General features: G+C 61.4%; 40 protein-coding genes and 2 pseudogenes. 30 read left to right on the top strand and 12 right to left on the bottom strand.

Annotation, left to right across the window (positions count from 1 at the left end; all coding sequences use genetic code 11):
• Window positions 1-293 precede the first annotated feature (293 nt).
• Window positions 294-1,619 (bottom strand): PLP-dependent aminotransferase family protein, encoded by a 1,326-nt coding sequence (locus DK871_RS21950; protein WP_161906609.1) that lies wholly within the window; start codon window positions 1,617-1,619, stop codon window positions 294-296.
• Between the two features lie 86 nt (window positions 1,620-1,705).
• Between DK871_RS21950 and DK871_RS21945 the strand changes: the two genes are divergently transcribed.
• From DK871_RS21945 to yghX, 3 genes are read left to right on the top strand one after another with little or no spacing between them, the layout of a single operon-like run.
• Window positions 1,706-2,596 (top strand): DMT family transporter, encoded by an 891-nt coding sequence (locus tag DK871_RS21945; protein WP_161906608.1) that lies wholly within the window; start codon window positions 1,706-1,708, stop codon window positions 2,594-2,596.
• A gap of 53 nt (window positions 2,597-2,649) precedes the next feature.
• The gene (locus DK871_RS21940; RefSeq protein WP_161906607.1) at window positions 2,650-3,144 is read left to right on the top strand and encodes a PaaI family thioesterase; all 495 of its coding nucleotides are present in this window, start codon (window positions 2,650-2,652) and stop codon (window positions 3,142-3,144) included.
• Between the two features lie 44 nt (window positions 3,145-3,188).
• A complete protein-coding gene (gene yghX, locus DK871_RS21935; protein WP_161906606.1) occupies window positions 3,189-4,076 on the top strand; it encodes a YghX family hydrolase in 888 nt (295 codons plus the stop codon).
• A gap of 95 nt (window positions 4,077-4,171) precedes the next feature.
• Here the strand turns inward: yghX and DK871_RS21930 are convergent, their stop codons facing one another.
• Window positions 4,172-5,044: a LysR family transcriptional regulator gene (locus tag DK871_RS21930; protein ID WP_161906605.1), complete on the bottom strand. Its 873-nt coding sequence runs from the start codon at window positions 5,042-5,044 to the stop codon at window positions 4,172-4,174.
• 129 nt (window positions 5,045-5,173) lie between these two features.
• On the opposite strand from DK871_RS21930, the gene ampC reads away from it, so the two are divergent.
• From ampC to DK871_RS21915, 3 genes are all read left to right on the top strand, one after another.
• Window positions 5,174-6,316 carry a class C beta-lactamase gene (ampC, locus tag DK871_RS21925; protein WP_161906604.1) on the top strand — a complete coding sequence of 381 codons (1,143 nt, stop codon included), beginning with the start codon at window positions 5,174-5,176 and terminating at the stop codon, window positions 6,314-6,316.
• A 114-nt stretch (window positions 6,317-6,430) separates the two neighbouring features.
• Window positions 6,431-6,994 (top strand): nicotinamide riboside transporter PnuC, encoded by a 564-nt coding sequence (pnuC, locus tag DK871_RS21920; protein WP_003190841.1) that lies wholly within the window; start codon window positions 6,431-6,433, stop codon window positions 6,992-6,994.
• The gene (locus DK871_RS21915) at window positions 6,991-7,509 is read left to right on the top strand and encodes an AAA family ATPase (RefSeq protein WP_161906611.1); all 519 of its coding nucleotides are present in this window, start codon (window positions 6,991-6,993) and stop codon (window positions 7,507-7,509) included. The genes pnuC and DK871_RS21915 overlap by 4 nt, the downstream gene beginning before the upstream one ends.
• 96 nt (window positions 7,510-7,605) lie before the next feature.
• Here DK871_RS21915 and DK871_RS29485 read toward each other — a convergent pair.
• Both DK871_RS29485 and DK871_RS21905 read right to left on the bottom strand, forming a co-directional pair.
• Window positions 7,606-7,766, bottom strand: a pseudogene (locus tag DK871_RS29485) (two-component sensor histidine kinase); the annotation flags it as partial.
• Window positions 7,767-7,769: 3 nt separating this feature from the next.
• Window positions 7,770-7,841, bottom strand: a pseudogene (locus DK871_RS21905) (DNA-binding response regulator); the annotation flags it as partial.
• 157 nt (window positions 7,842-7,998) lie between these two features.
• Here DK871_RS21905 and DK871_RS21900 point away from each other — a divergent pair.
• Entirely contained in the window at window positions 7,999-9,198 is a 1,200-nt protein-coding gene (locus DK871_RS21900) for an MFS transporter (RefSeq protein WP_161906603.1), read from the top strand.
• Here the strand turns inward: DK871_RS21900 and DK871_RS21895 are convergent.
• Entirely contained in the window at window positions 9,154-9,756 is a 603-nt protein-coding gene (locus tag DK871_RS21895) for a tRNA-(ms[2]io[6]A)-hydroxylase (RefSeq protein WP_032892116.1), read from the bottom strand. The two genes, DK871_RS21900 and DK871_RS21895, sit on opposite strands and share 45 nt — an antisense overlap.
• Window positions 9,757-9,905: 149 nt before the next feature.
• On the opposite strand from DK871_RS21895, the gene DK871_RS21890 reads away from it, so the two are divergent.
• Entirely contained in the window at window positions 9,906-10,769 is an 864-nt protein-coding gene (locus DK871_RS21890) for a universal stress protein (protein ID WP_161906602.1), read from the top strand.
• 127 nt (window positions 10,770-10,896) lie between these two features.
• On the opposite strand, the gene DK871_RS21885 is transcribed toward DK871_RS21890, so the two are convergent.
• Window positions 10,897-11,367 carry a DUF1289 domain-containing protein gene (locus tag DK871_RS21885; RefSeq protein ID WP_161906601.1) on the bottom strand — a complete coding sequence of 157 codons (471 nt, stop codon included), beginning with the start codon at window positions 11,365-11,367 and terminating at the stop codon, window positions 10,897-10,899.
• A gap of 395 nt (window positions 11,368-11,762) precedes the next feature.
• On the opposite strand from DK871_RS21885, the gene acnB reads away from it, so the two are divergent.
• Window positions 11,763-14,372, top strand: a complete 2,610-nt coding sequence (gene acnB / locus DK871_RS21880; RefSeq protein WP_003190828.1) for a bifunctional aconitate hydratase 2/2-methylisocitrate dehydratase — start codon at window positions 11,763-11,765, stop codon at window positions 14,370-14,372.
• Window positions 14,373-14,589: 217 nt separating this feature from the next.
• On the opposite strand, the gene DK871_RS21875 is transcribed toward acnB, so the two are convergent.
• Window positions 14,590-15,867 (bottom strand): serine/threonine transporter, encoded by a 1,278-nt coding sequence (locus DK871_RS21875; RefSeq protein WP_032892121.1) that lies wholly within the window; start codon window positions 15,865-15,867, stop codon window positions 14,590-14,592.
• Window positions 15,868-16,281: 414 nt separating this feature from the next.
• Between DK871_RS21875 and DK871_RS21870 the strand changes: the two genes are divergently transcribed.
• The gene (locus DK871_RS21870; protein WP_161906600.1) at window positions 16,282-16,782 is read left to right on the top strand and encodes a DUF4822 domain-containing protein; all 501 of its coding nucleotides are present in this window, start codon (window positions 16,282-16,284) and stop codon (window positions 16,780-16,782) included.
• A gap of 90 nt (window positions 16,783-16,872) precedes the next feature.
• A complete protein-coding gene (locus tag DK871_RS21865; protein WP_032897465.1) occupies window positions 16,873-17,286 on the top strand; it encodes a hypothetical protein in 414 nt (137 codons plus the stop codon).
• 12 nt (window positions 17,287-17,298) lie between these two features.
• Here the strand turns inward: DK871_RS21865 and DK871_RS21860 are convergent, their stop codons facing one another.
• Together DK871_RS21860 and DK871_RS28685 are read right to left on the bottom strand one after the other, a co-directional pair.
• On the bottom strand, window positions 17,299-17,631 hold the full coding sequence (locus tag DK871_RS21860) for a hypothetical protein (RefSeq protein WP_161906599.1): 333 nt from the start codon (window positions 17,629-17,631) through the stop codon (window positions 17,299-17,301).
• On the bottom strand, window positions 17,628-17,876 hold the full coding sequence (locus DK871_RS28685) for a hypothetical protein (protein WP_178116074.1): 249 nt from the start codon (window positions 17,874-17,876) through the stop codon (window positions 17,628-17,630). The genes DK871_RS21860 and DK871_RS28685 overlap by 4 nt, the downstream gene beginning before the upstream one ends.
• A gap of 268 nt (window positions 17,877-18,144) precedes the next feature.
• Between DK871_RS28685 and DK871_RS21855 the strand changes: the two genes are divergently transcribed.
• From DK871_RS21855 to DK871_RS21835, 5 genes are all read left to right on the top strand, one after another.
• Window positions 18,145-19,098 (top strand): 2-hydroxyacid dehydrogenase, encoded by a 954-nt coding sequence (locus DK871_RS21855; RefSeq protein WP_161906598.1) that lies wholly within the window; start codon window positions 18,145-18,147, stop codon window positions 19,096-19,098.
• 129 nt (window positions 19,099-19,227) lie between these two features.
• Entirely contained in the window at window positions 19,228-20,295 is a 1,068-nt protein-coding gene (locus DK871_RS21850; RefSeq protein ID WP_161906597.1) for a phosphotransferase family protein, read from the top strand.
• 21 nt (window positions 20,296-20,316) lie between these two features.
• Window positions 20,317-21,084 carry an SDR family oxidoreductase gene (locus tag DK871_RS21845; RefSeq protein WP_161906596.1) on the top strand — a complete coding sequence of 256 codons (768 nt, stop codon included), beginning with the start codon at window positions 20,317-20,319 and terminating at the stop codon, window positions 21,082-21,084.
• Between the two features lie 69 nt (window positions 21,085-21,153).
• On the top strand, window positions 21,154-22,587 hold the full coding sequence (locus tag DK871_RS21840; RefSeq protein ID WP_161906595.1) for a PLP-dependent aminotransferase family protein: 1,434 nt from the start codon (window positions 21,154-21,156) through the stop codon (window positions 22,585-22,587).
• Between the two features lie 84 nt (window positions 22,588-22,671).
• Window positions 22,672-23,073 carry a cupin domain-containing protein gene (locus DK871_RS21835; protein WP_098951742.1) on the top strand — a complete coding sequence of 134 codons (402 nt, stop codon included), beginning with the start codon at window positions 22,672-22,674 and terminating at the stop codon, window positions 23,071-23,073.
• Window positions 23,074-23,199: 126 nt separating this feature from the next.
• On the opposite strand, the gene DK871_RS21830 is transcribed toward DK871_RS21835, so the two are convergent.
• A complete protein-coding gene (locus DK871_RS21830; protein ID WP_161906594.1) occupies window positions 23,200-23,829 on the bottom strand; it encodes a DNA-3-methyladenine glycosylase I in 630 nt (209 codons plus the stop codon).
• A 215-nt stretch (window positions 23,830-24,044) separates the two neighbouring features.
• Between DK871_RS21830 and DK871_RS21825 the strand changes: the two genes are divergently transcribed.
• From DK871_RS21825 to DK871_RS21815, 3 genes are all read left to right on the top strand, one after another.
• Window positions 24,045-25,370: a C4-dicarboxylate transporter DctA gene (locus DK871_RS21825; protein WP_178116075.1), complete on the top strand. Its 1,326-nt coding sequence runs from the start codon at window positions 24,045-24,047 to the stop codon at window positions 25,368-25,370.
• A gap of 156 nt (window positions 25,371-25,526) precedes the next feature.
• Complete coding sequence (locus DK871_RS21820; RefSeq protein WP_161906592.1) at window positions 25,527-26,228, top strand: FadR/GntR family transcriptional regulator; 702 nt, start codon at window positions 25,527-25,529, stop codon at window positions 26,226-26,228.
• A 16-nt stretch (window positions 26,229-26,244) separates the two neighbouring features.
• Window positions 26,245-26,931: a GntR family transcriptional regulator gene (locus DK871_RS21815; protein ID WP_161906591.1), complete on the top strand. Its 687-nt coding sequence runs from the start codon at window positions 26,245-26,247 to the stop codon at window positions 26,929-26,931.
• A 245-nt stretch (window positions 26,932-27,176) separates the two neighbouring features.
• On the opposite strand, the gene DK871_RS21810 is transcribed toward DK871_RS21815, so the two are convergent.
• Window positions 27,177-32,045, bottom strand: coding sequence for an NAD-glutamate dehydrogenase (locus DK871_RS21810; RefSeq protein WP_161906590.1), 4,869 nt, complete (start codon window positions 32,043-32,045; stop codon window positions 27,177-27,179).
• Between the two features lie 482 nt (window positions 32,046-32,527).
• Between DK871_RS21810 and DK871_RS21805 the strand changes: the two genes are divergently transcribed.
• The 7 genes from DK871_RS21805 (at window position 32,528) to DK871_RS21775 (ending at window position 40,375) form a co-directional block, all read left to right on the top strand.
• Window positions 32,528-32,881 (top strand): hypothetical protein, encoded by a 354-nt coding sequence (locus DK871_RS21805; protein ID WP_161906589.1) that lies wholly within the window; start codon window positions 32,528-32,530, stop codon window positions 32,879-32,881.
• Between the two features lie 651 nt (window positions 32,882-33,532).
• Entirely contained in the window at window positions 33,533-34,492 is a 960-nt protein-coding gene (locus DK871_RS21800; protein ID WP_020301524.1) for a MoxR family ATPase, read from the top strand.
• A 5-nt stretch (window positions 34,493-34,497) separates the two neighbouring features.
• Window positions 34,498-35,430 (top strand): DUF58 domain-containing protein, encoded by a 933-nt coding sequence (locus tag DK871_RS21795; protein ID WP_044273431.1) that lies wholly within the window; start codon window positions 34,498-34,500, stop codon window positions 35,428-35,430.
• On the top strand, window positions 35,427-35,921 hold the full coding sequence (locus DK871_RS21790; RefSeq protein ID WP_003190798.1) for a DUF4381 domain-containing protein: 495 nt from the start codon (window positions 35,427-35,429) through the stop codon (window positions 35,919-35,921). The genes DK871_RS21795 and DK871_RS21790 overlap by 4 nt, the downstream gene beginning before the upstream one ends.
• A complete protein-coding gene (locus DK871_RS21785) occupies window positions 35,914-37,002 on the top strand; it encodes a VWA domain-containing protein (RefSeq protein ID WP_161906588.1) in 1,089 nt (362 codons plus the stop codon). The genes DK871_RS21790 and DK871_RS21785 overlap by 8 nt, the downstream gene beginning before the upstream one ends.
• The gene (locus tag DK871_RS21780; protein ID WP_161906587.1) at window positions 36,999-38,738 is read left to right on the top strand and encodes a tetratricopeptide repeat protein; all 1,740 of its coding nucleotides are present in this window, start codon (window positions 36,999-37,001) and stop codon (window positions 38,736-38,738) included. The genes DK871_RS21785 and DK871_RS21780 overlap by 4 nt, the downstream gene beginning before the upstream one ends.
• Window positions 38,735-40,375 (top strand): BatD family protein, encoded by a 1,641-nt coding sequence (locus tag DK871_RS21775; RefSeq protein WP_161906586.1) that lies wholly within the window; start codon window positions 38,735-38,737, stop codon window positions 40,373-40,375. The genes DK871_RS21780 and DK871_RS21775 overlap by 4 nt, the downstream gene beginning before the upstream one ends.
• Before the next feature lie 187 nt (window positions 40,376-40,562).
• On the opposite strand, the gene DK871_RS28680 is transcribed toward DK871_RS21775, so the two are convergent.
• Window positions 40,563-40,880 carry a hypothetical protein gene (locus DK871_RS28680; RefSeq protein WP_256677509.1) on the bottom strand — a complete coding sequence of 106 codons (318 nt, stop codon included), beginning with the start codon at window positions 40,878-40,880 and terminating at the stop codon, window positions 40,563-40,565.
• A gap of 557 nt (window positions 40,881-41,437) precedes the next feature.
• On the opposite strand from DK871_RS28680, the gene DK871_RS21765 reads away from it, so the two are divergent.
• From DK871_RS21765 to DK871_RS21750, 4 genes are all read left to right on the top strand, one after another.
• On the top strand, window positions 41,438-41,689 hold the full coding sequence (locus tag DK871_RS21765; RefSeq protein WP_078467520.1) for a DUF6124 family protein: 252 nt from the start codon (window positions 41,438-41,440) through the stop codon (window positions 41,687-41,689).
• Between the two features lie 189 nt (window positions 41,690-41,878).
• Complete coding sequence (locus DK871_RS21760) at window positions 41,879-43,120, top strand: exonuclease SbcCD subunit D C-terminal domain-containing protein (protein ID WP_161906585.1); 1,242 nt, start codon at window positions 41,879-41,881, stop codon at window positions 43,118-43,120.
• Window positions 43,117-46,755 carry an AAA family ATPase gene (locus DK871_RS21755; RefSeq protein WP_161906584.1) on the top strand — a complete coding sequence of 1,213 codons (3,639 nt, stop codon included), beginning with the start codon at window positions 43,117-43,119 and terminating at the stop codon, window positions 46,753-46,755. The genes DK871_RS21760 and DK871_RS21755 overlap by 4 nt, the downstream gene beginning before the upstream one ends.
• Window positions 46,752-47,345 carry a glutathione S-transferase gene (locus DK871_RS21750; RefSeq protein ID WP_161906583.1) on the top strand — a complete coding sequence of 198 codons (594 nt, stop codon included), beginning with the start codon at window positions 46,752-46,754 and terminating at the stop codon, window positions 47,343-47,345. Before DK871_RS21755 ends, DK871_RS21750 begins: the two co-directional genes overlap by 4 nt.
• Window positions 47,346-47,445: the final 100 nt, after the last annotated feature.

Genomic DNA, 47,445 nt, shown 5'->3' with positions numbered 1-47,445 from the left:
AGCGGCGTGATTTTTAAGAGCAAAAACAATGAGTTATTTTTTGTTTGATAAGAGCTGGCTTGCCTGCGATGGCGGCCGTTCAATCGACAGCGATGTCGAATGTACTTTGGCCTGGGCCGGCATCCCGGCTTTTGCAAAGTGAGCCGCCATTGGGCGGAACCCTAAGTGGCCGTTACCGCAGAAATGGATATGTACTCGGTATTACGGTGTCGACTGTGAGGCCGTCTTCGCAGGCAAGCCAGCTCCCACATTTTGCCCCTATTTCAAATCAAGCCCTGTCGCTGGGTCTTGACTCACCACACCACCACCTCGCGCACCTTCACCAGCGCCTCACGCAACGCCGCCATCGGCACCGAGCCCAGGGCCAGGCGCAGCGCGTGGGGCACCTGGGCCGAGACCGCGAACGGTTCGGCGGTTGAAACAGAGATGCCTGCACGCTGCAAGGTCATGGCGACCCGATCGGCGCGGGCGTCTTCCGCCAACGGCAGCCACAGAAAGTAGGAGGACGGGTGGCTGATGGTCTTCACACCGGTCAGCACCTGTGCCGCCAACGCCTGGCGAGCCTGGGCATCGGCGCGCTTTTGCGCCTCCAGTTGCGCCACCGTGCCGTCTTCGAGCCAGCCCACCGCAATCGCACTCATCACCCCTGGCACGTTCCAGGTGGTGGCCATGATCGTGCGTTCCAGGCCGTTAACCCAAGCCATAGGCGCAGCGATAAAGCCCACGCGCAACCCAGTGGCAACACTCTTGGACAGCCCGCCGATATACACCGTGCGCTCCGGTGCAAGAGTCGCCAAGGGTGGCGGTGCTTCTTCGGCGAGAAACGCATAGGCACCATCCTCGATGATCATCAAGTTGTGCTGCCGGGCGATTGCCACCAAGCCCTCGCGCTGCGCCAGGCTCATTACCCAGCCCAGCGGGTTGTGCAGGGTCGGCATGCTGTACACCGCTCGCACCGGGCGCTGGCGACACAGGCTGTGCAGGTGGTCCAGGTCCGGGCCGCTGGCGGTGACCGGGATGGCGACGAGTTCCAGGTGCAGGGTTTCGGCCAGCACCTTGAAACCCGAATAGGTCAGCGCATCCACCGCCACCACATCCCCAGGCTTGAGTAAGGTCATCATGCTCACCGCCAGGCCATGCTGGGCGCCGCTGACCACCAGCACCTGCTCGGCTTGCACCGTCAGCCCTCGGTTCAACAAGTGCCGGGCCACGGCGGCGCGCTCGTGCTCACGCCCGGCATGGGGCTGGTAACGCAGCAGCGCCTCCAAGTCGCCGGACAGGGCGAGTTGGCGCAACGCCGTGCGCAGCAGCTCGGCCTGACCGGGCAAGGACGGGTAGTTGAAATTCAGGTCCAGCAAACCCGCCGCAACCGTCATCTGCCCACTGCCCTGCCCCGGCGGTAAGGCAATCTCACGCACGAAAGTGCCACGGCCGGTCTCGCCACTGACCAGGCCCATGGCTTCCAACTCGCTGTACACCCGGCTGGCGGTGACCAGCGCCAGGCCATGCTCGGCCGCCAATTGCCGATGGGTGGGCAGCCGTGTACCAGGCAGCCATTGGCCGCTGCGGATGGCCTCGGCGAAGGTATCGACCAGCGACTTGTAGCGAGCACGGGGCATAAGGATGTATCCATGACAATTTTTTGATTGTCTTAATCTTCAATCCTAGGATGCCTAGCACGCAACTGCCTTTTCAGGACGCTCCCATGGAACGCACTTCTCCCCTAGGCACTCTGGACAACAGCACTCAGGGTTGGATCAACGGCTTTATCGGCGTGGTGATTTTCAGCGGCTCGCTGCCAGCCACGCGCCTGGCAGTGATGGAATTCGACCCGGTGTTCCTGACCATGATCCGCGCCACCCTCGCTGCGCTACTGGGGTTGTGCCTGCTGGGGTTATTCAAGGAAAAACGCCCCACGCGCCAGCAATGGGTACCGCTGGTCATCGTCGCGCTTGGCGTGGTGATCGGCTTTCCATTGCTGACGGCCCTGGCTTTGCAGTACGTGACCTCGGCCCACTCCATCGTCTTTATCGGCCTGCTGCCGCTGGCCACGGCGGTGTTTGGCGTGCTGCGCGGCGGTGAGCGGCCGCGGCCGGTGTTTTGGTTGTTTTCGATCCTGGGCAGCCTGTTGGTGATGGGTTACGCCGTTGCCCAAGGCTTGAGCGCCGCACCCGCTGGCGATGTGCTGATGCTGTTGGCGGTGCTGGTGTGCGGCCTGGGGTATGCCGAAGGCGCCAAGCTGTCGCGCAGCCTGGGTGGCTGGCAGGTGATCTGCTGGGCGCTGGTGATATCGTTGCCGGTGGTGGCGCCCTTTAGCCTGCTGCTGGCGCCTGCCACCCTCAGCGGTATCAGCCTGCCGGCGTGGTTGAGCCTGGGCTACGTGGCGTTGTTCAGCATGTTGATCGGTTTTGTGTTCTGGTACCGCGGCCTGGCCCAGGGCGGCATTGCCGCGGTCGGCCAGTTGCAGTTGCTGCAACCCTTCTTCGGCCTGGCGCTGGCAGCCGGTTTGCTGCATGAACAGGTCAGCCTGGGCATGGTGCTGGTGACGGTGGCGGTGATTGCGTGCGTGGCCGGGGCGAAGAAGTTTGCTCGCTAACCCCTGGCCTGCTAAATAGAAGCGTCGCCTTAAAAAAACAATAAGGACTCTGCATGCACAGCGCTTCTCTCCAGGACACCACGGCGCCGGAAGGCATCTGCTACGGCTGCGGCAGCAACAACCCCCATGGCCTGCACATCAAGAGCCGCTGGGATGACGACGGCGTGCACGTCATTGCCGAGCACCAACCCGAGGCCAAATACAGCGGCTGGCCGGACCTGGTCTACGGCGGCCTGATCGCCATGCTGGTGGACTGCCACTCCAACTGGACCGCCATGGCCTACCACTACCGCGCCGAACAGCGAGAACCTGGCAGCCTGCCGCGCATCGATTGCGTCACCGGCAACCTGGGGATCAAATTCATCAAGCCCACGCCCATGGGTGTGCCACTGGTCCTGCGCGCTCGGGTCGAAGGCGAAGTCGGCCGCAAAAGCCGTGTGGTCTGCGAAGTGTATGCAGGCAGCGTGCTCACCGCCGTCGGCGACTCGGTATTCGTGCGCGTTGATACCGGGCAACTGGCCGCTGCCGCCCATGGTCGCGCGGTTTGATCCTGGTCTACAGTGACGGCAACCGCTAATCGAGGACTGCACCGATGACTCGTCTGACCGCGAAAGACTTTGCTCCCGAACTGCTGGAACTCTACGACGGCTACGCCCACGGCAAGATCAACCGCCGCGAATTTCTCGACCGCGCCGCGCTGTTCACCCTCGGTGGCCTTACCGCTTCGGCATTGCTCGCGGCGCTGAGCCCCAATTACGCCCTGGCCGAACAGGTGAAGTTCACCGACCCGGACATCGTCGCCGACTACATCACCTACCCCTCGCCCAAAGGCAACGGCACCGTGCGCGGCTACCTGGTGCGCCCAGCCAAGGCCGCAGGCAAGCTGCCCGCCGTGGTGGTGGTGCATGAAAACCGCGGCCTGAACCCCTATATCGAAGACGTCGCCCGACGCCTGGCAAAGGCCGGCTTTATCGCCCTGGCTCCGGACGGCCTGACCTCGGTGGGCGGCTACCCTGGCAATGATGAAAAAGGCGTGGCGCTGCAACAAACGGTCGACCCGACCAAGCTGATGAACGACTTCTTCGCCGCCATCGAATGGCTGATGCACCACGACAGCAGCACGGGCAAGGTCGGCATCACCGGGTTCTGTTACGGCGGTGGCGTGACCAATGCAGCGGCGGTGGCCTACCCGGAACTGGGCGCGGCAGTGTCGTTCTACGGGCGCCAACCCGACGCCAAGGACGTGCCGCGCATCAAGGCGCCGATCATGTTGCATTTCGGTGAACTGGATACGCGCATCAATGAAGGCTGGCCGGCGTATGAGCAGGCATTGAAGGCCGCAGGTACGACGTACGAGGCGTTCATCTACAAGGGCGCCAACCACGGTTTCCATAATGACTCGACGCCGCGCTATGACGAGGCAGCGGCGAACCTTGCCTGGGAACGTACCCTGGGATGGTTCCGCCAATACCTGGCGTAGGAGCGAGCTTGCTCGCGAGAAACGACAACGATAACGCGGGCTTCCTGAAGAGACGCGGCGCCTGGGAGTTTTTCGCGAGCAAGCACGCTCCTACATTAACAATTGCATGCCTGCAACCAACCTTTGAACGCCACCATCGCTGACGTCTCAGCCCGCGACTGCAAGCGCGTCAGCCAATAGCTGCCCGTCGTGATCCCCACCTCGAACGGCTGGCGGATCACATCGCTCTCCAATTGCCGCGAGAACATCAGGGCCGGCGCCAGTGCTACGCCAGCCCCTTGCAGCGCGGCCTCCATCATCGCCAGCGAGGAGTCGAACACCACGCTGCGCGGCACCCGGGTGTCACCGGGCAAGCCGGCAGCCTGGAACCACAGGTTCCACTCATCGGCACGGTAGGAACGCAGCAAGGTGTGCTTCAACACGTCAGCCGGGCTGCGCAGTTGTTCGGCAATCTGCGGCACGCACAACACCGTCAACGGTGCCTCAAGCAAAGGGCAGGCATCGGTGCCGTGCCAGGCGCCGGCGCCAAAGCGGATGGCATAATCCAGGCCCTCGGCGGCGACATCCACACGGTTGTTGTGGGTGGACAAGCGCAAGTCGATCAACGGGTAGCGGCTATGAAAATCCGCCAGGCGCGGCAACAACCAGCCCACCGCAAAGGTACCGACCGCCCCCACCGTCAATACTTCACGGTAATGCCCGCCTTCAAACTGATCCAAGGTCAGGGCAATACGGTCGAAGGCGTCACGCAGCACGGGCAACAGGGACTCGCCTTCGCTGGTGAGCATCAAGCCCCGTGGCAGGCGCTTGAACAGCGTGACGTTGAGTTGCGCTTCGAGGCTTTTGACCTGATGACTGACCGCCGCTTGGGTCACGCATAACTCGATGGCCGCACGGGTAAGGCTCAAATGACGCGCCGACGCTTCGAAGGCGCGCAAGGCATTGAGCGGCAGATGGGAACGCAACATGGCTTGGCCCAAATTTTTCTAATGGCTAGTGCGAGATATCATCGTTTGCCCGCTCCCGGAAATCCACCTACATTTGCCACGCCTGCGCAGGCTCCGATCGTCACTGCCTTACTTACATGGAAGCGAAGCATGAAACACACCCTGAAAAAATATGCGATCTCAGCCTTGTTGCTTGGGGCCGGCAGCTGCATGGCCGCCACCGATATGCGCCAGGTCGTGGACAGCCACGTCACCCCTCTGATGAAACAGCAAGGCATCGCCGGCCTGACGGTCGCGGTCGTCCAAGACGGCAAGGTGCAATACTTTAATTACGGCGTCGCCGCCAAGGACACTCAGGCACCTGTCACCGAAAACACCCTGTTCGAAATCGGCTCAGTGAGCAAAACCTTCAACGCCACCCTCGGCGGATATGCCCAGGCGATCGGCAAGCTCAAGCTGTCGGACATGACCAGCCAACACCTGCCCGTGCTGGCTGGCAGCGCGTTCGATCGCATCAGCCTGCTGCAGTTGGCGACCTATACCCCCGGCGGCCTGACGCTGCAATTTCCGGAGGCCGCCGACAGCGCCACCACCATGATGGATTATTTCCAGCATTGGAAACCCACTTATGCGCCGGGGGAACAACGCCTGTATTCCAACCCCAGCATTGGCCTGTTCGGTTACGTGACAGCAAAAAGCCTGGGCCAGCCGTTCACCGTCGCCATGGAAAAAACCCTGCTGCCCAAGCTGGGCTTGACCAACACCTATACGCGCGTTCCCGCCGACAAGGCCGGCCAATACGCCCAGGGCTATGACAGCCAGCAGAAACCAGTACGCGTCAACCCCGGTGCCCTGGACTTCGAAGCCTACGGTATCAAGAGCAGCAGCCAGGACCTGGCCCGCTACGTGATCGCGAACATGCACCCGCAAACCCTGGAGCAACCGGTGCAGCAGGCCATTGCCACCACTCACGCCGGCTACTACACCGTCAACGGCATGACCCAGGGCCTGGGCTGGGAACGCTACCCCTACCCCATCGCGCTGCAAGCGTTGCTTGAGGGCAACTCCACACCGATGGCGATGCAGCCGCACAAGGTTAACTGGCTCAAACCCGCCCAGGCGCAGCCTGCCAACGTGCTCTACAACAAAACCGGCTCCACCGGCGGCTTTGGCGCCTATGTGGCGTTTGTGCCAAGCAAGGACATGGGTGTGGTGATCCTCGCCAACAAGAACTACCCGAATGCCGAGCGGGTGAAAGTGGCGTATGCGATCTTGAATGCGATGGATAACTGAAGCCGGCGATACCCCCGATGGGCGGGGCTGGCCTTAGCGTCGGCGGTGCACGTTTGAAGATCGCCGGCCTCTAGGTACAATCACCGCCCTCTCCCACTCCCCCAAGGATCCGCCATGTCCGGGCTTGAACTGTTTGCCGCCGCCCTGGGGGTAATCGCCGTCTGGCTGACGGTCAAACAAAACCCCTGGTGCTGGCCCATCGGCTTGGTGATGGTGCTGCTCTACACCTGGGTGTTCTTTGAGGTCAAGCTCTACTCCGACATGCTCCTGCAAGTGGTCTATGCGGCCTTGCAGGTGTATGGCTGGTGGCAGTGGACCCGCGCTGGCGAGGTCAAGCAGGGCCGCCAAGTCACAAGCCTGGGCGTGCCGGCGATCATGGCCAGCCTGGCTGTGGGTGCCGTCGGCAGTCTGCTGCTGGGCGCCGCCATGGCCCACTGGACCGACGCCGCCCAGCCTTGGCTCGACGCCGCGCTCACCGGCTTCAGCCTGGTGGCGCAAATGTGGATGGCGCAAAAACGTGTGCAGTGCTGGGCCTTGTGGATCGTGGTGGATGTGATCTTCGTCGGCCTGTTCCTTTACAAAGGCCTCTACCTCACCGCCGCGCTCTACGCACTGTTTACCGTGATTGCCGTGCAAGGCTGGCGCGAGTGGCGCGCCGACCCGGCGTTGCGCGCATGAAGGTGGTGGTATTGGCAGGCCCCGAATCCAGCGGCAAGAGCTGGCTGGCGGCGCAGTTGCACGCGCACTTCGGCGGGTTGATGGTGGGGGAATATGTGCGCTACTTCATCGATCAGCATCAGCGCGACACCACCCTGGCGGATATCCCGGCCATTGCCCAAGGCCAGTTGGCCTGGGAGGATGCCGCCCGCGCCAAACGCCCCGCGCTGCTGATCCTCGACACCCACCTGCTGACCAACAGGCTCTGGAGCCAGACCCTGTTCGGCGACTACCCCGGCTGGCTGGATGACGAACTGCTGGCGCGGCATTACGACCTGCACCTGCTGCTCTCCCCCGAGGACGTGGAATGGAGCGCAGACGGCCAGCGCTGCCAGCCGGAACTGGCGGATCGCCGGGCGTTTTTCCAGGCCAGCCTGGAGTGGATGCAGCAGCACCAACAGCCACTGGTGGTGATTCGCGGGAGCTGGGAACAACGGCGCCAGGCGGCGTTTGCCGCGGTAACCCAGTTGCTGTAGGAGCGAGCTTGCTCGCGAAAAACTCACAGGCGCCGCGTTTATCCAGAAAACACGCGTTATCGTTGACGTTTTTCGCGAGCAAGCTCGCTCCTACAGGATTTTGATTTCGAGCAGTTGCGGGCCGTCGTCGATAGGCGCAAGAAATTTCATGAAGTCTTCGCGCACCACCACCTGGCCAGCCGCCAGGAATTTGTGTTCGTGTTCGCTCAACTGTTGGTGTCGCGTTGCACCAGTTTGAGCCGCAAGCCGTAATGCGGTTAATGCGAGACCAGCCCTGCCAGCTTTTCATCGTCCTCAACGAGCAGGACCTTGCCCAGCCCCAGGTTTTCCATAAATTCCCGGTGTGGATGCGCGGATTGAAAAAGGGCCATTATAGGTGGCAAGCTGGCCGACAGAAGCCGCTGGCCAGCACCCAGCGACGAAGCTTCATGCTGTTAAGAGTTTTTAACAAATAGCCTGCAGTTTTTAACGCCATTGACAGGGAGTTCCATGCGCAAGGATTACCTGGCGTTCTTCATTTCGCTGTTCCTGTCACGGTTGGCCGACCAGATTTTGCTGTTTATCGTGCCCCTGATCGTGTTCCAGACCACTCAAAGCGTGTCGTGGGCGGGGTTGGCGTTCTTTGCCGAGTCGCTGCCGCGTTACCTGGCGTTCCCGGTGTGCGGGGCGTTGTGCGACAGGTTTTCACCGGTGCGTATCCTGCATATCAGCCAGGTGTATCGGGCCTTGGCGTGTGTGGTAGCGATGGCGTGTTATGGGCTGTTCGACGGCATCCATTGGCTGGTGATGCTGTCCGCGTTGTGCGGCGTGTTGACCACCCAGGGCATCATGGCGCGGGAAGTGGTGATGCCGCATATCTTCGGGCAGTACACCTACGCCAAGACCTTGTCCTATTCGCAAATCGCCGACCAGAGCGGGCTGGTGCTCGGCCCGTTGGTGGCGGCGCTGGTGCTGGAAGTCTGGGCGTGGCCTTGGGTGGTGCTGGGGGTGGCCGTGCTGTTTGTGCTGGCGGACCTGGCGATGCTGATCTGGCAGCGCAACACCACGGTGAACCTGGAAATACACCAACAGCACCCGGGTATCTGGCTGCAACCATTGCGCACCGCCTTCGGCCACATCTTCAGCCGGGTGGAGTTGAAGCGCATCATCGTCCTGGCGGTCGGCGTGAACCTGATAGTCGGCGTGACGCTGGCCACCTCGGCCGCCATGGTCACCGGCCACTTCGCAGCGGGCAAAAACGCCTATGCCCTGCTGCAAGCCGCCGGGGCGTTGGTCACCATTGCTATCCTGTTCTACCTGGCGCGTTCATCACTTAAGCTGAAGGTGCTGGGCGGGCTGTCGTATTCGATGATCAGCGTCGGCGCGCTGATCACCGCGCTCAGCCCCAGCGTGTGGGCCTACGCGGTGGGCTTCCTGCTGGTGAGCGGCTTCGACAAGATGTTCAACGTGTATCTTCGCAGCACCCGCCAAAGGGTGATCCCGGTGCAGGACTTCGGCAAGACAGTCGGCGTGATGACCTTGCTCAACAACCTGGCCCAGCCCCTGGCGGGCTTGCTGATTGCCGTGCTGGCAGCGCCCTTGGGCACGCCCACGGTGATCCTGCTGCTGGCGGGGATCACCGCCTTGATCGGTGTGGCCGTGGCCTCAGGCTGGCACGCCACTGTGAAAGCGGAATTCGACGTCGGGTGACTCGATCAGGTCCTGCTCGGTGGCCCGCACCCGCTCGATCACCTGGGCAATGTCCTTGGCGTCGCCGTACTGGTAGGCCAGCTTCAGGTAACCCTGGAAGTGCCGCGCCTCGCTCTTGAGCAAGCCGAAGTAGAACTTGCCGAGTTCTTCGTCCAAATGCGGCACGAGTGCTTCGAAACGCTCGCAACTACGCGCTTCGATAAAGGCGCCTACCACCAGGGTGTCCACCAGCTTAACCGGCTCATGGCTGCGCACCACCTTGCGCAAGCCCGAGGCATAACGGCCGGCGTGCAGTTGACGCAGTTCGACCTTGCGTTTTTTCATCAGGCGCATGACCTGCTCGTGGTGCACCAGCTCTTCGCGGGCCAGGCGCGACATCATGTTGATCAGGTCAACGTGGCCGTAGTACTTGGCCATCAGGCTCAAGGCGGTGCTGGCGGCTTTGAATTCGCAGTTCTTGTGGTCGATCAGCAGGGTTTCCTGATCGGCCAATGCGGCCTGCACCCAGGCATCGGGGGTGCGGCAGCCGAGGAATTCATGGATTTCGGGCAGGTTCATCGGGCTCACGGGCATAGGATACAAAAGGGCGCCGATTATACCGACCCCGCCGCAGACCACCAGCCACCGGCCTTGATGTGTATCAACATGGCGGCTGCCAGCCAGCAACTATAGTTATCCAACGCCCGCCCTTTTTGGAGATCCCGACCATGCAAGCCATCCGCAGCATCCTGGTGGTCATCGAGCCCGAGCATTCGGAAAGCTTGGCCCTCAAGCGTGCCAAGCTGATTGCCGGGGTGACCGGCGCGCACCTGCACTTGCTGGTCTGTGACAAGAAACACGAACATTCGGCGCTGCTGAGCCTGCTCAAGCAAGGCTTGACGGAAGACGGCTACAGCGTCACCACCGAGCAAGCGTGGAACGACAGCCTGCATGAAACCATCATTGATGTGCAGCAAGCCGAAGGCTGCGGCCTGGTGATCAAGCAGCACTTCCCCGACAGCCCGCTGAAAAAAGCCCTGCTGACCCCGGCGGACTGGAAGTTGCTGCGCTATTGCCCAACACCAGTGTTGCTGGTCAAGACCGCTACCCCCTGGGCGGGCGGCGTGATCCTGGCGGCCATCGACGTGGGCAACACAGACGGCGAACACCGCTCGCTACACCATTCGATCATCGACCATGGCTTTGATATCGCCAGCCTGGCCAAAGCCAAATTGCATGTCATCAGTGCCCACCCGTCGCCCATGCTGTCGGCGGCCGACCCGACCTTTCAACTCAAGGAAACCATCGAGGCGCGCTATCGCGAGCAGTGCAAGGCATTCCAGGCTGAGTTCGACGTAGACGACAGTCACCTGCATATCAAGGAAGGCCCGGCCGATGTGCTGATCCCGCATATGGCCCATAAGCTCCAGGCGGCGGTGACCATCATCGGCACGGTGGCACGCACGGGGATTTCCGGCGCGTTGATCGGCAATACGGCGGAGGTAGTGCTGGATTCATTGGAAAACGATGTGCTGGTGCTCAAACCGCAGACGCTCATGGATCACCTGCAAGAGCTGGCGACCAAGCCCTGACACTGAAGATCAACTGTAGGAGCGAGCTTGCTCGCGAAAAACGCCAACGATAACGCGCGCTTCCTGAATAAACGCGGCGCCTTTAAGTTTTTCGCGAGCAAGCTCGCTCCTACATTGACCTCGTCAGTCAGTTACCCAGCGAATCTTTCAAAAAGGCCGGGGCGATATAGCGCTGGTAATGCGCCTCGGACAAAATAAAAAACTCGCGATCAATAGCATCGCGCAATTCCGGCAGCGCCCAGTCGCGAAACTCCGGCAACAGCACCATGCCATAGGCCTCCAGGTTATTGATCACCCGGGCTCCACGGGCGATCAACTGGTAGGCCCAGCAATACTCGGACTGGTGTGGCACAAAGCGAATCTTGCGTTGCTCCAACTGCCCGCGCAGGGTCTTGGGGTCGAAAACCTCCACTTTGCCGGCCATGACCTGCACCAGCAATTGCTCAAGCCTGAGCCAGACCGCGCGTTTTTCTTCTTCGTTATAGCCGTTCCACTGGATCACTTCATGGTGGAAACGCTTGCATCCACGGCACACGAGATCGCCGTAGACCGTGGAACACAGGCCGACGCAGGGAGTCTTGATGGTTTGGTTGGGCATGGGCAGCAACACGCAAATCAGCGAAACAGTGCGCCATGTTAGCCCTTTGTCTAAGGTTGATCACCCAGCAAACTTGAGCAGGCAACTTACCTTTAGATTTTTTTTGCCGTAGAATCACCCGGCCTTGTAAGGCGCCAATAATCCGCTGGAAGCTGTTTTCAAAGCGTCACGAGCACAGTCGTTCCTTCAGAACGGTGTTGGCGCAGGTTCGACCCGCTAGGTCAGAGCCCGCGCCAACCCTCATCAGCTCCGTTCTGCAGGCGTAAAACTTTGAAAGCAGCTTCTGTAAGGAATGCCGGCAGCGCTGGCTTTGCGGCCCAAAAAGCCCCCGAGCGCATGCGTGCCGTTCATTTCTGGATGAGCGTCCCGTGGGACCACTGATGAGGGTAATAACTGTGCTTGAAGCCTACCGCAAACATATCGAAGAGCGTGCAGCACTGGGTATCGTTCCCCAGCCGCTTAACGCCGAACAAACCGCAGGCCTGGTCGAGCTGCTGAAAAATCCTCCGGCTGGCGAAGAAGAATTCCTCGTTGACCTGATCACCAACCGCATTCCACCAGGCGTTGACGAAGCCGCTTACGTCAAGGCCGGTTTCCTGTCTGCCCTGGCCAAGGGCGAAGCCACTTCCCCCCTGATCGACAAGAAACGCGCTGTTGAACTGCTCGGCACCATGCAAGGCGGCTACAACATCGTGACGTTGGTCGAGCTGCTGGACGACGCCGAACTGGCGCCCGTCGCGGCCGCCCAGCTCAAGCACACCCTGCTGATGTTCGATGCGTTCCACGACGTCGCCGAAAAAGCCCGCAACGGCAACGAACACGCCAAAGGCGTGATCCAGTCCTGGGCTGACGGCGAGTGGTTCCGCAACCGCCCTACCCTGGCCGACAAGATCAGCCTGCGCGTCTTCAAGGTCACCGGCGAAACCAACACTGACGACCTGTCGCCTGCGCCTGACGCCTGGTCCCGTCCTGACATCCCGCTGCACGCCCTGGCCATGCTGAAAATGGCCCGTGAAGGCATCGTGCCGGACGAGCAAGGCAAGACCGGCCCGATGAAGCAGATCGAAGAGATGCGCGGCCAAGGCTTCCCGATTGCCTACGTGGGCGACGTGGTCGGTACCGGTTCGTCGCGTAAATCGGCGACCAACTCGGTGCTGTGGTTCTTCGGCGACGACGTGCCTTACGTGCCGAACAAGCGTGCCGGCGGTTTCTGCTTCGGCAGCAAGATCGCTCCGATCTTCTACAACACCATGGAAGATGCTGGCGCACTGCCAATCGAATTCGACGTCACCAACATGAACATGGGCGACGTGATCGACCTGTACCCGCATGCTGGCAAAGTCTGCAAGCACGGCACCGACGAAGTCCTGACCACCTTTGAGATGAAGACTCCGGTGCTGTTGGACGAAGTCCGCGCCGGCGGCCGTATCCCGCTGATCATCGGTCGCGGCCTGACCGACAAGGCCCGCGCCGAACTGGGCCTGGGCCCTACCGACCTGTTCAAGCTGCCTGAAGCGCCTGTCGACACTGGCAAAGGCTTCACCCTGGCACAGAAAATGGTCGGCAAGGCTTGTGGCCTGCCAGAAGGCAAAGGCGTTCGTCCTGGCACCTACTGCGAGCCGAAGATGACCACCGTGGGGTCCCAGGACACCACCGGCCCAATGACCCGTGACGAACTCAAAGACCTGGCGTGCCTGGGCTTCTCGACCGACCTGGTGATGCAGTCCTTCTGTCACACCGCGGCTTACCCGAAGCCGATCGACGTGACCACCCACCACACCCTGCCTGACTTCATCATGACCCGTGGCGGTGTATCGCTGCGTCCAGGCGACGGCATCATCCACAGCTGGCTGAACCGCATGCTGCTGCCGGACACCGTCGGTACCGGTGGTGACTCCCACACCCGTTTCCCGATGGGCATCTCGTTCCCGGCCGGTTCTGGCCTGGTCGCGTTTGCCGCCGCCACCGGCGTCATGCCGCTGGACATGCCGGAATCGATCCTGGTGCGCTTCAAAGGCAAGATGAAACCTGGCATCACCCTGCGTGACCTGGTTCATGCCATTCCTTACTACGCGATCCAGGCTGGCCTGCTGACCGTAGAGAAGAAAGGCAAGAAGAACGCCTTCTCTGGCCGCATCCTGGAAATCGAAGGCCTGAATGACCTGACGCTGGAACAGGCTTTCGAGCTGTCCGACGCCTCGGCTGAACGTTCGGCTGCCGGTTGCACCATCAAGCTGTCCAAAGAGTCCGTCACCGAGTACCTGAACTCCAACATCACCCTGCTGCGCTGGATGATCGGCGAAGGCTACGGCGATGCACGCACCCTGGAACGTCGCGCCCAAGCGATGGAAGCCTGGGTTGCCAACCCGGAACTGATGGAAGCCGATGCCGACGCCGAATACGCCGAAATCATCGAGATCGACCTGTCCGAAATCAACGAGCCGATCCTCTGCGCGCCAAACGACCCGGACGACGCCCGTCTGCTGTCCAGCGTCGCTGGCGAGAAGATCGACGAAGTGTTCATCGGTTCGTGCATGACCAACATCGGTCACTTCCGCGCTGCCGGCAAGCTGCTGGAGCAGGTCAAGGGCCAGCTGCCAACCCGTCTGTGGCTGTCGCCGCCGACCAAGATGGACGCTCACCAACTGACCGAAGAAGGCTACTACGGCATCTACGGCAAGGCTGGCGCACGCATGGAAATGCCTGGCTGCTCGCTGTGCATGGGTAACCAGGCACGCGTAGAGCCGAACTCCACCGTGGTGTCGACCTCGACCCGTAACTTCCCGAACCGCCTGGGCGATGGTGCCAACGTCTACCTGGCGTCGGCAGAGCTGGCGGCCGTGGCCTCTACCCTGGGTCGCCTGCCGACCGTCGAAGAGTACATGGGCTACGCGGCGAAACTGGACACCATGGCCAGTGACGTCTACCGCTACCTGAACTTCGACCAGATCGCTGAGTTCCGCAAGATCGCAGCAAGCGCCAACATCCCGGTGATTCAAGCTTAACGGTGTGTTGATGTGAAAGGCGCCGCGTATCGCAAGGTACGCGGCGTTTTTTTATGCCTGGAATTAACCTTCACTGCTAACACAAAAAAATGTGGGAGCTGGCTTGCCTGCGATGGCGTCAGTTCAATCACCTATCTAGTGACTGATACAACGCTATCGCAGGCAAGCCAGCTCCCACACTTTTAGAGCCGTGCAGTCAGATAGACCGCATCAGGGCTCAAGCAACCAACGAATACACCAACGCCGTAATGGCAACCAAGCCGACTGCAGTCACAAACACATTCGACGCCTGCCCACGGTACTTGGCCATGGCCGGCACCTTGCGGATGGCGTACATCGGCATCAGGAACAGAATCGACGCAATCACCGGCCCGCCCAGAGTCTCGATCATGCCAAGGATGCTCGGGTTGAGCGTGGCGACGATCCAGCACACCACCAGCATGAAGGCTGCGGTCATGCGGTCCAGGGTCTTGGGTGCCGGACGGCGGCCAGTCTTGACCACCAGGCCCTTGAGGCCCTCGCTGGCGCCGATGTAGTGGCCCAGGAACGACTTGGCAATCGCCACGAACGCAATCAACGGTGCGGCAAAGGCAATCGTCGGGTTATCGAAGTGGTTAGCCAGATACGACAGGATCGACAGGTTCTGCGCTTTCGCTTCCGCCAACTGCGCGGGCGACAGGGTCAGCACGCAACTGAACACGAAGAACAGCACCATCGCCACCATCAGCAAGTGCGCGCGGGACAGGATCTGCGAACTGCGCTCCTCGGCGTGTGCGCCGTACTGGCGCTTCTGGTCCACCGCGAAGGCCGAGATGATCGGTGAATGGTTGAACGAGAACACCATCACCGGAATCGCCAGCCACAGCGTGTTGAGCAATGCCGACGGTGCCGGGACCTCACTGGCAGTGCTGAGAATGCCGCCATTCCAATGCGGCACCAGGTACACCGCCAGGAACAGCAAGGCGACGATAAACGGATACACCATCAGGCTCATGGCCTTGACGATCACTTGCTCACCGCAGCGCACCACGGCCAGCAGACCCAGGATCAACACAAACGCCAAGATCGCCCGAGGCGGCGGGAGGATATGCAGCTGGTGCTCCATGAAGCTGCTGACGGTATTGGTCAGCGCCACGCTGTAGATCAGCAGGATCGGGAAGATCGCAAAGAAGTACAGCAAGGTGATCAATGCACCGGCCTTGATACCGAAATGCTCTTCAACTACGTCGGTGATATCGGAACCTTCACGGCCGGACAGCACGAAACGGGTCAGCCCACGGTGGGCAAAGAACGTCATCGGGAAAGCCAGCAACGCCAGGATCACCAGCGGCCAGAAGCCCCCCAGGCCCGCGTTGATAGGCAGGAACAACGTACCGGCGCCAATGGCGGTACCGAATAGCCCGAGCATCCAGGTAGTGTCCTGGCGGCTCCAGCTTGTGAGCGTTGCAGGTGTCGTTGCATAGCGTTCGTCGACGCTATTGGCCTGATCATTCATCCGGTCGGATCTCCGCATTCACACGGCCAGGACGAGTCAGAAAAACCTGACAGGCAGCGCCCTGGCCGAAACAAGGGCCGGATTGTCCGGGATTCTCTTGGAGAAGCAAAGACTTAGCTGAGCAATGGTTAGGCGGTGCAGCCGTTCAGAGGCCGCCCTGAGGGGAGGATTTGGATGATTGAGGAGTCGTACAAAAAATAGCTCTTTCCCTTTAACGCACTCAACATACAAGAAGAGTCCGACAACAAGTTCAGAAGTAACCTCCTTCAAAATCATATTATTACTCATACAACGCCTCAACTGTTACAGAACCATACATAGCTATTGAGCGCGCACAAACTCACAAACTAATATCTTCGCGCACCGACCGAAAAGACGATAACAACACTTAGTCAACGTTCAAGGAGTTAGACAATGCGAAGACTCACCCTTGCAGTTACCGGCCTGCTCTTTGCAGGCTTATTAGGCGCGCCTGCCACTTACGCCAAGCCTGTTGAACCCGAGGCGGATATACGTGCCCTGGCCTCCTCGCCCCAATGGCTGACCACCAAAGTCTATATAGAGGGTGAGCCAGAAAACGACGTCAAGGCCCAGTACCCCGGCGTGGTGGGTATATCGATGTGGGACCCGCAGCGCAATCGTTATGAGTTCTTCTACACCGATACGGGGCGCTCGAAACACCCCGACGGCGGGGGCGGCTATTTCCTGGTCACTGGCGACAAACAGACCCACATCCTGGTGCCTGACCTTGGCCCGCACCGCACCATCGTCAGAAGGCTGGAAAAACTGGACAGCACCGAGTTCACGTATTCTCGCGAAGTCCCTCGCGACATGGTAGCGACCAACCCTCCCGTTAGAATTTACGTTGTACATGCCCCTTACACAGGGCCGATAAAGACTCAAATGTCAAACTAGTTGAACACCTTCTTTATATCCAGCCATAAAAACCAACAACAAACGAGGCACTTCATGATAAAGCCATATGATTCATTTAAATCGCTATTAATGCCTGCACTGCTGGCAGCGGTGCTGTTACCCAGCGCAACTACGCTACAGGCCAGCACGACACTGCCCACCAAAAGCATCGCCGCCACACCCGATAACACCGTCATGTTGACCGTGTTTCTTAAACACGACCAATCACGACCCCTGAGCGAATTGAAAGCCCAGCTGGCCAAGCAGGAATTTCACAAAGTCTTCCCGCCGGAAGGTGTCGAAGTCGTCAGCTGGAATATCACCATGGGCATCGGGCAAGTCATCGTGCTGCGTTTACCGGCGTCGCGCCTGGCACAAGTCAACCTGGCCATCGAGAACACGGCGTGGGGTGTCTACAAGACAGAATTCTTCCCGACCTACGATTTCATGCCGATCGCACAAAGAGAGCGAGCCCAGGCACGGCAAACGGGGACTGCGCAGTAGCTGGCAAACTCGCTAAGTGGCCGAGGTGCCCAGGTTTGGCTTGCGCAGCTCGCTTTGTATGGCGTTCTGCGCAATAGCCAGTTTTTCTAACAATTCAGAGGTTTCGTGGGCCGTCAGCGCCATAAGTGGGAGGTCCCAGTCATAATTCTTGATGACGTTTATCCGAAAACCACCCGCCGCATCAAATTCTGGGTACCAACCCACATCCAGTAACAATCCCTCGGCGAACTCCACCTGGAGCATATCTTCCTTTAACAGATCGACCTGCTTGGCCACTGCAATATCCTGCAGGTGCGACAGATCGTCATGGGTGACTGTGCCACCGGTAAAGTTAAGCGAGATCAATTTGTTAACCTCCTGAATTCCTGTTCAGAAATCGGGTGACCATGAATAGCACCAGCGCTGAGCTCTATCCGCACCCAGCGGCTGAGTTTGCCATGGCTGGCCCCAATGCAACGGGAGAACTCCATCACTTTCCAAGGTTTTCCATTGGTAGTGGGCGTTCCGTTTTTATAAGCCTCCCTTTCAAGCTTTTCAATAGCGATACCTGGCCTGTACTTGGCGGGACCAATCAGCGTACTGGCGATCACTGTTCTCCAGGGAACCTGGGCTGAGGGGCAGTGTTTGTAACCATACGGTGTCCATTCGATCTCTTCGGGTGTGGCAGGAACAGGTATCCATGTCGTCTCTGCTGGTGGGAAAGTCATTGAAGTCTTGCGCAAAAAAGCGGGCGCGGATGGACGGTCTGTAAAATCAGACGGGCCTTACGGGCGAGGAAATTTTTCCATCTCAATAAAACGCTCTGTCTTACAAATCCCGCATACTCATGCTCTCAAACCCTTCAGGAAGAGCCTTGCGATGCCCACCACTGTTCTGGTCCTGGTTGAAACCATCAACGAATACCTGCAAATCATCGAAAGCAGTGACTTTCATGTGATCCTGGCGCCGACGCCCGCTGAACGCGCCCAGGCGATCAAGACCCACGGTGGGCAGATCCAGGCCGTACTGACCCGTGGCCCGCTGGGGCTTTACGCCGAGGAAATCGCCGCGCTGCCCCTGCTGAAGATCATTTGCGTAATCGGTGCCGGCTACGAGCATGTGGACCTGCAGGCGGCGAGCAACCGTGGGATTGTGGTCACCAACGGTGCTGGCGTGAATGCCCCTTCGGTGGCCGATCATGCCATGGCGTTGTTGCTGGCGCTGGTGCGTGGCATTCCCCAGACAGATGCGGCGGTGCGGCGCGGCGAATGGCCGAAGGTGATGCGCCCTTCCCTGAGCGGTAAACACCTGGGGATTGTCGGGCTGGGGGCGGTGGGGATGGAGATTGCCCAGCGCGCCGCCCTGGGGTTCGGCATGGAGGTGAGTTATCACAACCGCCAACCCCGCGATGACGTGGATTACACCTACTGTGCGACGCCTGTCGAGCTGGCGCGTACCTCGGATTTCCTGGTGCTGGCTACGCCCGGCGGTGCCAGCACTCGCCACCTGATCGACCGCCACGCCCTGGACGCCCTGGGGCCGCACGGTTTTCTGGTCAACATTGGCCGCGGCAGCGTGGTGGCGACCGCCGACTTGGTCGCCGCGCTGGAACAGCGACGCATCGGCGGCGCCGCGCTGGACGTGTTTGACGATGAGCCGGCAGTACCCGATGCCCTCAAGCGCCTGAGCAATACCGTGCTGACGTCCCACGTGGCCGGGCTGTCCCCGGAAGCAGCCCATGACACGGTGCAGCGCGTCGCCGACAACCTGGTGGAATACTTTGCCGGCCGCCCCGTGCTCACACCGGTGGCCTTGCCAGCGCCTGCAAAATGACCGATCAGGCACGCTGATCACGCTTCAACACGCTAACCTATTAAGCCGCCCCGACCTTGTCGCTGGGCGGCTGTGCGCATTAGATTAGGTAATAGTCCAAGGCCTTTAGAATAAGCAGAAGGGATAAGCATGGCGCTGAACGACCAATCGACCCAGATTCGCCCAGGCGAAGAACTTGATGCCAACCTGATCGATCCCTACCTCAAGGCCCATATCCCGGGCTTGGATGGCACGCCCACCATCAGCCAGTTTCCGGGCGGTGCGTCGAACCTGACCTACCTGCTGGAATACCCCGGCCAGGAATTTGTGCTGCGTCGCCCGCCGTTTGGCCACAAGGCCAAGTCTGCCCACGACATGGGCCGCGAATACCGCATTCTCAACCAGCTCAAAGATGGCTTCCCGTACTGCCCCAAAGCCTATGTGCACTGCACCGATGAATCGGTGATCGGCGCCGAGTTCTATGTGATGGAGCGCGTCAACGGCATCATCCTGCGCTCCGACCTGCCGGCTGAACTGGGCCTGGACGCCACCCGCATCGAAGCCTTGTGCAAAAGCTTTATCGACAAATTCGTCGAGCTGCACCAGGTCGACTACACCGCCTGCGGCCTGGCCGACCTGGGCAAGCCCGAAGGCTACGTGGCGCGGCAGATTCGCGGCTGGAGCGAGCGCTATGAAAAAGCCCTGACGCCCGATGCACCAAAGTGGGAGGCGGTACGCGCCTGGCTCAACGACAAGATGCCAGCCGATCACCCCACCTCCAGCATCGTGCACAACGATTACCGCTTCGACAACGTGATCCTCGACCCGCACAACCCGATGCAGATCATCGGCGTGCTGGACTGGGAGCTCACCACCCTGGGCGACCCGCTGATGGACCTGGGCAACACCCTCGCCTACTGGATCGAGGCCGCAGACCCGGCCCCAGTGCAACTGATGCGCCGCCAGCCGAGCAACGCCCCCGGCATGCTCACCCGCCGCCAGTTTGTCGACTACTACGCCGAGCGCTCTGGCATCCAGATCGACAATTTCGATTTCTATTACACCTACGGCCTGTTCCGCCTGGCTGGGATTGTGCAACAGATCTACTACCGCTTCTTCCACGGCCAGACCCAGGACAAACGCTTCGCGCAGTTCATCCACATGAACAAACTGCTGGAGCAGATGAGCCTGAACGTCATCGGCAAATCAGCGCTCTGAGTGCAACTACAAGGAACCCTCATGTCCAAGACCAACCTGTTCGACCTCGACGGCAAGATTGCGTTTGTTTCCGGCGCCAGCCGTGGCATCGGTGAGGCCATCGCCAAATTGCTGGCCCAGCAAGGCGCCCATGTGATTGTCTCCAGCCGCAAGCTGGACGGTTGCCAGCACGTGGCCGATGCGATCATCGCCGAGGGCGGCAAAGCCACGGCCATTGCCTGCCACATTGGTGAAATGGAGCAGATCACCCAGGTATTCGCCGGCATTCGCGAACAGTTCGGCCGTCTGGATATCTTGGTCAACAACGCCGCCACCAACCCGCAGTTCTGCAACGTACTGGACACCGACCTGGGCGCGTTCCAGAAGACCGTTGATGTGAATATCCGTGGCTACTTCTTCATGTCGGTGGAAGCCGGCAAGCTGATGCGCGAGAACGGCGGCGGCAGCATCATCAACGTGGCCTCGATCAACGGCATCTCGCCGGGCGTGTTCCAGGGCATCTACTCGGTGACCAAGGCCGCTGTGATCAACATGACCAAGGTGTTTGCCAAGGAATGTGCGGCCTTTGGCATCCGTTGCAATGCCCTGCTGCCGGGCCTGACCGATACCAAGTTCGCCTCGGCGCTGGTCAAGAACGATTCGATTCTGAACATGGCCCTGGCGCAAATCCCGCTCAAGCGCGTCGCCGCCCCCAGCGAAATGGCCGGCGCGGTGCTGTACCTGGCCAGTGACGCGTCGAGCTATACCACCGGCGTTTCGCTGAATGTGGACGGTGGTTTCTTGTCCTGACGCAACTGGGTTTTTTCAGATCGATTTGCGCGTAACCTTGGCGCAGATCGATCTGTCCCAGGATGAAACATGGAACTGCACCTCGTCATCAGCGGCCGCAAGGACCTGGCTGCCCAGCTTTATCAGCAACTGCGCCAAGCCATCGCCACCGGGCGACTGTCGGCGGGCGCGCAACTGCCCCCCAGCCGACTGCTCGCCGAACAACTGGGCATCTCGCGCAAGACCGTGTCGGACACCTACGCCACCTTGACCTACGAAGGCCTGCTGATTGGCAAGATCGGTCGCGGCACCTTCGTCAATGCGTGGGCGCCACAGCCCGATCGCGTGCAAACCGCCACCGACCTGGCGTGTGCCGCCAACCTGGGCAAGTGGGCGGCACTGCCCTCACCCATGGGCCACCCCGTCCGTGAAGACATCCTGCGCTACGAATTTATCGGCGGCGCGACGACACGCCACCACTTCCCCCAGGACGAATGGCGGCGTTGCACCCAGGATGCATTGCGTCGCATCGCCCAGAACAGTGGTTTTTACAGCCAGCCAGAAGGCGTGCCCGCCCTGCGCGAAGCCATCGCCGGGCATATCGCGTTTTCTCGCGGGGTCAAATGCGGGGCCCGCGATATCGTGGTCACCAACGGGGCACAGCAGGCGCTGGACCTGATCGCCCGCGTGGTGCTTGAGCCCGGCAGCCTGGTCGCGATGGAAGACCCAGGCTACAGCCCCGCACGCCAATTGTTCGTCGCGATGGGCGCCAATGTTGCCAGTGTGGCCGTCGACAAAGAGGGCCTGCAGGTCGACCAGATCCCGGATGGCACCCGCCTGATCTATGTGACGCCGTCCCACCAATTCCCCCTCGGCATGCCCATGAGCCAGGCGCGGCGCGAGGCCCTGCTGGACCGCGCCATTGCGCTCGGCGCGATCATCATCGAAGACGATTACGACAGCGAATTCCGCTACGAAGGCCGCCCCACCGACTCCCTGCAAAGCATGGATACCCGAGGCGTGGTGACCTACGTCGGCACCTTCTCCAAAACCCTGTCGCCGGAGTTACGCCTGGGCTATGCGGTGCTGCCGCCGGCCATCCACGGTGCGGTGCTCAAGGCCAAGAAATTGACCGACCAGCACAGCGCTACCTTGCCGCAGTGGGCACTGGCCAAATTCATCAGCGAAGGTTACCTGCTCAAGCATATTCGTCGCTGTCACAGCCTCTATGCGGGGCGTCGCGAACGCATATTGCAGCGTCTGACGGGCGATCTGTCACCGTGGTTCGAGGCCGTGCCCACGGTGGCGGGTTTTCACCTGGCGGCGCTGTGCAAGGTGCCGGTCAATATTCCCTTACTGATGGAACGGGCGCGTGAGGTCGAGGTGGGGTTGTATCCCCTGGACGTGTTCTTTCACGATCTGCCGGTGCGCTCGGGGCTGATTCTGGGGTTCGGTGCCATCGAGACCCTGGACATTGACCCGGCGCTGGACAAGGTCCGCGATATTCTCCTGCAGATTGGCTAGGCGGTTTTCCGGCGCATTGGTCATTGGTGGCAAGCCCCTGGCGGCGTAGGGTGAAGCGGTCTTTCACCGGATGGAACCCTCATCATGAAACGCTTATTCGCTGCCACACTGATGCTCGCCTCCCTCAGTGCGTTTGCCCACGACCCGGTCTACAACCAGGAAACGCTCAAGGTGCTGCAAGAACACGCCTTGACTAACGTGCCGGGCAAGAAAACCATCATGCTCACCGTGGACTACGCCCCCGGCCAAGCCACCGTGCCCCACAGCCACACCGGCACCGCCGTGGCGTATGTGCTCGAAGGCCAGATTACCTCGCGGGTCAATGATGAAAAGGCGATCACCTACAAAGCCGGGCAATCGTTCTACGAGCCGGCCGGCTCGCGGCATTTCGAGTCGAGCAATGCCAGCCAGACCCAACCGGCCAAGCTGCTGGTGGTGATGGTGCTGGATGACAAGGCTGAGGTGCTTACCCCGCTTGCACAGTAACCCGCCACACCATAAATCCCTGTGGGAGCTGGCTTGCCTGCGATAGCGGTGGGTCAGTAAAAGATGAGCTGGCTGATACACCGCTATCGCAGGCAAGCCAGCTCCCACAGTTTTAACCGTGCTTCGTCAGGGACGTTTGAACAGGTTGCGCTGGTGTTCAATGCGCGGCCGGCACTCGCAACCCTCCAAGTGGTCATTGACCATCCCCATCGCCTGCATCAACGCATACATCGTGGTCGGGCCGACAAAGGTCCATCCGCGCTTCTTCAAGGCTTTCGATAACCGTACCGAAGCGGGTGACGTTGGATTGGCCGTCCAGTAAGCCATGTCCACCACTGCCGGCCGTTCTTGCGCGCCGGGTTCGAACGCCCACAGCCAGCGCGCCAGCGAGCCGGTCTCCTCCACCAGTTCACAGGCCCGGCGTGCATTGTTGATGGCCGAGACGATCTTCGCGCGATTGCGCACAATGCCCGGGTCGCTCATCAACCGCTCGACGTCCGCCTCGCCGTATTGCGCCACCCGGCGAAAATCAAAACCCTCGAAGGCCTGGCGAAAGTTTTCGCGCTTGCGCAGGATGGTGATCCATGCCATCCCCGCCTGAACCCCCTCCAGGCAGATCTTCTCGTACAGCGCGATGTCATCCGCCACCGGCACGCCCCACTCGTGGTCGTGGTAATGCAGGTACGCAGGCGCTGCAGCGCGCCAGGCGCAATAGATGCGCCCTGCTTCGTCGGTTGTCAGCCCTGGTTGGTCCATCCATCACCTCGTATGCCGAAGGCGATGATACGCAAAAAAAATTAATCCCCGCCAACCGCTCAAGCGTCGCACTTACCGACCAACTGGTCAGACCGGGACCTGCCAACCGCCAAATATTTGCTTGTGATTTGAAAAAAACCGAGCGTAGACTGGCCCCGCACTGGACTTACCGGTAAGACCACAACAATTAAGCCCTGGAACCACCAGGGCACCGAATAGAGATCCCTCCCATGCTCAGATGGTGCTCGCGTTCGATTTTCCTGCAAGTCGTGATTGGCCTGATGCTCGGCATCGCCTGCGGCCTGGCCCTTCCCGAATTCTCCTCGCAACTCAAACCCTTGGGTGACGGCTTCATCAAGCTGATCAAAATGCTGATTGGCCTGATCGTGTTCTGCGTGGTGGTCAGCGGTATTTCCGGCGCGGGCGACTTGAAGAAGGTCGGGCGCATCGGCCTCAAGTCGGTGATCTATTTTGAGATGCTGACCACCGTCGCTCTGGTGCTCGGCCTGATCATGGCCTTCAGCACCGGCATCGGCAGCGGCGCCAATATTCACCTGGAGCAACTCTCTTCCGCCGGTTTGAATGAACTGGCCGACAAGGGCCAGCACATCCGCGGCACCAGCCAGTTCCTGATGGAGTTGATCCCCAACTCGGTGATCGGTGCGTTTGCCGACAACAACGTGCTGCAAGTGCTGCTGTTCTCGGTGCTGTTCGGCAGCGCTTTGAACCTGGTGGGCGAAGCGGCCAGCGGCATCTCGCGGCTGATCAATGAATTGAGCCATGTGATCTTCCGCATCATGGGCATGATCGTGCGCCTGGCGCCGATTGGCGTATTCGGTGCCATCGCGTTCACCACCAGCACCTACGGCCTGGACTCGCTGCAACACCTGGGCAGCCTGGTGGGGCTTTTCTACCTGACCTGCTTTGCCTTCGTGGCGGTCATTCTCGGGCTGGTGATGCGCCTGTCGGGCCTGCGCATGTGGCCGCTGCTCAAGTACCTGCGCGAAGAGCTGCTGATCGTGATGGGCACCGCTTCATCCGACGCGGTGTTGCCGCAGATCATGCGCAAGCTGGAACACCTGGGCATTGGCAGCTCCACCGTGGGCTTGGTGATTCCCACCGGCTACTCGTTCAACCTCGACGGTTTCTCCATCTACCTGACCCTGGCCATCGTGTTTATCGCCAATGCCACCGGCACACCGCTGTCGATGACCGACTTGCTGACCATCCTCCTGGTATCGTTGATCACCTCCAAGGGCGCCCATGGCATTCCCGGCTCGGCGCTGGTGATCCTGGCGGCAACGCTCACGGCGATCCCGGCGATTCCGGTGGTAGGCCTGGTGTTGGTGCTGGCGGTGGACTGGTTCATGGGCATCGGCCGGGCGCTGACCAACCTGATCGGCAACTGCGTGGCCACCGTGGCGATTGCGCGCTGGGAAAAAGACATTGATATCCAGCGTGCCAACAAGGTGCTCGACGGCCAGCAAGGCTATGCCTTCCAGGCCAAGAAGCCGGTGGTGCCGGCGCATCAGGAGTTCTAACAACGTTACCGCTGCCCCCTGTAGGAGCGAGCTTGCTCGCGAAAAACTTCAAGACACCGCGAGCATCCAGGCTGCCCGCGCTATCGTTGACGATCTTCGCGAGCAAGCTCGCTCCTACAGATGGCGGGATTTATTCATTATCAAGGAGCGCACGACGTGATCAGCACCTCAACCGTCGTCAATTCAGTGGTAGAAAAACTGCGCGCCGCCTTGGCGCGAGGCCAGTGGCGCCGCGGTGAAATGCTGCCCGGTCAACGCGAACTAGCCGAACAGCTGGGCATCAGCCGTCCGAGCCTGCGTGAAGCGGTGATCGTGCTGGAGACCCTCGGCCTGGTGCGTTCCATGCCGGGCAAAGGCGTGATCGTGCTGGAAACCAGCGTCAGCGAGCCGCAATCGAGCGACACCGTGGCCGATGCCAGCCTCGAGGACATCCTGCAACTGCGCTACACCCTCGAACCGTTCATCGTCGGCCTGGTAGCCCAGTCCATCAGCAGCAAGGAAATCGGCCAACTGCGCCTGACCTTGATGGACATGCGCGAGGCCCTCGATGCCGGCGATGCCGAAGCCGGCATGAACGCCTATATCGACTTCCATGAAGAACTGTTCGCCCTGACTTCCAACCCGATCTTTCAGAACGTGGTGCAGCAAACCAGCACCGCGCTCAAACAAAGCGCCCAAGTATTGCGCAACTCCCCTGAACACCTGGCCGAACGCCTGCAAGAAAACGAAGCCGTGGTACGCGCCATCCGCAACAAGAACAGCGCCCTGGCCAGTGCCGAAATGCGCCGGCACATCCTGCAGGAAGGCCTGCGCATGGGCATTCGCTTGAATATCCCGGACGACCATCTGGGCAGTTGATTTTCGGAGACCGGCCATGAACGCTCACGCCCTGCAACGCAATTGCACCCTCACGTCCCTACGCTGGACGCCCGAAAAAAAGCCCTCGGTGGACGATATCTACCCGCGCTTGTTCGACGCCATCCTTGAGCAACGCATTGCGCCCGCCAGCCGCTTCACCGAAGAAGGCCTGGGCGAACTCTTTGGCGTGAGCCGCAGCGTGATTCGCCGAGTGCTCGCCAAGCTGTCCCATCAGCAAGTGGTCATCCTGCGCCCCAACCAGCGCGCCCAGGTGGCCGCGCCGGATGCCCAGCACACACGGCAGATCCTGGAAGCCCGGCGCCTCACTGAAATCACCGTGGTGCAACTGGCCTGCGCCCAGGCCACCGCGATGCAGATCCGCCAACTGCGCGAGCTGATTGCACAGGAGCGCGACGCTATCGAGCGTGACCAGCGGGGGCCGGCGATCCGGTTTTCGGGAGAGTTTCATCTGCAACTGGCGCACATGGCAGGCAACGCGCCGTTGGCCCAGTTTCTCAACAGCCTGGTGCCGTTGACGTCGTTGATCATTGCGCAATTTGAAGCAAAGGCCTGCACGTATTGTGCGTGGCAGGAGCATGTGGCGATTGTGGATGCCGTGGAACAGCGCGACGCCCACACAGCTGTCGCCCTGATGACCCAGCACCTGGATCACCTGGAAACCCGACTACTCACACACCACTGATCCCCAGTGAATGAAGATCAACCTGTGGGCTGGCTTGCCTTAATGCCATTGTAGGAGCGAGCTTGCTCGCGAAAAGCTCACAGGCGCCGCGTTCATTCAGCAAGCACGCGTTATCGTTGACGTTTTTCGCGAGCAAGCTCGCTCCTACAGAAGGTGGCAAACCAGCTCCCACATTGATCGCATTCCAGATCAAATAAAAAAGCCCCCGCATCTCACGATGCGGGGGCTTTTGGTTTAGCGAGGCATCAAGCCGGTTGCAACACCGACTGGCCACTCAACGCCAGGTCCAGCAACTCACGGTTGGCCACCGCGTACATGGCGTAGTCCGTGCCCACTGCAGCACGAATTTCCACCATCATCGCGCGCCAGCGATCCGCCATGTCCTGGTGCTGCTCAAGCCACAGGGCCACGCGGGCTTCCATGTCTTGTGGCGCATCGGCCATTTGCAGGACCGAAATGGTGATCGCCCGTTGCTGCCAGTCCACGTCGTCGCGGAAGGCTTCGCGGGCCTGGGCCTGCCAGTTGTTGGCCACTGGCAGATCGCTGATCTGCTGCAGGTACCACGGCAGGTCCAGGGCACTGCCAACGGCGAAGTAGGCCTTGGCCACTTCGGCGGCGTCATGCCCGGTCACGTCGGCGGCTTCGATGATCGGCAGCAAGGTGTACAGGTGGGTAGTACCTGCAACCATGCGCGCCAACAGCTCCGGTACGCCGGCCTGGGTGTAGGCCTGGTAGCGGTTCTGCCAGCCTTCGCGGGTCGGGCCTTCCAACAGTTCGTCGAGCTTGAGGCCCAGCGCGGCCAGGTGCGGACCGAAGTGCGCGGTGTCACGCCCGGCGTCTTGCTCGTTGCGACGGCTGCGCAGGAACCAGCGCGTAGCGCGACGGCCCAGGCGCATCAGTTCATCCATCAGCTCCAGTTGCACGTCAGCGGAAACCTGGTGGTCCAGGGCTTCAATCTGACGGAACCAGTGCGGAAGATGGAAGATGTCCCGCACGATCACATACGCGCCCGCCACGTTCGCCGGGCTCATGCCGGTCGACTCTTTGAGTCGTTGAACGAAGGTGATGCCCATGTGGTTGACCAGGTCGTTGGCGATCTGGGTGCTGACGATCTCGCGCTTCAGGCGATGGCGACGCATGGCTTCGCCGAACTTGGCCACCAGGCTCGGTGGGAACGCGGTCTCCATGTCGCGGGTCAGGTACTCGTCATCCGGTACCAGCGACTTGAGCAACGCTTCCTTGAGGTCGATCTTGCTGTAGGAGATCAGCACCGACAATTCCGGACGGGTCAGGCCCTTGCCAGTGGAGGCGCGCTCGGTGAGCTGCTCTTCGGTCGGCAGGTACTCGATGGCACGGTCCAGCTTGCCACGGCCTTCCAGGTCGCTCATCAGGCGCTTGTACTCGGCAGCACGCTCATAAGCCTTGCGCGCGGCCAGGGACAGGGCCTGGGTCTGCTTGTAGTTGTTGCCCAACACCAGGTTGCCGACTTCGTCGGTCATGCTCGCCAGCAGCTGGTTGCGCTGCTTGTCGGTCATGTCACCGGCCTGCACCACTTCGTTGAGCAGGATCTTGATGTTCACTTCGTGGTCGGAGCAATCCACGCCACCGGCGTTGTCGATGAAGTCGGTGTTGGAACCGCCGCCATTGAGGCCGAATTCCACCCGGCCCAGCTGGGTCATGCCCAGGTTACCGCCCTCGCCCACTACCTTGCAGCGCAGCTCGTTGCCATTGACGCGCAGTGCGTCGTTGGCCTTGTCGCCCACGTCGGCATGGCTCTCGGTACTGGCCTTGACGTAAGTACCGATACCGCCGTTCCACAACAGGTCCACCGGCGCCTTGAGCAAGGCGTTGAGCAGTTCGGTCGGGGTCAGCTTGTCGGCCTGGATGTCGAAGCGTTCTTTCATCTGTGGCGAGATGGCAATGCTCTTCGCGCTGCGCGAGAAGATACCGCCACCTTCGGACATGATGCTGGTGTCGTAGTCGGTCCAGGCCGAACGCGGCAGCTCGAACAAGCGCTTGCGCTCGACGAAGCTGGTGGCCGGGTTAGGGTTCGGGTCGATGAAGATATGCAGGTGGTTGAACGCTGCGACCAGTTGCAGTGTGTCCGACATCAACAAGCCGTTACCGAACACGTCACCGGCCATATCGCCGACGCCCACCACGGTGATGCTGTCTTCCTGCACATTGATGCCGCGCTCACGGAAGTGACGCTGTACACCCACCCACGCGCCCTTGGCGGTGATACCCATTTTCTTGTGGTCGTAGCCGGCCGAACCACCGGAAGCGAACGCATCGCCCAGCCAGAAGCCGTAGTCGATGGCAATGCCGTTGGCGATGTCGGAGAAGGTCGCAGTGCCCTTGTCCGCCGCCACCACCAGGTACGGGTCATCGTCGTCATGGCGCACGACGTTGGCCGGCGGCACCAGGGCGCCGTCTTTCAGGTTGTCGGTGATGTCCAACAGGCCAGAGATGAAGATGCGGTAGCAGGCGATGCCTTCGGCCGCGATCTCGTCCCGGCTGCCGCCCAATGGCAGGCGACGCGGCAGGAAGCCGCCCTTGGCGCCCACCGGCACGATCACCGAGTTCTTCACTTGCTGGGCTTTTACCAGGCCGAGCACTTCGGTGCGGAAGTCTTCTTCACGGTCGGACCAGCGCAGGCCGCCACGGGCCACGTTACCAAAGCGCAGGTGCACGCCTTCGACCCGTGGCGAGTACACGAAGATTTCAAACTTCGGCACGGGCTTGGGCAGCTCGGGGATGGCACGCGGGTCGAACTTGAAGCTGAAGTACGACTTGTTCTGGCCGTTGGCATCGGTCTGGTAGAAGTTGGTACGCAGGGTGGCCTTGATCAGGTCCAGGTAGCGACGCAGGATGCGGTCTTCGTTGAGCACCTGGACGTCGTCCAGGGCGCTGAGGATCGCTTGCTCCAGGCGTTGCTGCTTGTCTTCCAGGTCGTCGGCAGTGAGCTTGCGCGCCAGGTAGAAGCGGGTCTTGAACAACCTTGTCAACTCGCGGGCGATGTCGGTGTGGTTGTTCAGGGTGCTGGCGATGTAACCCAGGTCGAAGCCCAGGCGAATCTGCTTCAGGTAACGGGCATAGGCACGCAGCAGCGCCACGTCGCGCCATGGCAGGCCGGCGGTGAGGACCAGGCGGTTGAACGCATCGTTCTCGGCATCGCCATGCACGATGTGCACGAACGCATCCTGCAGGGTGTCGTTGAGCTGCTGGATATCCAGGTTCACGCCTTCGGCGGCGATGAACGCAAAGTCATGGATCCAGAACTCACGGCCATTGGCGTGACGCAGGCGATACGGGAACTCGCCCAGCACACGCAGGCCGAGGTTTTCCAGAATCGGCAGCACGTCGGACAGCGCCAGCGGGGTGTCAGCGTGGTAGAGCTTGCAATGCAGTTCGCGCTGGCCGGAGACCTGGCCCAGCGGCTGATAGAAGCTCATCACCAACGGGTTGGCTTCGGTCAGGCTGTTGAGGTGCTGCATGTCGACCACAGCCGAATGCGCGGCGAAACGCTCGCGGTAGCCGGCCGGGAAGCCTTTGGGGAAGTCCGCCAGCACGTTGGTGCCCTGGGCTTCGCCGAAGCTTTCCACTACCAGGCTGGCGTAGTCGTCCTGCCAGCTGCGGCAGGCCTGCACCACTTCTTTTTCCAGCTGCAGCGGGTCGATGTCCAGGCGGTTCTTGGGGTCAACCCGCAGAATCAGTTGCACACGGGCCAGCACGGACTCGGAGAAGAAGGTCCAGAACTCGCAGTCCGAAGCCTTCAAACGGTCCATCAGCACTTGCTGGATCTTCTGGCGCACTTCGGTGGAATAGATGTCGCGTGGCACGTAGGCCAGGCAGTAGCAGAAACGACCGTACGGGTCTTTGCGCAGGAACACGCGGATCTTGTTGCGCTCCTGGATCTGCACAATCGACATCACGGTGCTGAACAGCTCGTCGACCGGGGTCTGGAACAGGTCGTCACGGGGCAGTACTTCAACCACCTGGGCAAGCTCTTTACCCAGGTGCGCCTTGGCCTGGAAGCCCGAGCGACGTTCGATCTCGGCCACTTTGCGACGGATGTAAGGGATGACTCGCACGCTTTCGCCATACACCGAGGAGGTGTACAGGCCCATGAAGCGGTGTTCCTTGATGACCTTGCCGTCGGCGCTGATCTCGCGGATCGATACGTAGTCCGGGTAGGCCGGGCGATGCACGCGGCTTGGGTGCGCGGCCTTGGCGAACGACAGCACGGTCGGCTCGCGCAGGTAGGCCACGGCGTAGTCTTCGATGCGCAGGTCTTCGGCGGTGAGGCCGGCGCGCAGCAGCTTGGTCAGACCGAGGAAGGAGTTGGCGTCATATTCGATATGACCGCCGTCCGCCTCGTCACGTACCACGAACTCTTCGTAGCCCAGGAAGGTGAAGTGGTTGCCCACCAGCCATTCGAGGAAGTTCTTGATCTCGGCTTTTTCTTCGCCGTCGATGGCGAACGCGCTGGCGTCGATACCGGCCAGCAGGTCCTGGACCTTGGCTTTCATCGGTTCGAAATCGGCCACGGCCACGCGCACTTCGCCCAGCACCTGCTCAAGCTCTTTGCTCAGCACGTTCAGTTCGGCGGCGTTGGCGCAGCGGTCGATCTCCAGGTACATCAGCGATTCTTGCAGGATGCCTTCGCCCTGGGTGCCCTTGGGCAGGATTTCCAGCAGCTCGCCCTTGCTGCCACGACGCACGCTGAGCACGGTGGTTTGCAGGGTATGGATGCTGTAGCCACGGCGGTTCAGCTCGGTGCGTACCGAGTCCACCAGAAAGGGCAGGTCATGGTGCAGCACTTCGACCGCGGTGTGGGTCGATTGCCAGCCATGACGTTCGTAATCGGGGTTGTAGACACGCACTTGCGGTTGGGTGTGATCAAAGCGCTCAAGCAGGCGCCAGGCAGACAGGGTGCAACCGGCCAGGTCGGAAAGGCGACGCTGGGTCAGTTCGTCCAGAGAAATGATGCCGAAGAATTGCTCAGCGAACAGCGCCACTTGTGGCAGTGCCTGTTCGCTGATGTGCTGCGCCAGTGCCGCTTGCAGTTGGTGCTGGAAGTCGGCCTTGCTGGCTGCGGTGAAGAACGCCATCTGTGGTACTCCGCTTGGGCTTGTTATTGATGAAAGCGTCGCGTGTTATCCCCTTGCGGGGAGACCGTCAGCTCTGTTCGCTGGTGTGCTGACAAGCACCTTAAACGAATCAGGGTGACAGGTGGGTGAAGCTGGACAGGACAGTCAGGTCACATACAACTTCCATACGGCATGCCGTTGGCCAGATGACGATACGACGGGCAGGTCAGGCGCCTGGCACAGGGCACATCCGTTGCGCAGCTTAACGAGTGTAGGAAGAACGCTGCTTGCGACGCTGCGACATATTCGGTCATCGGTAAGCAGGGTGTCGGTTGCAACTTGGGCAACCTCGGATTTTCGGTAGAAAATCTTGCTACTTTGCACACCATCAGTACCAGAAATGACCGATCCGGCCCGTCAGGTCATGCACAAGTTCCGACACAGGATGAAGCACAAAATTCGCCGCAGTGGCACAATTGCCCTCCCCCACACAGGATTGCCCCATGCTGCAGCTGAAAACCGACGCCCTGATGGCCACTCCGTGCGACGACGAAGAAGACAACATGGCCATGCTTTGCTGTCACGGCAAGAACGGCGAAATGTTCATGCTCACCCGTTACCCGGATGAAGATGAAGTGGAGCTGACCTGGGATTACGAGCCTTCGACCCTCGATGGGCTGAAAGTGACGTTGGGCGACACCACCTTATTGATCGAACTGGCGGCCGGCGATGCAGATGCCTTGGGCGGCAAGGACCAGTTGGAGATCACCCACAGCACCGCTGCGGCAGACATGGCCGAAGTGCAGGAAACCCTGCAGAACATCCTCGAGGGCACCGGCACTTTCATTCGGATCTGAATGCATCGAAGACCCCATATGGGAGCTGGCTTGCCTGCGAAGACGGCCTGACAGTCAACGCAGTTGGACCGTGTACATATCCATTCCTGCGGTAACGGCCACTTAGGGTTCCGCTCTGACAGCGGCTCACTTTTGAAAAGCGCAAAAGTAAGCAAAACGCTCTTGCCCCACCACTCGGCACCTCGCTTAGGCTCGGTGTGCCCGTAATCCGCCAGTGATTTGCGGGGCCGCCGCCACGCGCCATCCATGGCGCGGGGCGGCTAAACCGGCATCCCTGCCGGTTTACCCCCCAAATCCCTGTCGAATTCCGGCCAGCGTGGTTTGACGGGGCGCCTGAGATCAAAAGCAAGATCAAGAGCGGCTCGCTTCGCATCGTGGAGTGTGTGGCCGGGCGCGGTCAACTGTGGGAGCTGGCTTGCCTGCGAAGGTATCGACTCGGTGTGCCTGAATCACCGAGTTGACTGGATCGCAGGCAAGCCAGCTCCCACAGTGACCGTGCTTTACCTGCCCAGACGCTTACTATCCCATGCGTTTTGCTAAAAATACCCATCAAGCCGTTAGTCGCCGCACCCCGCGATGCATTAAAGTAAACGCCCCAGGCCCGGTGTTCTGTCACAACACCCAGGCTCATCTTTCCAGGAACCGTCATCGATGGAACATCGTGAAGCGCTGCTTGCGCTGCGAACCTTTCTTTCTACGCAGATTCTCGGCCAGGAAAAACTCATCGATCGCCTGCTGATCGCCCTGCTTGCCGACGGCCATATGCTGGTCGAAGGCGCACCGGGGCTGGCCAAGACCAAGGCGATCAAGGAGTTGGCCGAAGGGATCGAAGCGCAGTTCCATCGTATCCAGTTCACCCCCGACCTGTTGCCCGCCGATATCACCGGCACCGAAATCTATCGCCCGGAAACCGGCAGCTTCGTGTTCCAGCAGGGGCCGATCTTTCATAACCTGGTGCTCGCGGACGAAATCAACCGTGCCCCGGCCAAGGTGCAGTCGGCCTTGCTGGAGGCCATGGCCGAGCGCCAGGTCAGCGTGGGCCGTAGCACTTACGAGCTGTCGCCGCTGTTTTTGGTGATGGCCACGCAAAACCCCATCGAGCAGGAAGGCACCTACCCGCTGCCCGAAGCCCAGCTCGACCGGTTCCTGATGCACGTCAAGATCGGCTTCCCGGACGCCGCCGTCGAGCGCCGTATCCTGCAGCAAGCCCGTGGCGAAGCACTCAATGGCGAAACCAAACCCGAGCGCCGGGTCAGCCAGCAGGCCATCTTTGCCGCGCGCAAGGAAATCCTCGGCCTGTACATGGCCGATGCCGTGGAGGAATACTTGGTGCAACTGGTGATGGCCACGCGCACCCCTGCCAAGTTCGACCCGGAAATGGCCGAGTGGATCGCCTACGGCGCCAGTCCAAGGGGCTCCATCGCCCTGGACCGTTGCGCCCGCGCCCATGCCTGGCTGGCCGGTCGCGATTTTGTCAGCCCCGAAGACATCCAGGCGGTGCTGTTCGACGTGCTGCGCCACCGCATCATCCTGTCGTTCGAGGCCGAAGCCGCCGGTGTTGACCAGGACCGCGTGGTGCAACGCATTCTCGACGTCGTTGCCGTCGCTTGAAGTCGATGAACGCAAGCGATGGCATCCGCGTAACCCTCAGTGAATTGATTGAGATGCGCCACCGCGTGCGTGAGGTGCAGTTGTTCTCCACGCCAGGCCAACGCAGCCCGCTGGTTGGCCTGCACCACTCCAAGCTGCGCGGGCGTGGCGTCGATTTCGACCAGGTGCGCGTGTACCAGGCCGGCGACGACGTGCGTACCATCGACTGGCGCGTGACGGCGCGTACCCAGGAGCCGCATACCAAGCTGTTCCACGAAGAGCGCGAACGGCCGATTTTCATCATGGTGGAGCAAAGTTGCCGGCTGTTTTTCGGCTCGGGGCAAATGTTCAAGTCGGTGCTTGCCGCCCAGGCCGCCAGCCTGATCGGTTGGGCCGCCCTGGGCCATAACGACCGGGTGGGCGGGCTGGTGTTCGGCGACAGCGAGCACTACGAGATCAAGCCACGGCGCAGCAAGCAGAGCCTGTTGCAACTGCTTAACCGGCTGGTGCGGGTCAACCAGAGCCTGAACACCGAGCGTCAGCCGGAAGCTGACGCCCTGGGCATGGCCTTGCGCCGTGGCCGCGAGGTGCTGCGCCCGGGCAGCCTGGTGGTGGTGATCTGTGATGAGCGCGCCCTCACCGAAGGTGCCGAGCAACAGCTGAGCCTGTTGGCGCGCCATTGCGACCTGCTGTTATTGCCGATCTCCGACCCGCTGGACCACGCCCTGCCCGCCGCCGGGCTGCTGCGTTTCGCGCAAAGAGGCGCGCAACTGGAATTGGACACGCTGAATATCGACCTGCGCCAGGCCTACAAGGCCCAGGCCGAAGCACGTATCGCCCGCTGGGAACTGCTCGCGCAGAAACTGCGGCTGTTGTTGATGCCCTTGAGCACCCAGAGTGAAATGGTCGAGCAACTGCGCGAATACCTCAACCCGCAACGCCCGGTAAAAAAACCATGAGCAGCCTGGACCAACTGCAACCGCTGATCGCCCCGCCCGCCATTGGCTTCTGGCCACCTGCGCCGGGCTGGTGGCTGTTGCTGCTGGTGATCCCCCTGCTCGGTTGGGGCTTGTGGTGGCTGCGCCGTTTCCTCCCGGCCCGCCGCCCCGTGGCCCGTGCCGAACAACCGCTGGACCCGTTGCGTATCGCCGCCCTGGCCGAGTTGGCTTTGATGCCCAAGCCCTATGACGGCGCACCTGCGGGCGCCTGGTTGCAGCAACTCAACGGCCTGCTCAAGCGTCTGTGCCGTAACGACTACCCTTATAGCCAGAGCCACACCCTCAACGGGCGCAAATGGCTGGCCTTCCTGGACAACCGCTGCCCCGCCGCCGGCCTGACGCGCTGGATGGTGTTGGTGGAAGGCGCCTACAAGCCCGAATGCAAGCTCGACGACAAAGCCATCGCTGGCCTGACCCAAGCCGTCGACACCTGGATTCGCAAACATGTTTGAGTTCGCCTGGCCGTGGATCTTCGCCCTGTTGCCACTGCCGTGGATCATGCGCCTGGTGCTGCCTGTGGCCGACAGCGGCGAACCGGCGCTCAAAGTCAGCTACCTCAGCGACCTCGAAGGCCTGGCCCGCCGCCGTGCCCGGGTCAACCTCCCCGGCTGGCGCCAGCAAGCCCCGTTCGTAGTGCTGTGGTTGCTGCTGTTGACCGCCGCCGCCCGCCCGCAATGGCTGGGCGAACCCTTGCCGATTGCTGCCAGCGGCCGGGATTTGCTGGTGGCGGTGGACGTCTCCGGCTCCATGGACTTTCCCGATATGCATTGGCAGGACGAAGACGTGAGCCGCCTGGCCCTGGTCAAACACCTGCTGGGAGACTTTCTGGAGGAGCGTGAAGGTGACCGCGTGGGCCTGATCCTGTTCGGCAGCCAAGCCTACCTGCAAGCGCCCCTGACCTTTGACCGCCGCACCGTGCGCACCTGGCTGGATGAAGCGCGCATCGGCATTGCTGGCAAGAACACCGCCATCGGCGACGCCATCGGCCTGGCCCTCAAGCGCCTGCGCCAACGCCCGGCGCAAAGCCGCGTGCTGATCCTGGTCACTGACGGCGCCAACAACGCCGGGCAGATCGACCCGTTGACCGCCGCGCGCCTGGCGGCTGAAGAAGGCGTGAAAATCTACCCGATCGGCATCGGCGCCGACCCCGAGCAAACCGGCTCCCTGGGAATCCTCGGCGTAAACCCTAGCCTGGACCTCGACGAACCGGCGCTCAAGGCACTGGCCGAGGCCACCGGCGGCCAATATTTCCGCGCCCGTGACGGCGAGGAACTGCTGAAGATCAAGGACACCCTCGACACCCTTGAACCCGTGGAGCAACAACCCACCCAGGCCCGCCCGGCCCAGGCGCTGTACAGCGGCCCGTTGGCCCTGGCGTTGATCTTGAGCCTGTTGCTGGTGATCCAGGAACGCTGGCCGAACAACGCCTTGCAGCGAGGCTTCAATAGGCTATCGAGCAGGGGCATCTTTTTGCAGCAACACCCTGAATGGCGCCAGCGTCTGCAACGCCTGCGTTTGCGGAGGCGTCGATGATCGCGCTGTGGCCGCACTGGTTACGCCCCTGGTGGCTGTTATTGCTGCCCCTGCTTGGCTGGTTGCTGTGGCAGCTGTGGCATCGGCAAAAGCGCGCCGGGCGCTGGCAGATGATCCTGCCGCCGGCGTTCCATGCCGAGTTGCTCAGTGGTGGTAATGGCCGCGAGAGTAAATCGCCGTGGGTGGTGCTCGGCATCGCCTGGCTGCTGGCCGTGCTGGCGTTGCTGGGCCCCAGTTGGCAACGGGTTGAACAGGCCAGCCAGAAACCTTCCGACCCCTTGGTGGTGCTGCTGGAACTGACCCCGCAAATGCTCGCCACCGACAGCCCGCCCAACCGCCTGGAGCAGGCGCGGCGCAAGCTGTATGACTTGCTGCAAGCGCGCACCGATGCGCAAACAGCCATCATCGTGTATGCCGGCAGCGCCCACACCCTGGTGCCGCTGTCCGATGACCTGGCCACCAGCCGCAACCTGTTGGAAGCCCTGCGCCCCTCGATCATGCCCGAGCCCGGCCATCGAGCCGATCTGGCCGTGGAAAAAGCTCTGGGGTTGCTCAAGCAAGGCGGCCTCGGCCAGGGGCGCCTGCTGCTGATCGGTTCCTCACTGTCCAAACAAGAGCGCCAAGGTATCCGCCTGCAACTGCAAAGTGCCCAGGCTCCGACGTTGTCGATCCTCGGCATCGGCAGTCGCGAAGGCACGCCGGTGACTCAGGAAAGCGGCGAGTTCCTCAAGGACGACCAGGGCGCGATTCTGGTGCCACGTCTCGACAGCCCGACCCTCAAGGCGTTCGCCAGCGAAATGGGCGGCCGCTACCGTGCGGCGCGTCTGGATGACAAGGACCTGCGCCAACTCGGCATGCTCGACAGCGCCCAAGCCCTGCGCGACGACGGCCAACGGCTGCGCCTGGACAGCTGGGCCGACCAGGGTTACTGGCTGCTCTTGCCGTTGTTGCTACTGGCCGCGTGCGCCGGGCGTCGCGGCTGGCTGTTCTGCCTGCCCTTGCTGCTGATGGGCGCGCCGCAACCCAGCTACGCCTTCGGGCTGCAGGACCTGTGGCTGCGCCCCGACCAACAAGGCCAGTACCTGCTCAAGCACAAACGCCCGGCCGAAGCCGCCGAACACTTTCAGGACCCACAGTGGCAAGGCGTGGCGTTGTACGAGGCCGGGAATTACGCCGAGGCCATCAAGCGGTTTGCCCAAGGCAGCGACGCCTATTCCCACTATAACCGTGGCAATGCCTTGGCCAAGGCCGGTGAGCTTGAAGCCGCCATTGATGCCTATGAACAAGCCCTGGAAGCACAGCCCGATTTGCAACCGGCACTGAAAAACAAAGCCCTGGTTGAAACCCTGATGCAGGAGCAAGCGCAGCCCGAGCCAGACCCGCCAGCAAAAAACGAAGATGACGAAACCGCCCAACCCAGCCAAACTGCGCAACCGGGTGCCAGCGCACAAACGGCCCAGGGCGGCGAGCAATCGTCCCACGGCCAGGGCGAAGCGGGCACCACTGAGACTCAGACAGCCGCCACGCCACAGCCTGGCGGTAATGAAGTGCCAGGCAGCGAACTGGGCGACGAGCAAACCACCACGCCGCCACTGCGCCCTGCCGATACGCGGCTTGAAGGCGAGCGCCGCCAAGCGCTGGAGCAATGGTTGCAGGAGATCCCGGACAACCCCGGCGAGCTGTTGCGCCGCAAATTCTGGTACGAACAGCAACAACATCAGGACACCACTCGATGAGCCGCCGCACCACCCTTTTGCTCCTGCTCGCGTTGTCGGCAGGCCACGCCCAGGCGGCGGACCTCGTCGCGAGCGTAGACCGCAGCCGCCTCAATTCCGGGGAAACGGTGGAGCTGACGGTGCAATCGAGTGATGTGACCCAGTTCGGCAAACCGGACTTGTCGCCCCTGGACGCGCAGTTCGAAGTCAGCGGCACCCGCCAGATCAACCAACTCACCACACTGGACGGCGACAACCACGCAACTACCCGCTGGATCATCACCCTGCTGCCCAAGGTGAACGGCAACGTCGTCATCCCACCGCTGCAAGTGGGCGCACTCAAGACCCAGCCGATCACCCTGCAAGTGGTGGAAAGCGCCAGCCAGAACATCAGCGCTGAACTGGCCCCGGTGTTCATCGAAGCCAACCTCGACCAGACCAGCGTATACGTGCAAGCCCAGGCCCTGTTGACCGTTCGCGTGTACCACTCGGTGTCGCTGTATGACGACAGCAGCCTCACGCCTTTGCAGATACCGGACGCACGTGTCGAACAACTGGGCGAATCACGCACCTATGAGAAGGTCATCAACAGCATCCGCCATGGCGTGATCGAAACCCGCTACGCCCTCTACCCGCAACACAGCGGCGCCGTGGTGATTCCGGCACAGACCTTCAGCGCCACCCTGGTGGAATCGCGACCGCCCCAGCAGAACACCTTGCAGGGCACCAAGCCGGGCAAGATGATTCACGTCAGCTCCGCACCCTTGCCCTTGACGGTCAAACCCAAACCGGACGCCTACCCCGCCGACGCCCCCTGGCTGCCCGCGCGCAGCCTGAGCTTGAGCGAAGGCTGGAACCCCACGCCGGACCACGTGCAAGTCGGCGATTCCCTGACCCGCAGCCTCACCGTGGAGGCCGAAGGCCTGTCCAGCGCACAGCTGCCAGCGCTGCCCGGCACCGAGGTCAACGGCCTGCGCCGCTACCCCGACCAACCGGTGATGGCTAACCGCACCAGCGACCGCGGCCTGACCGGCAGCCGTGAAGACCGCGAAGCCCTGGTGCCGACCCGCGCCGGCGAGCTGGAACTGCCCGCCGTGGAAGTGGTGTGGTGGAACACCCACGAAGATCACCTGGAACGCACCAGCCTGCCGGCGCGCACCGTGCACGTGGCGGTGAACCCCAGCCTGGTGGTAGACGCCCCGGCCACACCGACCATCATCACCGCGCCGGACGATGACCGCCTGTGGCTATGGCAACTGAGCACACTGATGCTGGCCTGCACCACCCTGCTGGGCTTTGGCCTATGGTGGCGCGCACGCCGGCAACCGGCCGTGCAACGCGCCGCCCAAACCGGCCCCAGCCCACGCACCCTGCTCGACGACCTCAAGCGCGCCACCCAGGCCAACGACCCCCACGCCACCCGCCAGGCCCTCGACGCCTGGGCAAGGCAACAACCGGAAACCCTGGCCGACATGGCCGCACGGTTTGTGCCGTTGTCGGATGCCCTGGACGGGTTGAATGGTGCGCTGTACAGCGAAAGCGGCCAATACTGGTTGGGTGACGACCTGTGGCGCGCGATCAAGGCCATCCCCGTGGCCGAACGCGAGCAAGACCCGGCCACCGACACCACCAGCTTGCCGCCGCTCTACCCCAAATAACCCAGCCTCAACCAACACCACAAAACCCTGTAGGAGCGAGCTTGCTCGCGAAAAACGTCAACGATAACGCGTGCTTGCTGAATGAACGCGGCGTCTGTGGGTTTTTCGCGAGCAAGCTCGCTCCTACAAAAAAACCTTAACTGACTGGCATTGGGGCTTGCCAGCCTGCTCGGACGCCTGCCTGCACTTAGTGATTACGACGCGGCACCTTCCATTCACGATGGGGGAATTTGTACAGATAGTTCAGATTATCCATATCGAACCGGCCATCCTCCTTGCCGGGGCCACCGAAGAAGCTAACGCCGATATCCAGCTTACGCAGCAGTTTTGGGCGTGAGAGTAACTCCTTGGCCGCGTGGTGGGCCTCTGGTGAAAATGTCCTGTCGGTGGCTATCAGGCCGGCGGCCTCCCTCAGCTCGTTGAAGTTCACATAGCTGTCTGTCGCGCCAGCGGCGAACTCGCGGAAATGGTCGCGGATCAGCCCTATCAGTTGCCGGTCAGTCACGCTTGCGTACGGGCGCGTGTCGGGGGCGCTGGCCTCGGTTTCAGCGTTTCGTGCCTGTCGATGGCTAGCTTGGGTTGAGCGACTGTCAGCATCCGGTTGCTCGGGTAGAGCGGTGAAAGCGCTAGTGGAAGATGGGTTTATTGAAAATGACATGGTGGGCCTCTGATTCATTCAGGGATTGATTGAAAAATCCACCTTGTGGGTGGTCGTTACTCAACCTGCCGTTCCATTCATCACCGACTGCTCGACATGCATTGTTAAAGGCCAGCAATCCATATCCCTTTAATTTGCAGGACGTTTCCTAGACAATCCTTTGGCCTTGCGCCTGCTCATTTCGCTGGCTAGCCTTCGCTTCGTCGCTGCCTATCAGCGATCGGGTGTGAGATCCCGTTATTAGCAGGCGCAATGCGCTACAACCGTCAATGGCGGCTGTGTGCGGGCAGACTTCGGTCTGGCCGGGTCCTGTTTTCCGGTATCTCACCCCGCACATAGCTGCCACCTTTTGACGTGTGAGATCGGCAAAAGAATGGCTCCCAAACCAAGCAGGAGCTTCACCCATGAGCAAAATCGTCCCCGACCCACCCTTTCCGATTTTCGTCGCCCACGAAGACCTGAGTTTCGAAGACGCCATCGCCAGCATCTCTTCGCTACTGCGCTGCGCCGCCACCACGGCCACCGAAACCGCCGAAGGCCTCAAAGGCACCCAGCGCGACATGGCCTGTTCCACCGCTCACCTGATCGACATGGCCCGCACCCTCGCCGACCGTGCGCTGGATTGCCTGCAACCCAACCCCACTAACACCCCATAACCCCTGTGTAGGAGCGAGCTTGCTCGCGAAAAACTCACAGGCGCCGCGTTTATTCAGGAAGCGCGCGTTATCGTTGACGTTTTTCGCGAGCAAGCTCGCTCCTACAAATAACCATCGCGTCGGCCATGAGTCCGCGCGCACTTTTACAGGTAAACTCCCCTCCTTTTCATCTTCTCCACGGAGTTCGCCTTGCGTCTGTTTCATACCTCCGACTGGCACTTGGGCCAAAACCTCCACGGCCAGGAACGCGACTTCGAACACGCCTGTTTCCTTGAATGGCTGCTGGGCCAACTCAAGGCCCAGCGCCCGGATGTGCTGTTGATCGCCGGCGATATCTTCGACACGGTCAACCCGCCGCTCAAGGCCCAGGAGCGCTTGTATGACTTCATCATCAGCGCCCACGAACAACAGCCGACACTGACCATTGTGATGATCGCCGGCAACCATGACTCCGGCTCGCGCATTGAGTTGCCCGCCCCGCTGATGCGCCGCCTGCGCACCCATGCCCTGGGCCGGGTGTTGTGGCTGGATGACGGGCAACTGGATGCCGACCGCCTGCTAATTCCATTGCCCAATGCCAAAGGCAAGATCGCCGCCTGGTGCCTGGCGCTGCCCTTCCTGCGCCCGGCGGAAGTCACCGGCGCACAGTTGGGCGATGATTACCTGCGCGGCATCGGCCAAGTGCATGAATGGCTGATCGCGGCGGCCAATGCCAAGCGCAACAAAGGCCAGGCGTTGATAGCCATCAGCCATGCGCACATGGCCGGTGGGTCGGTATCCGAAGACTCCGAACGCAGCCTGATCATCGGCAATGCCGAGGCGCTGCCCGCCTCATTGTTCGACCGAAGCGTGGCGTATGTGGCCCTCGGCCATCTGCACAAGCCGCAAAAGGTCAATGGTGAGGAGCGCATTCGCTACAGTGGCTCGCCAATTCCCCTGTCGTTCTCCGAAATCGGCTACAAGCATCAGATTCTCGACGTGACGTTCCAGGGCGAAAGGCTGGTGGGCTGCGAACCGATCCTGATTCCCCGCTCCGTCAACCTGCAACGCCTGGAAGCCGCGCCCCTGGCCGATATTCTCAAGCAACTCGGTGAGCTGCCCGATATCGACCTGCTCGCCGAAACCCAGCGCCACCCTTGGCTGGAAGTGCGCGTGCGCCTCGACGAGCCGCAACCAGACCTGCGCCAACAGATCGAAACCGCGTTGCAAGGCAAGGCCGTGCGCCTGGTGCGTATCGCCGCCGAATACGCCGGCACGGGTGGCAGCGCAGAGGCAGACGATGCGCAACTGATCGAGCTCGACCAGCTCACGCCCCAGGAACTGTTCAGCCGCGCCTGGCAGGACAGCTACGGCAGTGAAGTGGATGAACAGACCTTGAAGGACTTCGCCGTGCTGCTCCAGGAAGTACAACAGGAGGGCGAACAGCCATGAAGATCCTCGCCATCCGCTTGAAAAACCTCGCCTCCCTGGCCGGCCCGTTCGAAATCGACTTTACCGCTGAGCCGCTGGCCAGTGCGGGCCTGTTCGCCATCACCGGGCCGACGGGCGCGGGTAAAAGCACCCTGCTCGATGCGTTGTGCCTGGCACTGTTTGGCGCGGTGCCGCGCCTGGGTGATACCGGCCAGGCCAAGATGCCGGATGCCGACACGGATATTTCCATCGGCGACCCGCGCACCCTGATTCGACGCGGCACCGGCGGCGGCTATGCCGAGGTGGATTTTGTCGGTGTCAGTGGCCGTCGCTACCGTGCCCGCTGGGAAGCCAACCGCGCCCGTGACAAAGCCAGCGGCAAGTTGCAGAACAGCCGGCAAAGCCTGATCGACCTGGACAGCGACCAACTGCTGGCCAGCCAGAAAACCGAGTACAAGACCCAGCTGGAATTGGCCCTGGGCCTGAACTTCGAGCAGTTCACCCGTGCGGTGCTGCTGGCGCAAAGCGAGTTCAGCGCCTTCCTCAAGGCCAATGACAATGAGCGCAGCGAACTGCTGGAAAAGCTCACCGACACCGCGCTGTACACCCAGCTCGGCCGCCGTGCGTTCGACAAGGCCAAAGAGGCCAAGGACGCCCACAAACAGCTACAGGATCAAGCCACCGGCGTAGTGCCCCTGGCCCCAGAAGCCCGCGCCGAGCTGGACCAACAGTTGGCCGAAGCCCAGCAACAGCTCAAGACCCAACAAGCCCAGCTCAAGCAGCTGGAGTTGCAGCACACCTGGCTCAAGGAACTGCGTGAATGGCAGGAGCGCCATCAACACGCAGTGGAGCAACTGCAACGCGACGAGCAGACCTGGGCCGACCAAGGTCAGCAACGCCAGGACCTGAGCCTGCTGGAGCAGTTGGCACCGCAACGCCACCACTTCCTGCGCCAGGCAGAACTCGGCACCTTGTTGACGCCGCTGGCAGCACAGATTGCCCAGCACCTCGAGCAACAAACCGCCCTGCACACCCGCCAGGCACAGGCGCAACACCAGCAAGTGGCCGCCCAGGCAGCACTGGCCGAGGCCCTGAAAAACCAGGCCGACGCCGCCCCCCTGCTGCGCCAGGCCATCGAGGAGCAAAACACCCTCGCCCACGTGAGCCGCGAACTGGCCAAGCGCAACGAGGAAAAACACCAGCACGAAAGCGCCTGCACCGAGGGCCAGGCCCTGCTCGACGGTTTGCAACGCACGCAGGCCCAAGTCACCGAGCGCCTGCAACGCCTGGCCACCGAGCTTGAGCACAGCGCCGCCCTCGCGCCGCTGAGCGATGCCTGGAATGCCTACCGTGACCGCCTGCAACAGTTGGTGTTGATCGGCAATCGGCTCAACCAAGGCCAGGCCGAGCTGGGGCAACTCGAACAGCGCGCCAGCGTCGCCGCCGAACAGTTCACCCAGCAGCGCGAAGCCCTGGACCTGCTCTACCACGAGGCCGGTGCCGAACCCCACGCGGTGGCCGAACAAATCCAGTTACTGGCTAGCTTGCTGCAAGACAATCGCAAGCAACAGCGCGCCTTCGAAGACCTGGCCCGCTTGTGGGACAGCCAGCAACAGCTGGATCAACAAGCCGTTGCATTGACGCAAAGGCTCGCCGAGGCCGCGCAAAAACGCGAACAACTGAACCAGACCGGCCTGCAAACCAAGGCCGAACTTACCGTCGCCGAGCAAACCCTGGCAGTGACCAAGCAACTGCTGGAGCGCCAACGCCTGGCCCGCAGTGCCAGCGTCGAGGAGTTACGCGAGCAGTTGCAAGATGACCAACCTTGCCCTGTGTGCGGTAGCCACGAACACCCCTATCACCAGCCCGAGGCTCTGCTGAAAAGCCTGGGTCGCCATGATGAAAGTGAAGAGGCCGCGGCGCAGAAAGCCCTCGACAGCCTCAAGGAAAAACTCACTGAACTGCGCGGTGAAGTGGGCGGCCTGATCGCTCAGCAAAAAGAATTCCTGCAACAGCAAGAACAGCTGACCACGCAGCAGCAGGGCTTGGCACCGAGCCTGCAAGCCCATCCGCTGTACGACTCGCTATTCAACCAGGACGTCGACAAGCGCAGCCCTTGGCTGGCCCAGCAACTGGCCCAATTGACCCAAAGCATCAGCCAGGACGAACAACGCCAGGGCGCCCTGCTCAACCTGCAACAGAACGCCGGGCGCTTGCAGCAACAAGTGCAAGCCGCCCAGGACGCCAGCCAGCAAGCCCGTCAACTGCTGGTGGACCAACAACGGCAGCTGGCCGGCGACCGCGAACGCCTGGAGGCAGAACTCAGCGCCTTCGCCAGCCTGTTGCCCGCCGAGACGCTGGAGGGTTTGCGCAGCGCGCCTGCGGCGACCTTCATGCAGCTCGACCAGCAGGTCAGCCAGCGCCTTGAGCAGTTGGGCCATCAACGCGATGAGCAGGCCGAGCAGCAGGAGCGCCAACAGGCCATCGAGAAACAACGCACTCACCAACAGCATCGTCAGCAGCAACTCGACGCCTTGAATCTGCAAGTCGCCGAGCTGGCCGACCAGCAACACGCCGTCCAGGAAAAACTCCGCGCCTTGCTAGGGGACCATCCCAGCGCCGAACACTGGCAACAGCAACTGGAACAAGCCGTCACCCAGTCCCGCCAGAGCGAGGCCGACGCCAACCAGGAACTGCACGCCGTGCACACGGCCCAGGTACAGCTGGCCGCCGACCTCAAGGCCCAGCAGCAACGCCAGCAGGCATTGGAGGCGGAACAGCAAGTTCTTGCGACGCGCATCGGCGAATGGCGCGCCCTGCACCCAGAACTGGATGATCAGGGCCTGGCACGCCTGTTGGCCTTTGATGAGGCCCAAGTCGCGCAGTTGCGCCAGCACCTGCACAGCAGCGAAAAGGCCGTCGAGCAAGCCAAGGTTCTGCTGCACGAGCGCGAACAGCGCCTGGCCGAACACCAGGCCCTGCACAACGGCAACCTGGAGGCCGAGCAACTGGACGCCACCCTGGCAACGCTTAACCAGCAACTGCTCGACGGTGAAAAACACTGCGCCGAACTGCGCGCACGCCAGTCCGAAGACCAGCGTCGCCAGAATGCCAACCAGGCCCTGGCCGAACAAATCGCCAAAGCTTATGAGCAGTGGCAGCGCTGGGCCCGCCTGAATGCGCTGATCGGCTCGGCCACGGGCGATACCTTCCGCAAGATCGCCCAGGCCTACAACCTCGACTTGCTGGTGCACCATGCCAATGTGCAACTGCGCCAACTGGTGCGCCGCTACCGGCTTAAACGCGGTGGCAGCATGCTTGGGCTGTTGGTCATGGACACAGAGATGGGCGATGAACTGCGCTCGGTGCACTCGCTGTCCGGTGGCGAAACCTTCCTGGTGTCGTTGGCACTGGCGTTGGGGCTGGCGTCGATGGCGTCGAGCACCTTGAAGATCGAGTCGCTGTTTATCGATGAAGGCTTTGGCAGCCTCGATCCCGAGTCATTGCAACTGGCAATGGACGCCCTGGACGGCTTGCAAGCCCAGGGCCGCAAAGTGGCGGTGATCTCCCATGTACAGGAAATGCATGAACGCATCCCGGTGCAGATCCAGGTCCAGCGCCAGGGCAATGGCCTGAGCACGTTGGAGGTCAAGTGAGCGAAGCGCTGCTGTATTCGTTCCGGCGCTGCCCCTATGCAATGCGCGCGCGGTTGGCGCTGCGTTATTCCGGCGTGGCGGTGAGCATTGTCGAAGTCAGCTTGAAAGCCAAGCCAGCCGAGATGCTCGCGCTGTCGCCCAAGGGCACGGTGCCGGTGTTGGCCATCGAAGGTCGCGTGATCGAAGAAAGCCTGCAGATCATGGAGTGGGCACTGGCGCAGCACGACCCTGATAACTGGCGGCTACAGGGCGACCCGGCGGTGTATGCGCTGATTGAAGAGAATGACCAGGTGTTCAAGCATCATCTGAACCGATACAAGTACGCCGAGCGCTACCCGGAGCAACCGATGGAACACTATCGGGCCGAGGGTGAGGTGTTCTTGCAAAAACTGGAAACGTTGCTGGCAGACCGTGAGTATCTGCTCGCCGATCACCTGAGCCTGGCAGATGCGGCGCTGATGCCGTTTGTACGCCAGTTTGCCCATGTGGATAGGGAATGGTTTGCGAGCACGCCGTATCGGCGTTTGCAGGCCTGGCTGCAACGGTTTCTGGATTCACCGTTGTTTATGGCGGTGATGGCAAAACCCTGAGGCCAAGTTATAGCATCCGACGGTAACCACGATGCGAAGCGAGCCGCTCTTGATCTTGATCTGCTTGTGATCTTGATCTCAGGCGCCCCGTCAAACCACG

Origin of the sequence: Pseudomonas sp. L13 (genome assembly GCF_009935965.1) — a bacterium.
Taxonomy (GTDB): Bacteria; Pseudomonadota; Gammaproteobacteria; order Pseudomonadales; family Pseudomonadaceae; genus Aquipseudomonas; species Aquipseudomonas lactis.
This window is presented reverse-complemented; position numbering and strand designations above follow the sequence as displayed.

Coding starts and splice junctions, on each gene's coding strand:
- DK871_RS21895 (WP_032892116.1), bottom strand. CDS start 9,756: ATGAACCTGCCCGAAATCCATGAATTCCTCGGCTGCCGCACCCCCGAT.
- DK871_RS21940 (WP_161906607.1), top strand. CDS start 2,650: ATGCACAGCGCTTCTCTCCAGGACACCACGGCGCCGGAAGGCATCTGC.
- DK871_RS21870 (WP_161906600.1), top strand. CDS start 16,282: ATGCGAAGACTCACCCTTGCAGTTACCGGCCTGCTCTTTGCAGGCTTA.
- DK871_RS21915 (WP_161906611.1), top strand. CDS start 6,991: ATGAAGGTGGTGGTATTGGCAGGCCCCGAATCCAGCGGCAAGAGCTGG.
- DK871_RS21795 (WP_044273431.1), top strand. CDS start 34,498: ATGAACGCAAGCGATGGCATCCGCGTAACCCTCAGTGAATTGATTGAG.
- DK871_RS21855 (WP_161906598.1), top strand. CDS start 18,145: ATGCCCACCACTGTTCTGGTCCTGGTTGAAACCATCAACGAATACCTG.
- DK871_RS21865 (WP_032897465.1), top strand. CDS start 16,873: ATGCCTGCACTGCTGGCAGCGGTGCTGTTACCCAGCGCAACTACGCTA.
- DK871_RS21850 (WP_161906597.1), top strand. CDS start 19,228: ATGGCGCTGAACGACCAATCGACCCAGATTCGCCCAGGCGAAGAACTT.
- DK871_RS21835 (WP_098951742.1), top strand. CDS start 22,672: ATGAAACGCTTATTCGCTGCCACACTGATGCTCGCCTCCCTCAGTGCG.
- DK871_RS21765 (WP_078467520.1), top strand. CDS start 41,438: ATGAGCAAAATCGTCCCCGACCCACCCTTTCCGATTTTCGTCGCCCAC.
- DK871_RS21875 (WP_032892121.1), bottom strand. CDS start 15,867: ATGAATGATCAGGCCAATAGCGTCGACGAACGCTATGCAACGACACCT.
- DK871_RS21755 (WP_161906584.1), top strand. CDS start 43,117: ATGAAGATCCTCGCCATCCGCTTGAAAAACCTCGCCTCCCTGGCCGGC.
- yghX (WP_161906606.1), top strand. CDS start 3,189: ATGACTCGTCTGACCGCGAAAGACTTTGCTCCCGAACTGCTGGAACTC.
- ampC (WP_161906604.1), top strand. CDS start 5,174: ATGAAACACACCCTGAAAAAATATGCGATCTCAGCCTTGTTGCTTGGG.
- pnuC (WP_003190841.1), top strand. CDS start 6,431: ATGTCCGGGCTTGAACTGTTTGCCGCCGCCCTGGGGGTAATCGCCGTC.
- DK871_RS21785 (WP_161906588.1), top strand. CDS start 35,914: ATGTTTGAGTTCGCCTGGCCGTGGATCTTCGCCCTGTTGCCACTGCCG.
- DK871_RS21890 (WP_161906602.1), top strand. CDS start 9,906: ATGCAAGCCATCCGCAGCATCCTGGTGGTCATCGAGCCCGAGCATTCG.
- DK871_RS21845 (WP_161906596.1), top strand. CDS start 20,317: ATGTCCAAGACCAACCTGTTCGACCTCGACGGCAAGATTGCGTTTGTT.
- DK871_RS21930 (WP_161906605.1), bottom strand. CDS start 5,044: ATGTTGCGTTCCCATCTGCCGCTCAATGCCTTGCGCGCCTTCGAAGCG.
- DK871_RS21800 (WP_020301524.1), top strand. CDS start 33,533: ATGGAACATCGTGAAGCGCTGCTTGCGCTGCGAACCTTTCTTTCTACG.
- DK871_RS21780 (WP_161906587.1), top strand. CDS start 36,999: ATGATCGCGCTGTGGCCGCACTGGTTACGCCCCTGGTGGCTGTTATTG.
- DK871_RS21830 (WP_161906594.1), bottom strand. CDS start 23,829: ATGGACCAACCAGGGCTGACAACCGACGAAGCAGGGCGCATCTATTGC.
- DK871_RS21885 (WP_161906601.1), bottom strand. CDS start 11,367: ATGCCCAACCAAACCATCAAGACTCCCTGCGTCGGCCTGTGTTCCACG.
- DK871_RS21840 (WP_161906595.1), top strand. CDS start 21,154: ATGGAACTGCACCTCGTCATCAGCGGCCGCAAGGACCTGGCTGCCCAG.
- DK871_RS21775 (WP_161906586.1), top strand. CDS start 38,735: ATGAGCCGCCGCACCACCCTTTTGCTCCTGCTCGCGTTGTCGGCAGGC.
- DK871_RS21815 (WP_161906591.1), top strand. CDS start 26,245: ATGAACGCTCACGCCCTGCAACGCAATTGCACCCTCACGTCCCTACGC.
- DK871_RS21810 (WP_161906590.1), bottom strand. CDS start 32,045: ATGGCGTTCTTCACCGCAGCCAGCAAGGCCGACTTCCAGCACCAACTG.
- DK871_RS21950 (WP_161906609.1), bottom strand. CDS start 1,619: ATGCCCCGTGCTCGCTACAAGTCGCTGGTCGATACCTTCGCCGAGGCC.
- DK871_RS21900 (WP_161906603.1), top strand. CDS start 7,999: ATGCGCAAGGATTACCTGGCGTTCTTCATTTCGCTGTTCCTGTCACGG.
- DK871_RS21805 (WP_161906589.1), top strand. CDS start 32,528: ATGCTGCAGCTGAAAACCGACGCCCTGATGGCCACTCCGTGCGACGAC.
- DK871_RS21945 (WP_161906608.1), top strand. CDS start 1,706: ATGGAACGCACTTCTCCCCTAGGCACTCTGGACAACAGCACTCAGGGT.
- DK871_RS21790 (WP_003190798.1), top strand. CDS start 35,427: ATGAGCAGCCTGGACCAACTGCAACCGCTGATCGCCCCGCCCGCCATT.